Source organism: Bradyrhizobium liaoningense (assembly GCF_018130955.1).
GTDB lineage: Bacteria > Pseudomonadota > Alphaproteobacteria > Rhizobiales > Xanthobacteraceae > Bradyrhizobium > Bradyrhizobium liaoningense_C.
The window spans coordinates 1-43,446 of the sequence record NZ_JAFCJM010000059.1 but is presented as its reverse complement, the minus strand read 5'-3'; the positions used below and the strand labels follow the sequence as shown (position 1 = coordinate 43,446).

The following is a 43,446-nucleotide window of genomic DNA, read 5'->3' as shown; positions in this document are numbered from 1 at the left end:
TGCAAATCACCCCGTGCCTTCACTTCCACGGAATCACAGGTCATTATTGCCGTCGAGAACAGTTTTTCAGCAGCCTGTTAGGTTGAACACGCGTCGGAACGGATGGACGACGATGCCCTGATACAGTGCCGGCCGGCTGCCTTCTAGACTAGGCTTCCAGTGCTTCCGATTTAATTTGATAGCCCTGCGGGCCTGGGTCGGTGGCTTCGAAGAATAATGTCGATTATTTATTCTCATGAGCCTTCCCGGTTTCTGCTGTGGTTTCGGAGTCCGCTATCCCCGTAGTTTTACGGAGATTTCTCTACCGTCTGTGGGGGCTCTCGGCTTGCCGGATCAAAATTAAATACACATAGAAAGGTTAATTTGAAAACAATTATACATTTAATATTGACTAGGATTGATATTTAATTAAGAGTTTACGGCGTGGCGGGTCGGGTCATCGCGTCCGCAGCCGCTGGAAGTTGCCGAGGTGCCTGCAAATTCATCTTGAAAGAAGGGATATCTCCTATGTTGAAGTATTACATCCAGACCAAGGAAGCGTTGAAGCGTTTGCGCGCCGACCAGGATGGTGTGGTGTCGTTCGAGTACATCATCGTCGCGGTTTGTATCATTGGCGCAGTGTCGGCGGTGTTCGGTGTTGGAGCTGGTGGTGCGATCGGGACGGCGCTGACGGGCGGGATCACTGCTATTACGACCGCTTTCACCGCGGCAGTTTGATACTGCCATCTGAGAGGGGGACATCGGAACGTGTCTCCCTCTTGAATGTGCTCCTTACATTTTAGTGTGCCTTCCACCTCTTTGAGGCATGCATTTCTATGGGCTGGGTTTCTTACATCGCCTCGATACTGGCAATCCTGTTGTTGCTGTATGTCGCAACGATCGACGTCGCGACGCGCTTGATCCGAAATGACATCTGTCTGGTGCTGGCGCTCCTCGGGATCGCTGGTCAACTTGCTAGCCCGATGCAGCTTGTCGAATCCCTGATTGCCACGACGATCCTGTTCTTGCTGCTGTTCGCGATCTATCAGCGCGGATGGATTGGCGGTGGCGACGTCAAGTTGCTGGTTGCTCTGTCGATTGGTTTGTCGCTGACAGGCGTGATTCAATTGTTGACGATAACGTCGTTGGCCGGCGGCGTTCTTGCCCTGGTGCATCTGATGATGCGCGTCCTGCCATATCCGAAGCTAGCGCCAGGCGGCTCGTCGCTCGCACGCCGCGTCTACTCGATCGAGCGGTGGCGCCACGTGCGACACGCCCCCCTACCTTTCGGCGTGGCCATAGCGTGCGGTGGCATTTGGGCCATCTTGAGCAAAGGATTTTGACATGTCATCCGCGTTGCGTCTCTCAATCATCTTTGTACTGTTGCTCGCAACCACTGCGCTCGGGCTGATTGCCTACAACATGAACCTGCCGAAACAGGTTCCGGTAACGGTCACGGAGCGGGGGCCGGCGCCTCCTTCGACTGTCGGGTATTTTGTTGCGGCACGTCCGCTATCGAAAGGTACATTGGCCCGCGAAGAAGATTTCGCAGTACGCTCGGTGCCGCCTGAACGTCTTCCAGCAGGGGCGATTCTTGAAACGCCCGACTCGAAGGTCGGACTTCCCGGCTCTCTGGTTCGAAAGTTCGTCGAGGCTGGCAGTCCGATCACCTTGCAGGACGTGTTGCGGCCGCGAGATCGGGGTTTCCTGGCCAGCGTCCTGGCACCGGATAGCCGTGCAATCAGCATCAGAGTGGACGAGGAGTCTGGCGTCGCGGGGCTGATCAGGCCGGGTGATTACGTTGATGTCTTATTGACCCAAGTGTTCGAGAAGGCTGATCCCGCGCGGCGGGCCCTGAGCGAAACCGTTCTGGGAAATGTTCGAGTCATTGCGATTGACCAGGAGATTGCGCAAGGCGGGCGAACCATAACCTCGGTGGTCGGCAAGCAAGCGCAAACTGTGTCGTTGGAGCTTGCGCCAGACCAGGTCAAGAAGATCACGGTCGCAAAGCAGATGGGAACGCTCTCCCTGGCCGTCCGGGCAGCAGTCGAGCAGTGGGATACGGCGGACACTGGCGCCATGTCCAGTTGCGATGTGTCGCCGGAGATTGCGCGCCAGAATGCAATTGCCGGCCGGACTGCGGCGATCGTCGTTCATGCTGGTGGTCAGGTCAAGCAATACTCGGTCAGGAAACAGGACTCAGGCGGCGCGGACTCGATGGTCAACTGCGATGGGTCGGAAGTTTCCCGCCGGGGTACTACGATGGTGGTTCAGGCAGGCAAGTTGCTGGAGAAACGTTGATGAGCGTTAACATTGCAGTCGTCAGTTCGCCTGAAGAAACGACATCCGTTGTAGCGCGCAACCGGATCGTCTGTTTCGTAAATGACGAGCTCAGTGCTGCGGCTCTGCGCAAGGGCCTCGAGGGCAGCAACATATCGATCAAGCGCGGCACGATCCGCAATGCCATACGGATGCTCGAGACCGACACCGACTTATTCGCGTTGGTGACGGACATCAGTGGAATCGATGATCCCTTCACCGAACTGGAAAGGCTGGCCGGCCTCTGCCCCCCCGATGTGCGGGTGGCTCTGATCGGTGAGAGCAGGGAGATCACCTTCTACCGCGCGCTTATGGAACTCGGCTTGACCGAGTACCTGCCGAGGCCGATCACGCGGGACATGGTGCTGGATCAGCTGCGCCCGAAGCTGCTTGGCGATGTGGCGCCGGGGCCGACCGACCGCGGCGGGCATGTGGTCTCGATCTGCGGTGCGCAGGGCGGTGCCGGCGCAACGAGTATCGCCATCAATCTCGCACTGCAGCTGGCCGAGACCACCAAGGCCAAGGTCGCGCTGCTCGACCTTCATCTGCAAGGCGGCGAAACAGCTGTCATGTTGGGTGTTCAGCCTGGACCGGGGCTACGCATCGCACTGGAGAACCCGATGCGGGCGGACACGTTATTCCTTGAGCGCGCGGCAATTGAGGTCAACGAGCGGGTTTGCCTGATTTCTGCCGATGAGGAACTGGATGCGCAGCTCGACATCACCGAAGCGGGCGTGAGGCACGTGCTGGGTCTATTGCGTCAGCGGTTCAACTACATCGTTGTCGATGTACCGGTACCGTTTCCGCCATCCATCCATCCGGTGATCACTCTTTCTCGTCACGTGCTGGTTCTGCTGGAAGCCGAGGTGACCGGACTTCGCAATGCCCATGCAGTGCGCACTGCTGTCACCAACATCGCCGGCAAGGATCGGGTCTTTACACTGCTCAACCGTGCCAATCGCCCCGGCGGCCTTCCCAGGGCCGCGGTTGTCAAGGCATTGGGCGCAGAACCAGACATGGTGGTACCCGATCTCGGCAAGGGGATGACCCAGGCGGTCAATCTCGGAATTCCAGCGCTGAAGCACGTGTCAGGACTGCGACGTCACCTCGCCCCGATCGTACGGGAGATCACGGGGCTCGGCGTCGAGCCGAAGGGACGGCTGAGGAGGCTGCTCGGATTATGAAGACCTTCGGTAGGCGCGACGACGATACGCCAACTCATTTGCCGGCATTGACGCCATTGCCTGCGTCGCCGCCGAGCCTGCCTGCAGCTGCGCCCAGGCACGAACCTTCGCCTCAGCGGCCCCTGGTGCCAGCCTCGCTCCGCGAGCGAGTGATCGAGCAGATTGAGCCGTCGGTTGCCGCGACCGTTTCGCGCGATGTCCTTCGGCGGCAGATCGAGGAAATCATTCACGGAATCGCCAACGAGGAACGGCTCGAACTGTCAGGTCGCGAGCAGCTTCAGCTGGCGGACGAGATTGCGGACGACATGACCGGCTACGGGCCGCTGCGTCCGCTTCTGCTGGATCAATCGATCAACGACATCATGATCAACGGACCGAGCAACGTTTATGTCGAACGAGCCGGCAAGCTCGAGCGGATCGCTGTGCGATTCCGCGACAATGATCACATTGCATCGGTGGCGCAGAAAATCGCCGCGCAAGTTGGGCGGCGCGTTGACGAGTCCAGTCCGATGGTGGATTGCCGCTTGCCCGATGGCAGCCGGGTCAACATCATTTTTCCGCCGCTGGCGATCCATAGCCCTTGCATTTCGATCCGAAAATTTCCAAGCCGCCGTTTGGACATCGCCGGGATGGTCGGAAACGGCTCAATGACTGCACCCATTGGACAATTGCTGGAGATTGCTGCCCGGTGTCGGCTCAATGTTCTGGTCTCCGGCGGCACCGGGTCCGGCAAGACGACGCTGCTCAACGCCATGAGCCAGTTCATCGATCACAGCGAACGCGTCGTCACCATCGAGGATGCGGCAGAGTTGCAGCTTCAGCAGCCGCACGTGATCAGCCTGGAGACCCGGCCTCCCAGCCTCGAAGGCACGGGGCAGGTGACACAACGCGATCTCTTGTGGAATGCCCTGCGCATGCGTCCTGACCGGATCGTCGTGGGCGAGGTGCGCGGGGCTGAAGCGTTTGACATGCTGCAAGCAATGAACACCGGCCATGATGGTTCGATCTCCACTGTCCATGCCAATAGCGCCCGCGATGCCCTGACCCGCATCGAGAACATGGTGCAGATGGGACAGGTGAATCTGCCGTCGCGAGCCATTCGCGCTCAGATCGTCGCTGCGCTGGATCTCATCGTGCAAGTCGAGCGCATGCGCGATGGACAACGTCGCATTATCCAGATCAGCGAGGTGATGGGGCTGGAAGGGGACGTGATCACCACCAATGACATCGCAGCCTTCGAGTACCAGGAGGAGGATGAGCATGGGCGGATATCGGGCACCTACAGGTGCACCCTTGTAGTCCCGAAATTCAAAAGCCGTCTGGTCTATTTCGGGCTTGACCGCGCTTGGGCCGAGGCCATGAGGCAAATATGATACCCGACTCCGCGATCGTCGCCGTTCTGGTGCTCGCGATGTGCGCAGCACTCAATTCGTTGTGGCTCGACCGCGGGGAGCGGCGCATGCATCGCCAGCTGGCGGTAGCTCTACCGGCTTCCCATCCGGCCAGCCTGCCATCCATTCGCCGGTCGGAGACCGCGTCACGGTCTCTGCTTCTTCACCGCTTTGCCAACTACAGGCCCGAGATGGTTCACGCCTTCCATCCGGCGTATGTGCTACTGGCGTCCGCCATTACAGCAGCTGCAATCTTCTATGCCAATCACCTGCTGGGATTTTCCATCCTCTACGGCTCTGTCGCGGCTGCAATTGCCGCCATAGTGGTCGTGCGAGGCCTGTTCGGATGGCAGCAACGTCGCTTCGCCAGTCAGCTTTTTCGGCAGCTGCCTGACGCGATCCAGCTGGTAACAAGTACGGTTCGATCGGGTCTTCCCGTGCACGAAGCATTTCGCACCATTGCGCGCGAGATGCCGCAACCAACGGCCGGGCAGTTTGCCATCGTATGCAGCGAAGTGAATCTGGGCAGGCCTCCAGAGGAAGCCGTCGAGGCCGTCTATCTGCGAACGCAAGTGGCAGAGTATGCGATGTTTGCAGTGACACTTGCAGTTCAGTTGAAGTCAGGCGGCAGCTTGGCCGAAACCTTGCAGACCCTGGGCGACACAGTGAGTCAGCGTGTTGCGCTGGCTGCTCGCGCCAAGGCGCTGGCGGGAGAAGTGATTTTCTCCTCGCGGGCACTTACGATCTCGCCCTTGATTGCCGGAGCGCTGCTATACGCGGCCAATCCGATGAATGTCGATCTGTTGTTCTCTGATCCGACTGGAAACAAGCTCCTGGCTTACGCCATAGCCTCAGTTCTGATCGGTCACTTCGTGATAAGTTGGATGGTCAGACGGGAAACAGAACTATGACTTTCGGTCTCAGTCTGGTGGCCCTCGCAGTAGCAGCCGGGACTGCGACCTGCTTGTTGATCATCCGCGAAATGCACGTTCGTGCATTGGACACGCGGGTGTCAAACGCCGTGATGGGTATCCCTTACCGGTCGGCACCTTTCAAAGACGTGACCAGTTGGTTTTCATGGCTCGGCATGCGGTATCGGCGCTTCTACGCCGAGGAAAATCTGGAACAATTGCGAACGATCCTTCATTCGTCAGGCTTCAATCATCATCGCACCTTGCCGATTTGGATCGGCATCAAGGTGGTCAGCATGTTCTTGTTTCCGGCGATTGCGCTGCTTCTTGCGCAGCTTTCGGGAAGAGCGCCTGCCGACGTGCTGGTCTTCACGCTCCTTGGCGTGGTGATCGGAATTATGGGGCCGCGATTGATTCTGTCGGTCATGAAGCGGCGTTTTGATGCCGCCATTCGGCTCGGCACGCCGGATATGATCGATTTGCTCGTCGTGTGCAGCGAAGCGGGAATGGGCATGGAGAGCGGGCTGGGACGTGTGGCGGACGAAATGAAGGAGACCAATCCGGCCATGGCCTGGGTACTGCACCGTCTCCTTGATGATCTCCGGATACTACCTAATCGCATCGACGCATTCGAGAATTTGGCATCGACCTCAGATGGTCTTCGTCGGTTCGGCACCATGATCAGCCAGAGCCTGCAATACGGAACGCCGTTGAGCCAGGCACTACGCAGTATCGCGATTGATCTGCGTCGGGAACGTATTACCAAGCTCGAAGAAAGAGCGCACAAGCTAGGCGCCAAGCTGACCATCCCGATGGTGCTGTTCCTGCTTCCAGCCATGTTCGTCATCATGGGAGGAAGTCCCGTTCTGCACCTCGTGCGTTCGTTCGCCAGCTTCGGAAAGTAGCCATGAGCACGATCGCGCTTTCGAAATACTGTTCTTACGATCGGATCATGCAGGTGTTTGGCAGCATGTGGTTCTTGTTGCTGGCTCTTTGCGTGGCCATCAAAATTGGGGCATCGCCTGCCGATCCCTGGCCGTCGCTTCTGTCGGGCTTTTGCCTTGCCATTTTCTACATGCTCCTTGCGCTGTTGATCATGACGAGGTCTCCGGCAAAGGCGCACGCAGACGGCTTGCTTCCAAGGATAGCGGCGTTCGTGGGCAGCTATTTGCCGTGGACGATCAGCTTCCTGGGCAAAACCGACGAAACGCTGCCAAACCTGGCATCAACAGCCTGCGTGCTGGTCGGCACGATCATGATGCTTGTCACCATCCGACATCTGGGCCGGTCGTTCAGTCTGGTACCACAGGCGCGTTCGGTGGTGCAGACCGGTCCGTATCGATGGATCAAGCACCCGCTCTATGTCGCAGAAGAGATCGTGGTCCTGGGCGTCGTGCTGCAATACCTGACACCGGTTACGGTGCTCGTACTGGTCCTGCATGTGGCCATCCAGGTATGCAGAATCCTTTACGAAGAAGACCTGCTTCGGCGCAATTGTCCTGAGTATTCCAGCTACGAAGCAACACGCTGGAGAGTGGTCCCTTATGTTTGGTGAGCGGCTATGCGTGGCCGGATTGTCATGGAGATGATTCAAATCGCCACTGCTGGGACTGCGCGATCGGAAGCGGTAGGCCTCGGTCGAGGCAGGTGCGCGTCTTGCAAAAAGTGTTTCATCGCGGATCAGCGCGGCGCCGTCGCGTTCGAGACAGTATTCGTTTACATTTTCTTGGTGACGTTCCTGCTGATGCCGCTCGCCGACGTAGCCGCCGCAGGCTTCCGGTTCATCTCTGCGTGGTCGGCTTTGCGCTCTTTCGGGCAGTATATTCAATACAAAAATCCGCCCGATCCGGCGAATCCGGGGGCCTGGGTGTCAGCGCTACAGACAACGGTCGCGGGACATACCATCGGCAACATTCAAGTTATGTGCGGAAGCACTGCCTGCAACTCCGGCAACCTTGGTTTGACTCCCAAGTACTTTACATTTTCGACAACTGTCACTTTGGCCCCGATTGTGTTGACGTCGGTGCTGTGTCCCAACAGTTGCACGTACACATTGCCCTACTCTGAACGCTTCCAGTAGGTGTTTCCATGCGTGATCTGCTCCGTTCCCAACGAGGCTCGGCCGCATTCGCAACAGTCATCGCGCTCGTGCCGCTCATCGGCGTGGTCGCACTCGGGGCGGAGGCAGGATCCTGGTACGTTACCAAGCAACACGCGCAGAATGCCGCCGACGCGGCGGCCTACTCGGGCGCGTTGCGGCTTGCGTGCACGAATGCCGGTGCGGTCTGCGACACATCTGTGGATTATCACGGCAAGGAATTCGCGGCACAGAACGCGTTCTGCAACGCCGGCGACACCGCCTATCCAGGCACCAACTGTGCGACCAGCCTTCCGGCCGGAATCTCGCGCGCCGTGCAGATCGATATCGGCAGCTACAGCGCGGGTGCGTTCACAACGCCGCCTCCAGGAGGAGGCGGCAACGCCGTTCGCGCCAGGGTCAGTCAGCAACAGCCCGCCTACTTGTCGGCAGTGCTGGGTTTGACGACCGTCAACATCCCCGCCCAAGCCATCGCTCTGGTCGATCTGCCGAGCAAGGTGTGCGCCTTGGCGCTTGGACCTGATCCGAACGCCGGCGGAGGGGCGCTCAAAATCGCGGGTAACGTCAGCAACAATGGAACTGGTTGCCCGGTGATGTCGGATGCCAGTGTTCAATTTGCGAGCACTTCCTCTTTCATCGGTCCGGGATGGGCCGTCCTTGGTGCAACTGGCTGTAGTCCAGCCAACACCTGCGCCAATCCCGGCGTAACGCACAACTACTTTATGCCATACGCCAACAATCCGCTTAGCAAATTGGACAGCAAATCGTTCAACAGCCTGACCTCGAGCGGGAGGCCAAACGATCTGGCATGCAGTGGTACGTTGACGCCCAATACCCCGCCGAGCAGCACTAACCTGTACCGCAACCTAACGTGCACGACCGGAAACACGGTCGACTTTTCGCCGGGCACGTACTTTTTCTACAATGGGACAATAAAATTTAATGGCGGAACCATCACCTGCAGTGCCTGCACACCCTGGCCACCCGCGGGCACGGGATTAGGCGTAACCCTCGTATTGCTCGGCGATTCGAGCATTTCCATCTCTGGCGGCGCTGTAGTTAACCTGTCCGCGCCCTACACCAACACCTTCTCTTCTGATCTGAACGGTGTTCTGATCGACGATCAGGCACCGAGCAAGGCCAGCAATAAAGTCAACATCACCGGTGGTAACGTTAAGTTGGGTGGTGCGATGTATTTCCCGCACGTCGACGTGACATGGAACGGAGCGACACAAAGTACGAATACGACCTGTTCACAAGTGATCGCCCAAACACTCACCATGGGCGGTGGCGGCTTCCTGAGCACGGATGGATGTAATCCGGCAACCGTCCCTTATACCCAAGTTGTCCGCTTGGTGCAGTGATGAGACAGCTCGACAATCGCGGCGTTGCGGCCTTCGAATTCATCCTCGTCTTCGTGTCGCTTTTCACATTGATCTTCGCCATCTTCGATCTCGGACGCTATGCAATCACGATGCAGTCCTTGCGAAAGCTCGCGAGCGCGGGCGCCCGCGCGGTCATGATCAATTGCTACACGCCTGCCTTGCTTCAGAGCCCGCCTTCGTCGCCGTCAAGCTGCACGGGCGATCCGATGTCGACTGTAGAGAAGCAGAACGCGGCGCCGTTCCTGTATTTCGGCGGCCTGACGCCGACGCTGAGCGTGGCGTCCGGCGGCAACAATTTGACCGTTACTGCTTCTCAAGCAGGCTTCACTATGCTGATGCCGATATGGGGCACGACACTCAATGCGCCGAGCGCGTCCACCAGCATTCCGTTCTAGCGGACATCCGCCTGATTGCGTCTGGATTGCCGGTAAGTGGGGAGGGCGCCTTGCGCGATCAGAGTTCCCGAGAATCGATGGACCTTGCCAGAGGGAAGGGCTGCGAGGCGCACCCCGGAGACGGCCGCGCTGCAGGAAAGTTCCATGTCGGAGATCAGGAAAGTTCCATGTAAGCACCCTAAAGTGGTGCTCGCTGGCAACATCGGAAAGGTTTCTCTATGTGTTGCGGCGGTGCGGTAAGTGTCTCGCCTTGCAAGGCGACGGCATCAGGGATGATGATCTCAGTCCGCACGGACGGCGACGCCGGGAACCGTCCGCTGCGAGCCGAAGCTGAAGTTATGCACGATGACATGCATTACGAAGGTAACGGAATTGTAGTGGGGCAGCCTGTACGTTCTAGGACGTGGGCAGGCCAAGGAGATTTGATAGGCGCCGGTGACGTTGCATTTGCGGGGATAGTCGCTGATCGCGGCGAAAGGGAAGCAAGATGGGTGGCGGTCGCGTTTGGGGTCGGGCGGGACGGAATCTTCTCTCGTCGAGCGTTTTAGCTTTTGGCGCCGGACTGGCGTTGCTTCAGACGGTTGATTGGGCGGGGGCTGCGGACCGGCGGTCTTCGTCAGGCGGCGGCGTCTTCGTCAGCGAAATGAACGACGTCCAGCGGGTCAAGGTGGTCGTCAACAAGTCCCGCACATTCAAGGTCGATACGGCTTTTGCGACGATTGTCGCTGGCTCGCCTGACATCGTGGACGTGAAGTCGCTCAGCGATCATCTGATCTACGTTCAGGGCAAGCAGACGGGCACCACCAACGTCATCCTGTTCGACAGTTCGATGAAGCAGATCGGGATCCTCGACGTCGAGGTCGTGATTGATACCGGCAATCTGCAGCAAAACATCCGGTCCAGCACCGGCATGCAGGGAATTCGCGTCTCGGCCTCCGAGGGACAGGTGGTGCTCAGCGGCACCGCCACCGACGCGGTTGCGGCGGAGCGCGCAATGGCGATCGCCACCAGCACGGTTGCGAAAGGCGGCACCGTCGTCAATGCGATGAGCGTCGCGGCGCCGCAACAGGTGATGCTGGAGGTGCGCTTTCTCGAGGTAACGCGGGAGGCCGGCCGCGACCTCGGCGTGAACCTGTACGCGGCGAATGCCAATGGAACCAACGTCGGGAATACGGGGCGTGGCAGTTTGAACACTGCGGCGGGCCGAAAACCGATTGGTGGCATTAACACCGCTAACGGTCCCCTCGGCGTTGGCGGGGGCGCTGTCGGTTCTCCTCCGACGGGCAGCCTTCCGCTACTCGGAACGGCGGGTACGCTCTTGGGGACTGCGGGCGGTGTGGCTCCTGTCCCGTTCGCAAGCTTGTTGACCAGCATCGTTCGAACCGCCAACGGGGGCTCGGTTGACCTGCTGATCTCCGCATTGGAAACGAAAGGATTGGCACGCCGGCTGGCGGAGCCAAACTTGACCACGCTTTCCGGGGACCCCGCCCGCTTCCTGGCCGGCGGGGAATTTCCAGTGCCGATACCAAACACGACCGCGACCGGCTTTCCGACCATCACGATCGACTACAAGAAGTTCGGTGTCGAGCTGGCCTTCGTCCCTACCGTTCTCTCGCGCGGCGTGATCAACCTTCGGGTTGAGCCGTCGGTCAGCGAGCTTGATTTCGCCAACGCGGTGACGATTCAGGGGACGACCGTTCCTGCGCTGACCCGCCGCGATGCCCGCACGACGGTCGAGCTGCGCGACGGCCAGAGTTTTGCAATCGCCGGCCTGCTGCAGACCCGCAATCGCCAGGACGTTTCGCAATTGCCATGGATCGGCTCGGTGCCGGTGCTCGGGACGCTGTTCAGCAGCAAGTCGTACCAGCAGGAGGAAACCGATCTGGTGATCATCGTGACGCCGCGCCTCGTCGCGCCGGCGGCACCCGGTCAGCAACTGGCGTCTCCGCTCGATTCACGCCTGCCGGCCAACGATGTCGATTTCTTCCTCAATGGCCAGATGGAAGTCCGCAAGCGTTACGATGACTACGTCAATTCCGGTGGTGAGGTGAAGGGTCCGTACGGACACATCATCGCTCCCGAGGTCAGGGCGCGCGTTCCGGCACCCGCCGCCGCGGCCGAGCAGCCGGTCGTAAAGACCCTCAACTAGAGGAGCGAGAGATGGCCATAAGGAATCTGGTTCTGTTCGCGCCCATCCTGCTCGGGGGATGTTACGGCCTCGCCGGTCATGACGAGGTGGACCGCTACTTCCAGCGTTCCGATACCATCACGATGAGCGCCGGCAACGCCAAAGAGGTCAACGCCGTCACACATACTATCCATCCCTGGCCGCGAAACGTCGGCGATCGCAGGATCGCGTACGACGCTCGGCGCGTCGGTGCCGCCGTCACACGCTATGGCAAGACACAACAGCCGGTGGATCAGCTTCCCGACATAGGCGATCCGACGAGGCAAATGGGCGTCCGGACGACGCCGACGCAGAACGTCAACATCGAAGGATTGGGAGCTGGTTCGACTGCTGGAGTTTCGGTGCCGGTCGGCGGACCAGCAGCTGGCAGGTAAGGGGCGAAAGGGCCGTAGCTTGAGTAATTTAGCGATGATATTTCCATGAGGCCGCTGAGCCGGGCGGGGACAGTGCTTATGCGGCGCATCTTCTTAATGCTGACCTGTTGCTGGATGGGGATAGGCCTTGCGGCGTGTGACCAGACACTGAGGGAGGCCGCCATCGTGGCTCCCGTTGATCCACCTGGCGGGGACCCCGTGCAGGAACCGACCGACGTCAAATATTATCCCTCGGACGAGCCGGTGCGGCTGGGCTTGGAGCATTTCAACCGCGGCAGTTACGGGCTCGCCCAGCGCTATTTCAAGGACGCCGTCGAGAAATCGCCCAAGGACGTGACTGCTTGGATTGGGTTAGCTGCGAGCTATGATCGGATTCGTCGATTTGACCTGGCTGACAAGGCGTATGCCCAGGCAATCCGGCTAGGAGGCGAAACCGTTCAAGTCCTGAATGATCAGGGATATTCGTACATGCTGCGCGGCAATCTGAGTGCGGCGCGACGGAAGTTTGAGAAGGCCTATTCGCTCGATCCAGGCAACCCGGTTATCGCCAATAACCTTGAGCTTCTCAACGGCAGTCGCAGGTTCATCGAAAGGCCGCCGAATAATCAGCCATAGACAGAAGAACCACCGCAATATTTGATACAACCAGTTCGGCGAGACAACATGCGACCTCAGACGCATGAAGGGCTCCTACGTTAACTGAGCGCGCGATCGAGATGGGTATAACCGCCGTCGACGAACAGCCATTGGCCGGTCGTGTGGCTCGCCTTGTCGGAGAGCAGGAAGATGACAGTGTCGGCGATTTCTTCCGCTGTCGTCATCCGTTGTCCGAGCGGTATGCGGCGGGTGATTTCCTCTAGCCGCTGCTCGGGTTCGTCGAAAGTCTTCAGCCACTTCTCGTAAAGCGGCGTCATTACCTCGGCGGGGATGACCGCGTTGACTCGGATGCCTTCGTCGCGAAGGGCCGCCGCCCATTCGCGCGTGAGCGAAAGCTGCGCGCCCTTGGCGGCGGTGTAGCCGCTGGTGCCGCCCTGGCCGGTGAGGGCGGTCTTGGAGGAGACGTTGACGATGGCGCCGCGCGATTTTCTCAGCCACGGCAGGCAGTGGTGCGCGGTGGTGTAATAGTGGATCAGGTTGCGCTCCAGCGACTCGCGGAACGCATCGGGGCCGGCTTCGAGGTCGATGCCGTCGTTGATGCCGGCATTGTTGACCAGCCCGTCGATGCGACCGAAGGTATTGGCCACCTGCTCCACCGCTTGGCCGATCTCGGAGTCGTGCATCAGTTCGACCTGGACGAACAGCGAATGCGGCGACAATTCCTTTAGCTTCGCCGCGAAATCGTCTGCCAGCGGGCTGCGGCCGAAGACGACCGGGGTGGCGCCTTCGGCCGCCAGGCCGATCGTGACCGCGCCGCCAATGCCGGCGCCGCCGCCGGTGACGATGACCACCTTGTCCTTCAGCCGCAGGTCCATTGTGGTCTTCCTCAGCCGCGGAACTGAAAGTTTTCGAACGTCGCCGGCTTCATCTCGATGGAGAAGCCCGGCGCCGTCGGCGGCATGTAGGCGGCATTGCGCACGACACACGGTTCCTTGAACAACTCGTGCAGGTGGTCGACATATTCGACGACGCGGCCCTCGCGGGTGCCGGCGATGCAGACATAATCGATCATCGACAGGTGCTGGACATATTCGCACAGCCCGACGCCGCCGGCATGCGGGCAGACCGGCAGGTTGTATTTCGCCGCCATCAACAGCACGGCGAGGATCTCGTTGACGCCGCCGAGGCGGCATGAGTCGATCTGCACCACGTCGATGGCGCCGCGCATGATGAACTGCTTGAACATGATGCGGTTCTGGCACATCTCGCCGGTGGCGATCTGAACCGGAGCCACGCCCTCGCGGATCTTGCGGTGGCCTTCTACGTCGTCGGGATTGGTCGGCTCCTCGATAAACCACGGCTTGGCGAAAGCAAGGTCGCGCACCCAGTCGATGGCTTGGTCGACCTCCCAGACCTGGTTGGCGTCGATCATCAACTGCCGGTCGGGGCCGAGCACTTCGCGGGCTATGCGCAGGCGCCTGATGTCGTCGGCCTTGTCGCGTCCGACCTTGAGCTTGACGTGGCTGAAGCCGGCGTCGACCGCTTCCTGGCAGAGCCGGCGCAGCTTCTCGTCGCCGTAGCCGAGCCAGCCGGCAGAGGTGGTGTAGCAGGGGTAGCCTTCCCGGTTGAGAGTTTCGATCCGCGCGGCCTTGCCGGGCGCCTTCTCGCGCAGCATGGCGAGAGCTTCGTCGGGCGTGATGCAGTCGGTGATGTAGCGAAAGTCGATGCATCGCACGAGTTCCTCGGGCGACATGTCGGCGACCAGCCTCCACAGCGGTTTGGCCGCCATCTTGGCCCAGATGTCCCAGACAGCGTTGACCACTGCGCCGGTGGCCAGGTGGATCGCGCCCTTGTCGGGCCCGATCCAGCGTAGCTGGCTGTCTGACGTGACATGACGCCAGAAGGCGCCCATGTCGGCCGTGACCTTGTCCATGTCCAGACCGACGACCAGGTGGCGCATCGCCTTGATCGCCGCACAGCAGATCTCGTTGCCACGGCCGATGGTGAACGTCAGGCCATGACCTTCGATGCCGGGCGCGTCAGTCTTCAGGACGACATAGGCCGCCGAATAGTCGGGATCCGGGTTCATCGCGTCGGAACCGTCGAGATGCTGCGAGGTCGGAAAGCGCAGGTCGAGCACTCGCATATCGATGATGCTGGTCATGGTCTGGATCCTGGGAGCTTCAGGCAGCGATAACGCGCTGCCTCTGGGTGCCGAGGCCTTCGATGCCGAGGGTCATCGTCTGGCCGGGCTTGAGATAGATGGGAGGCTTCTGGCCGAGGCCGACGCCGGGTGGGGTGCCGGTCGAGATGATGTCGCCGGCCTGCAGGCTCATGAAGCGACTGAGGTAGGAAACGATGTGCCGGACACTGAAGATCATGGTCTTGGTCGAGCCGTCCTGGAACCTTTTGCCGTCGACGTCGAGCCAGAGCTTGAGGTTCTGCAGGTCGGCGATCTCGTCCGATGTCACCATCCAGGGGCCGGTCGGGCCGAAGGTGTCGCAACCCTTGCCCTTGTCCCAGGTGCCGCCGCGCTCGATCTGGTATTCGCGCTCGGAGACATCGTTGATCACGCAGTAACCGGCGACGCGGCTCATGGCGTCGGCCTCGTCGATGTAGCGGCCCGGCGTGCCGATGACGACGCCGAGCTCAACCTCCCAGTCGGTCTTGACCGACCCGCGCGGGATTTCGACGTCGTCGTTGGGACCGACGATGGCCGAGGTCCACTTGTTGAAGACGACCGGTTCGGCCGGAATGGCGGCGCCCGTCTCGGCGGCGTGGTCGGCATAGTTGAGGCCGATGCAGATGAATTTTCCGACGCGGCCGACGCAGGCGCCCAGGCGCAGGTCTTGCTGCGGCGTGCCGGCGACCAGCGGCAGGGTCTCGGGAGCGATGCCGCGCAGGCGGGCGAGGCTCTCGGGCGCAAGCACGTCGCCGGCGATGTCGTCGACAATGCCTGAGAGATCGCGGACGCGGCCGGACGTGTCGAGCAGGCCGGGCTTCTCTTTGCCCTTCGGGCCGTAGCGGAGCAGTTTCATCTCGTTCACCTTGCTTTGAAAAAATGCCGGAGGCGGCGAACCGCCTCCGGTCGATGTGATGCGTCAGTCGTAGAGGACGGCCGCGATCTCGGGCTTATCGATGTTCGACTTGTCGTAATAGTAGAAGCCCGTGTCGATGCGCTTTTCGACCGCTTCGCCCTTGGCCGCCTTCACCGCCGCCTCGACGGTCTTGTAGCCAATGCCGACAGGGTTCTGGGTGATGGCGCCGGCCATCTGGCCGTCGCGGATCGCCTGCTTCTGCTGGGCGCCCGAGTCATAGCCAATGATGACGAGTTTGCGGCCGAGTTCCTTGGCGCCATTGACGACGCCGATGGCCGAGCCCTCATTGGCGCCGAACATGCCCTTGATGTCGGGATTGGCCTGCAGGATCGCCTTGGTGATCTCGGTCGACTTGAGATGGTCGCCCTCGCCATATTCGGTGGCGACGATCTGGACCTTGGGGTGGGCTTGCTTCATGCGGTTGACGAAGCCGTCGCGACGGTCGATGCCGGTACGGCTGGTCTGGTCGTGGACGACGAGCGCGACCTTGCCTTGATCGCCGATCAGCTCGGCCATCTTGTCGGCGGCAAGAGCCGCGGCAGCGATGTTGTCGGTCGAGGCAGTGGCAACAGGGATATCGCTGTCGACGCCGGAGTCGAAGGCGACGACCGCGATCTTGGCGGCCTTGGCCTGTCGTAGAAGCGGAATGGCCGCCTGGCTGTCGAGCGCGGCGAAGCCGATTGCAGCCGGCTTCTTGGCGAGAGCGGCTGCCAGCATGTCGATCTGGCGATCGACCTGCGATTCCGAATCCGGGCCTTCGAAGGTGACGGTGACGCCGAGGTTGGCGGCAGCCTTGTCTGCGCCGGCCTTCACGGCCTGCCAGAACTGATGCTGGAAGCCCTTGGAGATCAGCGGGATGTAGATCTTGTCCTGGGCCAGCGCGAAGCTCGAGCCAGAGCACAGGAATGCTGCGGCGCCGATGGCGCCCAGTACGGTGCGTCTAGTGAACATGTTTTCTCCTTACGTTCGTTTTCCGATCCGAAATTGCCAGGAGCGTTTTCGCTCTTCTTGATGTTGGCGCAGCCGTCGGGCTGCGCGAAGCAGGCCCTCATCAAAGCCTGCGGCGCCGCAGAATGTCGGTGTAGACGGCCAGAATGATGATCGAGCCGGTGACCACGGTTTGCCATTCCTGGGCGACCGACAGGATGCGCAGCCCGTTGGCGAGCACGGAGATGATGAGCGCGCCAATGAGCGTGCCGATGATGGTGCCGCGGCCGCCCGAGAGCGACGTGCCGCCGATAACGACGGCCGCAATCGCGTCGAGCTCGTAGCCCTGGCCGAGGGCAGGCTGGGCAGAGTTGAGGCGCGAGGCGATGAGCAGGCCGGCTATGCCGCAGATGCTGCCGGCGAGCGCATAGACGGCGATCTTCCACCGGTCGGTGTTGACGCCCGACAGGCGCACCGCTTCCTCGTTGGAACCGAGCGCGAACGTGAAGCGGCCGAGGATGGTGCGCTCGAGGATGAAGCTTGCGGCAATCGCCACCAGGAACAGGATCAGCACGCCGTTGGGGATAGGTAGGGCCGGGAAGACGGAGCCGATCAGCGAACCCTGCGATATCTGGGTGAAGCCGGGTGTGCTGTTGAAGTAGATCGGGCGCGTGCCGGAGATGACAAGCGACAGGCCCTTGAGGATCAGCATCATGCCGAGGGTGGCGATGAAGGGCGGGATCTTGAGCTTGGCGACGAAGCTGCCTGATAGAGTGCCGCTGCAGGCGCCGGCGAGGACGGCGGCCAGCACGCCGAGGCCGAGCGGCATGCCCCAGAAAGTCAGCACCACGCCGGCGATGACCGCGCAGAAGGTCATCAGTGTGCCGACCGACAGGTCGATGCCGCCGGTGATGATAACGAGCGTCGCGGCAATCGCCAGCACGCCGTTGACCGATGTCGCCTGCAGGATGGCGATGATGTTCGACGTCTGCATGAAATTGGGCGAGGCGAGGCTGAACACCGCAACCAGCGCGATCAGGCTGGCGAATGCGAGTAACCGGTGCTGCGCGCCCGAGAAGCGGGCGCCGGACGCGACGTTCGTCGCCGATGCTATCGCACTCATTTGACCTCTCCCTTTGCCGGCTTGTCGTTCTCTCCACCGCGGCGCGTGGCGAGGTGCATGATCTCTTCCTGGCTGGCGCCGGCAGGCAGGATGCCGGTCAGCCGGCCCTCGCACATGACGGCGATGCGGTGGCTGAGCCGGAGCACCTCGGGCAGCTCGGAGGAGATGACGATGATGGCACGACCCTGCTCGGCCAGCGCATTCAAGAGCTTGTAGATCTCGTTCTTGGCACCGACGTCGATGCCGCGCGTCGGCTCGTCGAAGATCAGCACCTCGCAGTCGCGCAGCAGCCATTTGGCGATGACGATCTTCTGCTGATTCCCGCCGGAGAGCAGCCGCACCTCCTGGCGATCGGACGGCGTCTTGATGGTGAGCTGGTCGACATAGTGGACGGCGGCCTGCTGCATGGCCGGCTCCTTCAGCAGCCCCCCGGGACCGGTGAAGCGGCTGAGACTGGCCAGTGCGATGTTGTTGCGCACGTCCATGCCGACGGCGAGGCCGAAATGCTTGCGGTCCTCGGAGAGATAGCCGATGCCGGCGCGCACAGCGTCCTCCGGCTTGCGGATGTCGACCATCCTGCCATGCATGAGGATATCGCCGCCGTCGCGCCGGTCGGCGCCGAAGATGGCGCGCGCGACCTCGGTGCGGCCGGCGCCCATCAGGCCGGCGAAGCCCAGGATCTCACCCTTGCGGACCGAGAAGGAGACGTCGCGGATCTCGCTGCCGCGGCTGATATTCCTGACCTCGAGCACGATATCGGAATTCGAATGGTCGGGCACGACGGGGCGTTCGTCCGTGAGGGCGCGTCCGACCATCATGGCGATTATCTTCTCGACCGGAGTTTCGCCGGCGGGAACGGAGCCGATATATTCGCCGTCGCGCATGACCGTCACGCGGTCGGCAATGCGCTTCAGTTCGTCCATCTTGTGGGAGATGTAGACAATGCCGACGCCCTCGGCCTTGAGGCGGGCGATAATGGCGAAGAGCTCGTTGATCTCAGCGTCGTTCAGCGCCGCCGTCGGCTCGTCCATGATCAGCACCCGCGAGCGGTAGGACAGCGCCTTGGCGATCTCGACCATTTGCTGGCGGGCGATCGTCAGCCCACCGACCAGCGTGCGCGGGTCGAGCTTGAGATGCATGCTGGCAAAGATCTCGGCGGCCTCGGCATTAAGCTTGGCTTCGTCAAGCAGGAATCCGCCGGCCTTGCGCGGCTCGCGGCCGATGAAGATGTTCTGCGCCGCCGTCAGGTGCGGCATCAGGTTGAGTTCCTGATGGATGATACCGATGCCGAGATCCTGGGCCTGGCGCGGCGAGTTGATCTCGACCGGCTTGCCGTCGAGCAGGACCTCGCCGCCGTCGCGGTGGTAGATGCCGGCGAGGATCTTCATCATCGTCGACTTGCCAGCGCCGTTCTCGCCCATCAGCGCATGGACCTCGCCGGAGCGCAGGTCGAACTGGGCGTTGTGCAGCGCGCGCACGCCGGGAAAGGACTTCTCGATGCCTTTCATCGAGACGAGGGCTGTCATGCGCGGCCTTCCTCGATGCCATAGAATCGGGCCGCGGTGCCGCCGAGGATCGCGGCACGTTCCGGCTCGCCGAGACCGTCGAGCAGCCGGTCGGTGACCTCGTCCCAGAAGGCGAAGGGGGCTGCCAAGGTGAGTACAGGCCAATCAGAACCCCAGATCAAGCGATCCGGCGTGAACCAGGTAAGCAGGCTGTCGACGGTAGGGCGCAGGGCCTTAGCCGCCGCCGCAGGCGTGGTCCTGAGTTCTTTCGGCAGTTCTGTCAGCAGACCGGACAGCTTGCAGCACAGATGCGGATAGGCCGAGAGCTGGGCCATGCCGAGCTTCCACATGGCGTGGCGCGAGTCGTTGGCCGGTGCGGTGAAGGCGGGCTTGGCGGCATGGTCGATGACAACCGGCAAACCCGGGGTCATCTCCACGAAACGGCGCAGCGCCTCGAGATGCTGGGGCATGACCAGGGCATCGAAGCGCAGGCGGAGGCGCTTCAGCGCGGCGATCGCTTCAGGGCGCGGGCGGGTAGCGATCCAGTCGATGTCATCGAGGTCCTGCAGCATTGGCCGCACGCCCTTGAACAAGGGATTGCTGGCGAAGCGCTCGAGGGAGGCCACGCTTTCGGCAGACGACAGATCGACCCAGCCGACGACGCCGGCAACAGCCCTGTCGTCGCGGCCCTGGTCGAGCAGGAACTGCGTCTCCGCCTCGGTAGGGGCTGCCTGAACGAGAATGCGCCTTGCTATGCCGGCCACCTCGGCCAGCGGGCGCATCTCGGCTGCGCCGAAGTCGCGATAGATCGGGGCGAGATGGGCTGCGGGCGTCAGCCAGCCGTAGTCGCCGCGCTGGAGCGCCCAGTAATGGCAGTGGCTGTCGATCCGTCTGGTCATCTCCCGCCGCTCCGCCTAGATGGTGACGCCACCGTCGACAAGGACCGCCTGGCCGGTGACAAAGCGCGACTCATCGGACAGCAGGTAGACGACCAGCGGCGCGATATCCTCGACGGTTGCCAGCCGGCCGATGGGCTGGCGGGCGATGAATTCCTTCTCGGCCTGCACCGGGTCGGCGGCTGCGGAAATCCGGCCACGCAGCGAGGGCGTGTCGACAGTGCCCGGGCATAGCGCGTTGCAGCGGACGCCACGGCGTACATAGTCGGCGGCCATGCCCTTGGTGAAGCCGATGACGGCCGCCTTGGTGGCGCCGTAGAGCAGCCGATTGGGGAAGCCTTTGATCGACGAGGCCATGGAGGCCATGTTGAGAATCGACACGGCGCCGGTCTTGTCGGCGCGCTCAAGCATGCCCGGCAGGAACGCCCTGATGGTGCGATACATGCTCTTGACGTTGAGGTCGAAGCTGAAATCCCAATCGTCGTCGCTGCAGTCCATGATTGTGCCGTGATGGACGAAGCCGACACAGTTGAACATGCCGTCAATCGGTGCCTGCCCGGCGGCGAAGGCCGCGACTGCTGCACCGTCGCGCGCGTCGAGCTTGTGGGTCTCGACGTTGACGCTCTCGTCCGAGAGCGTCTTCAGCGCCTCGTCGTTGATGTCGGTGGCGATGACATGCGCGCCTTCCCTGGCGCAGGCCAGTACGCTGGCGCGGCCGATGCCTTGGCCGGCGGCGGAAATGAAAATGCGCTTCCCGCTCAGTCGCATAACCCTCGTTCCTCCCAGCAAACCGCTTGCACGTTTGTCTATATATGAACATATTATCTATAAATGAACCGTCCTTGCAATGGGGAATCGCGAGGCTGGTCAAGCGAGAGGATTTCGCGCGATGCCAAAAGGGCCGGCAAAGACCATCAACAGCGTGGATAAGGATGACCGCTACCGCGCACCTGCGCTCGACAAGGGGCTCGACATCCTGGAGCTGCTTTCCGAGCAGCCGGGCGGCCTGACCCGTGCTGAGATCGTCAAGGCGATGGGCCGCGGGCCGAGCGAGGTCTACCGCATGCTCGAGCGGCTCGTGGTGCGCGACTATGTGAGCCGCTCGCGTGAGGGCGATCGCTACTCACTCACTATGAAGTTGTTCGTCCTTGGGCATCGGCACCCGCCTGTCCGGCGCCTCATAACCCGTGCGACACCGCTCATGGATGCCTTTGCCATGGAAACGGAGCAATCCTGCCATCTGGTCGTTATCGATCGTGATGCGGCGATCGTGGTTGCCCATTCCAGCCCTCCTGGCAATTGGGAGTTCGGAATCAGGATCGGCTCTCACATCGATCTCCTCACCACGGGATCCGGACAGGTGCTGCTTGCATTTCAAGATCCACTCTCCCGTACCGAACTGATGGCCAAGTGGGAAGGATCACCAAGGGCGGATGAACTTCGAAGGCTAGAGCTCGAGATAAGTCGCTGTCGGGCGGCCGGTTATCGGGTCGGCGATAGTCGCCAGATTGCAGGCGTCCGGGACGTGTCCGTTCCTGTACTCTCTCCTGAAGGACACGCCTTTGCGGTTTTGACATGCCCCTTTATTCAGCGACTTGACGGGGCAAATCATGCTTCGGTGGCCTCTGTTATCGAGCAGCTGCAGATTGCGTCCAAACAACTATCACTGGCATAGCCGAAAGTTCCGGTCAGCCACACTGAAAGGGCAGCCATGCGTCTGCGCGATTGTCATAACTTCCATGATTTCCGGCGTATGGCCAAGCAGCGACTGCCTGGACCGATCTTCAACTACATCGATGGCGCGGCTGATGACGAAGTGACTCACCGGCGCAACTCGCTAAGCTTCGAAAGCTGCGATCTGCTTCCCAACGTGCTGCGCGGCGTGACGGAGGTCGACCTTTCCGTGACCGTCATGGGACAGAAGCTGTCGATGCCGGTCTACTGCTCGCCCACCGCACTGCAGCGCCTTTTTCATCACGAAGGCGAACGCGCCGTTGCCGCGGCCGCCGGCAAGTCGGGGACGATGTTCGGGGTTTCGTCGCTGGGCACAGTCAGCCTCGAAGAAGCACGCCGGATCAGCAGCGGGCCACAAGTCTATCAGTTCTACTTCCACAAGGATCGTGGCTTGAATCGAGCCATGATGCAGCGTGCCAAGGAGGCCGGCGTCGAGGTCATGATGCTGACCGTCGACAGCATCACTGGCGGAAACCGCGAGCGCGACAAACGCACCGGCTTTTCCATTCCCTTTGCGCTCAATCTGGCCGGCATCCTGCAGTTCGCCCTGAAACCAGCCTGGGCGCTGAACTACCTCACCCACGAGAGCTTCAAGCTGCCGCAGTTGGACAAACATGTCGACATGGGCAGCGGCACGATGTCGATCAGCCGCTACTTCACGGAGATGCTCGATCCGTCGATGAGTTGGGATGACGTGTCTGACATGGTCGAGCTCTGGGATGGTCAGTTCTGTCTCAAAGGTATCATGTCGCCGGACGACGCCAGGCGAGCCGTGGATTGTGGCTGTACCGGGATCGTCCTTTCCAACCATGGCGGCAGGCAGCTCGATGGATCCCGTACCGCCTTCGATCAATTGGCAGAAATAGTGGATGCCGTCGGCGACGTGATCGACGTCCTGATGGACGGCGGGGTGCAGCGTGGCACGCACGTGCTGAAAGCCTTGTCTCTTGGTGCGAAAGCGGTTGGCATTGGCCGCTACTACCTGTTTCCGTTGGCCGCCGCCGGCCAACCGGGCGTCGAGCGTGCACTGAATTTGCTGCGCGCTGAGATCGAGCGTGACATGAAACTGATGGGGGCAAAGTCGGTCAGAGATTTGAATCGCTCCAACCTGCGGTTCAGGTAAATAGCACAACGCGTGCTACGCCCGAGATGCGGAACGAGATCCAAGTCGTATTTGGGGCCCGGTGATCTCGCAACGCGAGGCGAACTGCGTCCTTTATCCATGGTGGGGCGTGGCCGACCTGCGCCGTCGGTCCGGGTTACGACCGTCGTTGACACTTCAGGCATCGCAATCACACCAGGTTCCGGCTGCCTGCATAAACGGCGGCTTGCCTGAATGCGCATTCGCGCCTACCAATAGTTACGCTTGAATTGCATGAGCGTTTTACCGAGGAGGCCCACAGCGTACGTCGACATACGCTAATGGAAGCTCACTGAGGGAAACTTCCATGACAGAGCGCTGGGCCAGCGTTCAGAATAGGCTCTTAGCCTCACTGCCGTCGTCGGACCGGGCGTTGCTAACGCCGCACCTGCAACGGATTTCGTTCAAAGCGGACACGGTTCTCGTCCGTTCGGACGATGAGCTCCGCGACGTGTACTTTCTGCATAGTGGAGCCGTCGCATTCATGCTTGATATGCCGGACGGACAGACCGTTGCGACCACCTTGGTTGGACCGGAAGGTGCGGTGGGTTCGCTTTCCGCGCTTGGCCCCTCGGTCTCGCCAGTCACCGTTCTTGCCCGGGTGGCAGGTACCGCGTCACACATCACTGCGGCGAACTTCCAATCCGCCTACATGCAGAGTCCGGCCATTCGGCAGATCGTGCAGGTTCACACACGTGCACTGCTGCTGCAGCTCCAGCATGTTGCGGCCTGCAATGCGCTCCATTCGGTGGAACGACGAATGGCGCGATGGTTGTTGCAACTGCACGATATCATCTCCGACCGTCGGCTTCCTCTCACGCAGGAGGCCCTGGCGCAACTGCTCGGTGTGCGCAGAACGACGGTGACGCAAGCCGTGGCGCGGCTGCGGGAGGCGGGTGCCATCAAGTCCGACCGACGCGGCCTGATCGAAGTCCATCCCGCTCGGCTCGATGGTTTAGCGTGCGAATGCTACGCGATGGTGCAGACGAGAATCGCGCGCATGTACGACCAGGAGCTATCCGAGAGCGGGCTTGCAACGGGGCCGGCACAGGTAACGCGCGCTACTCACCCGCGCCAACTCGGCAGACGCGGCGCCAAATGAGAGACGTTCCGCGCTGAGTTGTCTATTCCCGGCCTTGCTCTCCTTCCTGACGGCGCATTTGCGCAGCCACATGGTGCTGAATAGCTCCACTGACAGGAGCCAGCGGCTCCTCGACCCAGGCCTCGCGCGCAAACCAGTTATGATTGGATCGACAGATTGGACAACGAGTGTTGCCGAAAAAGACAATACTCCGGAGAAAGCTCTCTCGGTCAGAGTTGATCCCAGTGGGGATCGCGCGTCCGGTTTGCGGGCACTTGACCATGATCATACCCATGCGGGACCTCTCTCGAACTTTGCCGTTGCTTGTTGCCGATCTTGAAAGGGCCGGCCGGCTGGATTGCGCATCTTCAGTACGACTGGGGGGGCATCGCGCACTGGTGTGATTTCGTCGGAGCAAGGGGCGGCCTGCCCGTGACGTCGCTTCTCCAACCGGCCGGATCGCTGCTTGAGCGAATCCTCTAGATACTGCCGGTCTTTAGCTCGGCAGCTCGTGTGTGATAATTATGCGGTCGCCCTCGAATGCGCCTGGGGCGTCCAATGAAATCGGCCTATTTGGCCGGGAGCGGCTCTTGGCGTGTACGGTGCCGCGCTCGGTGAAAACGATCGCGCGACCCATGACGGGCAAATTTGCCAACTCAATCAATGGCTTTACTCCACTCTCGTCACTTAAGTTAAATATTCATCGTCATGATTTAATGTGCAAATTAACTTTTTCGTCGTCGGTCGGATTTGTGACTCTCGTCCAAATTTATTTTGGTGTGCTGACTTGGTTTACGCTGCCGTTGAAGCCGTGTCTCCGGTTCGATGACGCTGGACCCATCGTTGATCATCGCTCCGAACGAATATGCAGAGCGCGCCTGTTGGTATTAAATTGGGTGTTTCCGGTTCAAGCATGAAACAAATTTTGATTATTTGGTAAAGATATAAATCTCGTTGTTAATTGCTGCCAATGACGTAAGCTAATTTCTCCAAGCTTGTCCGTTTGGGAGGAGACGATGTGGGAATTAATTCATAACAAGCGCAACTCCGCCTCGGCTGCGCAGCAGTTGGCCAAAATGCGCGAGGAATTAGTAAGCATTGGCGAGAAGGAACGCGTTCTGAGAGAGCGGAGTGCTGATCGCGAAGCCTACCGGTATCTGCTCGACGCGCACCGTTTGGTCGCGCGGGCGGGCGTTCTTGGAGAGCAGGTGTTGAATATTTCTCCACCTGGAACGGGCGAGGGCAACCAGTTGGCTGCCTGACTGTGGGCGCATTGTCATTTGGAAACGAAGCACGTGCCCGCGCCGAATATTGGGCCTGCATCGCCAGAATCGCCGTGAGGTTGATTCTCGTCTGCGGCGGCTATTCGTTCGATCGAACGCTGCGAAAATCGTGCATCGCAGCTGTCGTCGCCGCCTAGTCGGCACGACGGCGAGACAGATACCGTTCATATTGGCTGAAGCCGTGCTGGAAAAATCATCGACCGAAATGATGTTGAGGCCGGCCGCCGATGCGGTCTTCGCGCTGCTGGATGGTCGACCGGTGCTTTTCAGCGAGACAAGGCAGAAGATCTATGAACTGGACAAGGTAGGTGCATTCATCTGGTGCGAGCTGGCGCACGGCGCGTCTTTGGCGGCCATCTATCAGGAGCTCGGCAGGCTGGGCATTGACGAGTATACAGCGCGCCAGTTCTCGCGGCAGGCCATAAACGCCTGGATTGACCGAGAGCTGCTCGACGTCGACTGGCGAATGCCGGCCAATTGTGCCTTCTCAGCGGTTCTAGGCCGGCGCCGGATTAATGTCCGGGCTGAAAATTGGGACCTCTTGCAACGGATGGTTTCGCCATTTTGTGGTCCGGACAACGAGAACGGCGAAGACGACATTGCGGTCGAGGCAATGATGCTGGACGATCAAGTGCTCTTCCGCGGAAATGACGCGGGCACCCACAGATGTGAAGTCGAAGCACTGGCACCTACAATCAAAGCTCATCTCACCGAGCGCCTTATCCGAAGCAATCGTTGGGTCTTCGCCCTTCATGCCGCTACTCTTGCGAATTGCGGTATGGGCTTGTTGCTGTGCGGCCAGCCGGGAGCCGGAAAGTCGACTCTTACACTGCAGCTGGTGGACGCGGGGTTTCAGTATTCCGGCGATGATGTTGCACTGATTGGAGCTGATGGAACGGTCTGTGGAATCCCGTTTGCTCTCACACTCAAGGAGGGTTCGTGGGAGTTGTTGTCCCGACTACGTGGCGATTGGGACGACGTGACGCATCGCCGGGCCGATGGCGCTCAGGTGCGGTACTTGCCAATTCCGAACGCGCACAACGAAAGCCTTTCTGCAGGCTGGGTCATTTTTTTGAACCGGGTTGCGAACGGCTCGGCCGAGCTGACCGCGTTGGATCAGCTTGAATCGATGAAGCGGCTCATTGAGGGCGCATTTGCCTCTGACGGAAGGCTGTCGCGGGCCGGCTTTTTCGCTTTGAAGCGGATCGTTGCGGGCGCGCGATCGTTTCAGCTCACCTACTGCGAGTCAGTAGAGGCTCGGGGGCTGCTGATGGACTTGTGCAATGGCAAAGCATAGTGCGGCACTGACGAGCCTCTGCAATTGCCTGCGAGGCTTGCCGCCTGTCAATGTGGAGTGGACGTCCGTAATCGGACTCGCAAACGAGACGTTGACGACGCCCGCGCTCATTGACTTCGTCGATCAATATGCATCGGTGCTGCCGGAGGATGTCTGCGCGTATATCCGCCAGATCCACAACCGAAACGTGCTGCGCAACGATCGGTTGGCCGTTCAATTGGAAGAAGCTGTCGTTGCGATGAATGACCGCGGAGTTACGCCAGTGTTGCTCAAGGGGGCGGCGACGCTAGCCACCGCGCCTGATGAGCGGCGCGGTGTTCGACTGATGTCTGATCTGGATATCATGGTTGTGCCGGACGAAGCCGAAAGAGCAGTCGCGGCTCTCCGCGCAATTGGCTATCAAATTCATGATCAGGCCGCTCCCGACAGCCGGAGGTGGTATGTCGAGCTGATCCGGTCGAGGGACGTTGGCACCATCGATCTGCAGCGGGCGGCCCCAGGCCCTGCGTACGTCTACCGTGGCGCCGGACATGCTCTGAACCATTGCGTCCCTGCGTTGCTGGGGCGAGGGAGCGTGCGAATCCCGACGCCCACTTACCGGGCGCTCATGTTGATCATCCACGATCAGTTTCAAGACTATGGTTATTGGCTCGGCGACCTCGATCTGCGGCATCTTGTTGAACTGCGGGATCTGAGCAATTCCGTTGGAGGGCTCGACTGGAAGGAGCTTACCTCTCACGTCTCCGGCGAATTGATGAGGAACGCGGTCGAAACCCAGCTGTTCGCTCTCGCTGAGCTGCTTGGAGTCGAGATCCCGCACTCGCTGCGCTCCCGACTGATTCCGCGCCTGCAGTTCATTCGTCAAATGATGCAAGCGCGCTTTCCGGCCACACGTGTGCCCTTCCTCGCAATGACGGTCCTGGACTTCAGAAATTACCGGAGGGAGGCGACCATTGGCCTCACGCAAATCGACGCGCGCCGTGGATTGTGGTCGATGCCGAGAGTGGACAGCTTGCTGTTTCTGTTGAGGGCGACCACCGCGGTTCGTGCGGGAAAGGTCTAGGGGCGGCGACGGCGACACCAGCGGCGGCGATCAGCGGGCGAATTTGTGCAGTTGGCAGGGCTAGGAATGCTCTCGGCCACCAGCATTCCGATCGGACGATTCGCCGTTCTCGCGGATTCTGAATTCCTCCAGCGTGTGGCCCGATTGGAGGGCGGCAACCAGCCAGCGAGGCTGCTTGCCGCGTCCTGACCAGGTCTCTGTTGGCTGGAGAGGGTTGTAGTACTTCGGTACGACCTTCGGGTATTTGCGGCGCGGCGGCTGAGCTGTCCCTGTCTCGACGGCCCCTCCGCCGAATTGATCCGGCTGGTTGAGTTGCGCAAGACGTTTTTCCAGTTCCCGCTTTTCGGCGGTGATCTTTTCAGCAAGAATCTTCGTCAGCTCCTCGTGGAGGAGCCAAAGTTCCTCAAAATCCATGGCTTCGAGATCTTGCCTGCGCATAGCATTCCCGTCACCGTTCGGCTGACTCGGTATCCATCTATCATCCTCTACAATCGAGCATCAGGGCTCGAGTAACGAATGAACGATTGATCGAGGTCAGCACTGAAATTGACGCGGCAGTTAATTTAATATATATTATTTAATAATTATTGCGACGATTATTTTATTAATAAACCCCAGCGAGCCAAGAGGCCTGCTGAGGCGCAAAGAGGGGAAATAGTCTTGATCGAGTATCCTCTTGAACGTCTTCAAGATTCAATCAGCCGGTTTATCGTTCCCGCGGCTGCATTGTCGGACATCCAGGCACTGAGGGCCCAAATCGAGCTCAGACGGCGTGCCCTGAGAGACATCGAAATTATTCGCTACCGTTTGCGGCTTTGGGAGGGCGACCGCACGGCAATAGGGCTGCCCAGACGAAGGAAAGGCGGCCCAACGCACCAAGCCTCCTTATCGAGGCTGCGCCGTGGCAGGTTGTTCACGCGGCCGGGTTGATCTCATCCCTTCAGGCGGTTTGTCGCTTGAACGGTTCCGCGGCCGCCGTGGGACGTGTGAAACTACTCCATCCGCAGTTAAATTATGCGGATAGGTCATTTTCTCAGCTTGATTAGCACCCGCGATACAGTTATCAGGAACGCGAGTTCAGTTCGGTTCCATGCATTTTTTCGGGATAATTCGACTCTTAGTCTTGATTAATCTCGATTGCCGCAATATTAGATGGGCACAACTACACGGTGCGAGCATGTCAGCTAAGAAACTTGAATTAGATTCCATGTCCCTCGATGATCTCTGGTCGCTTCATGAGGAAATTAGCGGGATCTTGTCCGACCGGATCAAGGCGGAAAAGCACGAACTGGAGAAACGCCTGGCAGTTCTCGGGGGTGGGATGGCTGTTTTCGCGGATTCGAGGGGGGCGGACATGTCTCCGGCCGGCAAACCGAGGCGCAAATATCCTCGGGTGCTGCCGAAATATCGGAACCCGCAGACGTCCGAGACCTGGTCAGGGCGTGGCAAGCGGCCGCGATGGTTGGTTGCCGCGATGAAGTCTGGCCGGAGGATTGAGGAATTTCGCATAGGCGAAGGAAGCCCGAAGCTTCGTCAGCGGGCCTGACCGGATCTGCTTTGATCGACAGGATTGTTGCGGCCAGCTAGCCGGCCGGCGCAGCGCCATGTGCGCCTAGCATGCATTGCGCCCCCGCAGTACCTCCACGGGGGTTCGCAGCAGGATTCCGAGATCCAGCCGAAGGCTCCAGTTGTCGATGTACCAGAGATCATATTGTACACGCGTTTCGACCGTGACCGCCGTGGGGGTTGGGCCGCGGCAGCCATGGACTTGGGCCCACCCGGTCAATCCTGGCCTGACCCGGCGGCGAAGGGCGTAGCTGCGCACGAGCCTGTCAAATTCTCCGTCGTGAGCCAAGGCATGAGGACGCGGACCCACCAGCGACATGCTGCCGTCGAGAACATTTAGGAGCTGTGGCAGTTCATCAAAGCTTGTCCGGCGCAGCCATTTGCCGACGCGTGTGACGCGTCGATCGGCGCGGTTGGCCTGAAGGATCACTGGCCCGTCCTCGAGCACATGCATCGTTCGGAATTTGCGGATCAAGAAGATCCGGCCGTTGAAGCCACAGCGTTTTTGCCGAAAGAATACGGGGCCGCGAGAATCCAGCTTGATCGCAACTGCGGCCAGCGCAAGCAGCGGGGCAAGCATCGCCAAGGCGAGTACCGCGCCGACAAGATCAATCGTCCGCTTGGTCGCGCATTCCAGTGGTGTAAGAGGACCGCGCTGGAGCTCTACACAAACGGCACTTCCAAGACTCCGCGTAGGATGTCGAAGCAATTCGGATGTTGTGCCGACCGGCACGAACATGATCGGGAACGGCAATACGCGCAGATCGGCAACAAAGGCCCGAAGTTCGAGCCATCGCTCCGGGTCAGCTTCCACCACCACCTGGTCGAGCTGGCAACTGCGAATGTAGTCAATCACACGGGCGGTGAGCCGCCTTCGACAGGCTGGACCGAAGCCAATTGGAGGCAAGCTGAACCGTCCCTTGACGCAATAGCCGTGCATTGCCAACGTTTCGGACAGCCCCGCGTCTTTCGATAGTGGTTGGTCGCTGATCAGAACAATATTTGTGTCGGCGAACTTTCTGCCGCTCAGGCCCCTTCCGAGAAGCGCTTTGACTCCCCACCGCTCGGCCATGAGCAAGCCCAGGCCCAAGACGGCGAAAAGCGGGCCTGCTTGCTCAGAAGAACCCGGGCGAATTGCAAAGCCGTACACGGCCCAAATGAAGAGCAGCAATAACGTCCACGCCATACAGACGGCGCGTATCTGGTTTCGGAGTACGAGGAGCTCAACTGGTTGATAGAGGCCGTGGGTCTTCAGCACGCAAACAAGACAAGCCGCGCTGACGAGCGCCAAGCCAAGTGCGTCACTCAAGTCGCCAGCGGCTTGCCCATTTTGAGCTTGGTGCAGCAATGTAGAAACGAGGCTCGCAATTAGAATGGTCGCAACATCCGCACAGAGCGCCACGTATTCAACCGAGTCATAACGGAGGGGCCATTTGTGCTGGCGGGATACTGCCGGCCCGGCACTGACACGATCCGTAACAACCTCCCCATCGGGGAAATGTCGGTTCACGAAATTCATTGTCGGGACACTCGCTATTTAATATTTAATCTTTTATTAATTAATTGAATTTATCAAGTGAAAAGTCGTGAGCCGCGCTATTTAAACGCGGCGCGCTGCCCTTGTCGTCGGATCCGGCGGACCCTCGATCGCCGGTAGATTGAACGAAAGAACCTGGGAACTAGGCGCGCTGTCCCTGTTCTGGAGTTCTCTGCGGCGGTGGAAATTCTGTTCCCGGCTCCGGAACTCGGATTCCCGTGCAGGCACACAGCCCGGATCCACATCCAAAATGAGATTGTCGGCAAAAGTCTTTCAATCGGCCAATGCCGATTGATCAGCTGCACCAGGCCGAGACGTGGCGGTCACGACGGGTCGTCAAATCAGAAAACCGCCAAGAGGCGACCGCTGCATCAGCCAGGCTGATTGCGCGATGAGCACGAGGGCAATGAAGCCCAATCCAGGACACACCGATGCGTTGGCGAACGCATTTGAACGCGTTGGCGCGCTCACCTTGACTGTTCAGCACTTGCGGGTCTCGGTGATGGTGAATACGAGATCCTCGATCTCCACGGCTGGCGCTGAACTGCCAGTCGCTTTCCTCGAGGATACGAGCGCCCGGCCAGCTACAGCTGTTTAGATGTTTGGAGCTGAGACTCGAACGTCTCGGTGATTTCTCGCCATGCACTCTGGCCGGAGGATCTTTATCGGGAACCCTGTCGGGAATTTCGCGTGCGCATGTTGTCGAGGTACGTCGGATCCAGTTCCGAAATTAGGCCCTCGAGATAGATCTTCCCATCGGTTGAGGCTGCCCGGTGTGCGGCCACAAGCGCCGGCTTGACGGCAGGCCGATGCATAACGACGAGGCTGACGTCCCGCTTGATCAAGTCACGAAATTCAAGCTCCCTTACCACAGCATCTGTAGTGAGCGCGACGGATAGCCTTAACGGAAGCAGATCCAAATCATTCGGCGCAGTATAGTACGACATCTTGAGCATGGCTGCCGTGCTGGTCGGGGACGAATTGTGCTTCGACGCCGCCGCGAGCATGAGCCAAATGTCGCCGCGGAGCGGCGACGAGCGCAGTGCGCGGGCAAACGCATTCGAAGCCATTGGAAGAGCCGTCTTTTGCTCGTCCGCGGCCAGAGCCGAATCCCAGCTGGATCTTGATCCCCCTCGAGTCAATAAGTCTTCACGCGCTGCCGCAACCGAAACCGGTTTCGAGATCCCGTCCGGCCATGCTGCTGCGGTCGAAACGCCTGTCGACAAAGAAGATAGACGACCGAGATACCACTCAGGGAGGACCATCCATATTGCCTGCGTGATCAGCGCGATTCCGAGCACCATCAGGGCAATGCGGGGCCAGATGGTGACAAACGCTGAAGCGAACCTAGAACGAGAAGCCGGAGCTGGACCGGCCATCCACTCCGAAGCCTCTCTCGATTCCGAGACTATGGCGTCACGTCCCGCGCCGGGGACGCTTTGACCGAACGCCAGTCCAAAAAGCGCAGCGACCAAAAGCGATGCGCCCAAACCCAGAATTCCAGGGTCGGCAAAGGCCAGTATCGTCAGTGCAATCGAAGCGCCGGCGCCCAAGGCGGGGTAAACGTAATCGTAAGCTCGTGACAGAGAACGCCTGATCAGAATACAAGCGCCGAGCATCGCCACAACTACGAGACCGGCAAGGAAGGCCCGCCCCATGTCTATGACAATTGCAGCGGCCGCCGTTGGCCTTTCTCGCGGCGCGCCGATACCAATGTCCCGATAAATCGGCAAAAGGACCGTCGAAGCGCCCGCGCCGGATCCCGCCGGCCCGACGTCCTGTAGCATCCGTTCTGTCGCGATCTGGTTGCTCGTTGACAAGGCGATCGTCAGATCGGTGTTCGTCCTGAACGGAATGACCGTTGCGATGGCAATAAAAGATAACGTGGCGGTTGCGAGAACGCCAGCGGTACCCCACAAGCCCAAGAACCACCCGCGAATAGCGAACACCGAGAGTAGGATTCCTGATCCGAGGAGGGCGGCAACGACGGCGGTGGAGTTGGCCCGAATGAGCAGCGCGGCGATGCAAACAATCATTGAGAGGATTGCGGCGGACAGGGCAGGGAGCGGGCCTAAGGCAATTGTTCCAGGCCGACTGTGTCTCCGTAATTGATCGACCGCGCGTATTGCGGTCGCGCAGGAGAGCAAGACACCGAGCACTGCGACGGTCGTGCCATCGGGCCCGGTGCCAACAGTTGTTTCCTTGCCGAACCACACAGCTGTGGCAACCGTGGCTATCGACAGTAGAATATGCAGGACTTGCGCTGCGCGATATCGGTCGAGCGTGATGACCGCAGTGGTGAGAGCAACGGCGAGCACAGCGCAATACTGCGCGAGCGAGAGCATCGTCGCGCCGGTATCGACTGTGATTCTTTCGGCGAGGGGCTCGTTCAAGGCCGCCGATGCAGTTGCCCAGATGGAGTTGCCGAGTGTGCCCATAGGCATCGGCGCTACCTGTAACGCCATCCAGAGCGCCGGAGCCGCGAGCACGATGACGAGACCAGGCCGGAGCAGCTTGGCGAGGGAGGCGAATGATGGAAAGATCGCTACAACTAGCGCGGCCGTTGCAAATACGAAGGATGCCAATACCCAGCTTTGCAAGCTTTCCGGCATTACGAGCGCTGCGGTAATCGCCACTAACTCGGCTAACATGACGAGCCGGATAATCATGTAAACACCATCTTGTGGTGCGGCCATTCCGCCGGCCGGAGAACGGGGAGGCCGCTATGAAACAGCCTCAGGACCCAGAAAGACCATAACGAATGTAGTGGCTGTCATGATAGTAATAGCTCCGGTGCCCGTCATATCGAGCCATTGCCTTGGTATCCGTTTTGCTGAGAACAGCCCCAATCAGCGATTCGTGAATGTTGGGTGCCGTGTGCAGTGCGTGCTGCACGACATCTATTTTGGTCCGGCCCCATTCAACAACCAGAATGTAGCAGTCTATTAGAGACGAAGTGGCTCGGACATCAACCAACGGGGTCAGGGGAGGAAGGTCGACGATGACGTAGTCATAGTCAGCTCGCAAACTGTCGAACAACTTGCTTATCGCGTCGGCGCAAAGAATTTCGCTGGTGTGAAGCAGAGGTCCGCGCCGCACGGCGGGTAGAAATGCAAGATTGGTCGTCGGATCCCGCCAAATAGTCTCCGCGAGGGACCGGCTGCCGTTTGCAACTTCAATGAGTCCGCTGACTGCCCTGGGCGCAAAGATGGCGGATAGTGAGGGATTCCTCAGGTCGCAATCGACGATGATGGCTCTCTTGCCGGTGTGCCCGATCAATTGCGCGAGCGAAGCCGCAATCGTGGTCTTCCCCTCATTCGGCAGGGCCGAGGTAATGCCGATGACCTGGGAGGAGATCTTCGCCGGATTGTGGTCGATGGCTAGCTTGATGGAACGAATTGCCTCGGTATATCGAGATAGCGGCATCCCGACGACGGTCCGATGAATTGCGGTTGGAGACGAAACTATCCGTTGATGAACATCATCTTCGGTTTGCTGGGATCGAACTGGTGGCTTCGGAGATTTGCGGGCCGGTAACAATGGGACCAAAGATAGGCAAGGCAATTCCAACACAGTTTCCACTTGTGAAGAGGTGCGAAAGACGCGGTCCATGAGGTCTCTGAGGAGCGCCAAGCCGACGCCTAGCGCGAGACCGCCGAGGACGCCGAGCGCCAGTACCAACCTTGTCTTCGGCTTGCTCTTGCTCGCGGGCGGCGACGCGGGAAAGAGTACCCGCGTTTCTGAGACGGGAAATGTCTCCTGCTGTGCAGAGCCCATGTAACGCTGCAGGAAGGTTTCGTACAAGCTACGCAAGCCCTTGGCCCGGCTTTCCAACTCCCTGATAGTCAGCTCGGCCGAATTGACTGAACGGGACTGCGATACAGCCTTGGACAGCTGCTTTTCGATTTCTTCTTGGCGCTGTTTGGCGAGTTCGAATTCGCTTCGGCTGACTTCGGCAAGTCTCCTGACTTCGTCGAAAATGGAGACACGAAACTCCCGCGCGCGGTTCCGGACATTGACGACCGCCAAGTGGTCGCGACCGACCCTGGCCGCCAACTCGGCTTCACGTCTCGTGAGTTCTAGATACTGCTGGCGCAGCCCCGTAATGATTTGACTGTTCAGCGCGTCGGCGCCGACAGCATCCAGATTGGCCATCGAGGACGGCTTTGTCGGATCGGAGGCAAGGAGAGTTTCATAGCGAGCCAACTTGGCCGTGGCCTCAGAGGTCTGGGCGCGTGCCGCAGCCAATCGATTGTTCATTTCTGTGATCTGCTGCTCGTCGATGGACTTTCCATCCAAGGAAACAATATTGTTCTGGGTCTTGTAGACGTCGACGGCACGTTGCGCAGCGAGGGCTTGGTCACCGAGATCGCGCAGCCTCTCCTGCAGCCAGCTTGTCGCCCTGCGATTGGCGTCAAACTTTGCGTTGAGCTGGTCCGCTACATAGGTATTGGCAACCGCGTTGACGATCTCCGCGGCTCGGGCTGCGTTGCTCGAATTGAAGCTTATCTCAATGACGTTGCTGTACCCGACCCGCCCCGCTGAAAGCCGATTGAGAAATGCGTCTATGATAGTGTCCGATGGTTCGCCCTGAGTCTCGGGTGGCCCATCTTTCTTCGATCCAGCCGAAGCCCATGACCGAATTCGCGACCAGAGCGACTGTAGAGACAACCCTGACGCATTGAAGTCCGGATCGTTCGCCAGTTTCAACTGGTCGATTACCGCAACCGCGGTGGCCTTTGATCTCAGGAGCTGAAGCTGGGTCTCGATTTGATTGAGATCGAAGGCCGGCTCCGCGAGTAGTGATTGCTGCTGGACAAATTGGGGCCTGGGATTGGCCAACAGGATCTGAACTTGCGCCGTATAGGTTGGCGACACCAACCGGAGATAGAGCAGGCTGGCCGCAGTGACCACCGCAGCTGTGACAAGGATTACGAGATATTGCCGTCGTAGAAGCCCGATACCGAAATTGATGACGTCGCTGATTCCTCCGCCGTCTGCCTGGACGGGTTGAGGCAGTCCGTTCACCGGCAGCCGCAGTCTTTCGGTATGTTGAAGATTGTTCTGGAGCATCACGTACCTGTCCGACGGTGGGTCACGCTGAGGCCGCCCGCCCGCAGACCAGCGTTTAAGAAGGACATGCGGGGCGGCGAGAGATTATATACCTTATAAAAATCCGCTTGCCAAATTAAATAAATAGTCTATTAATTTGGATGGGAATGAAAATAGGGATTGAGCCCTTGTTTTGCTCTGATGTTTAAAAAAATATCTTATGTTTCAAGGTCATATCGCGAATCCGATATTCGCATCGAAAATAATGTTTCCGTTTGGAGGTGGGTCGGCTGGGCGGAGAAATTAATTTCATCGAGGATTATGGTCCGCCGCATGGAAGCCCGATCCAAATTGAGGGGCGGCAGGAGGTACCCAATGCTGGAGCTGCGATCCCTGGCGATCCCTGACGTCAAACTAATTCGAACAGATCGGTTTTCCGACGTCCGCGGCTACTTCTGTGAGACCTTCCAGCGATCGGCTTTTGCGGAGAAGGGAATCCTCCATGACTTCGTTCAGGATAATCAGTCCAGTTCGGATCGGATCGGCACGGTGCGCGGCTTGCATTTCCAGCGACCGCCCTTTGCCCAGGCGAAGCTCGTACGGGTGTTGAACGGGGCCATTCTCGATATTGCCGTTGATCTCCGGCGTTCATCGCCCAACTTCGGGAAGCACATCGCCATCCAGTTGGATAGTGAAAGCGGTGAGCAGGTGTTCATTCCGAAGGGGTTCGCGCATGGTTTCTGTACGCTGCAGCCCAAGACCGTCGTCTTGTACAAGGTCGACCAGGTCTATGCCCCGAGCCATGACGGCGGCGTCTATTGGGCTGATCCAGTACTAGCGATCAAGTGGCCCGTAACAACCGCGGAGGCCCAGGTGTCGCCAAAGGACCAGACCCTTCCTGTGCTCAGCCAGCTTGGTTGCGTTTTCCACTAGTGGAGACGAATAGAATGCGTGTCTTGGTGACCGGCGGAGCGGGCTTTATCGGTTCTGCGGTGTGTCGCCGTTTGGTGCTGCAGACTGGTGCTGCAGTAATCAACGTCGACAAGTTGACATACGCAGCCAACAAGGCACGTCGCGAACTTGGATGGGAACCGACGAGAACGTTCGAGCGGGGCTTGGCCGAAACCGTCGGATGGTATCTCAAAAGTCGTGCATGGTGGGAGCGTGCTCGCTGCGGTGTCTATGGCGGCTCGCGCCTCGGTCTCCTGGCTGCCCAACACTGAGGCGAAGATGACAGATCGACCCATCCTCATCGCCGGGCGGAATGGTCAGCTGGCAAGGTGTCTTCGTGATCTCGCTGCAATGCGCGGTCTGCCTGCGGTGGCTCTCGGGCGCCGAGAACTCGATCTGGAGAACCGCGAAGGGATCGACAAGCTCATCGCGTCAATCGCGCCGTCTGCAATCATCAATACGGCCGCTTATACGGCGGTCGATCAGGCCGAATCTGAAGCAGCGAAAGTGTTCAGCATCAACCGCGATGGCGCGGCGGCGCTGGCAGATGTCGCGTGGCAGATGAACGTTCCGCTCATCCATCTCTCGACCGACTATGTGTTCGACGGTGCGAAACCGGATGCGTATGACGAAAGTGACATTACCGCGCCGTTGAATGTCTACGGCGCGTCGAAGCTTGCCGGTGAAGCTGCTGTATTGGCCGCGCATCCGCTCGCGACCGTGATCCGATGCTCGTGGCTTTACAGCCCCTATGGCAGCAACTTCGTTCGAACGATGCTGCGGCTGTGCGAGACGCAGCCCATTGTACGGGTTGTTCGGGACCAACATGGAAATCCGACCTACGCATTCGATCTCGCGGAGGCCGTCCTTCGGATCGCAGAACGGTCGGTAACGGACGATCGCAGGGCTACGGCCGGCATCTTTCACCTCGCCGGTCAAGGCGAGACGAGCTGGCACGATTTTGCGCAGGAAATCTTCTATGAGCGTTCCCGTCGTGGAGCGCGCGTTCCGGCGCTCGAGGCGGTCACGACTGAAGAGTTTCCGACCGCCGCGCGTCGGCCTCGGAACTCGCGCCTGGACTCATCCAGGGCCGAACGCGTGTTCGGGATTCGATTGCCGCCTTGGCGCCACTCACTCGAAGCTTGTCTCGACCGGCTAGTCGGAGAAGGAGAAACCGATGCTGAAGGGAATCGTGCTGGCTGGCGGCAGCGGAACGCGCCTCTATCCGATCACGCGCGTGGTCAGCAAGCAGTTGCTCCCGGTCTATGACAAGCCGATGATCTATTATCCCCTGTCGACGCTGATGTTGGCAGGAGTCCGCGAGATTCTGATTATTACCACGCCTTCAGACCGGTCTCAGTTCGAACGGTTGTTGGGGGACGGCCGCCAATGGGGCATTCGGCTCAGCTACGCGGAACAAACCCATCCCGCCGGTCTCGCGGACGCCTTCATTGTCGGTGCCGATTTCATCGGAAGCGATCGTGTGGCGATGGTGCTTGGCGACAATATCTTCTTCGGCGAAGGCCTGAGCGAATTGCTTGCCAGGGCGGCAGGACGTGAGGAAGGCGCAACGGTCTTTGCTTATCATGTGCGGGACCCGGAACGATATGGCGTCGTCGCGTTTGATGAGGCGGACCGCCCGGTATCAATTGAGGAGAAACCCAGACGACCAGCTTCGAATTGGGCAATCACGGGGCTGTATTTCTTCGACAATCGCGTTGTCCGCTACGCTCGTCGCGTCGAGCCATCGTCGCGCGGAGAACTCGAGATTACCGATCTTCAGATGCGTTACCTTTCGGCTGGTGCGCTACACGTTGAGCGCATGGGGCGGGGATTTGCCTGGCTGGATACCGGCACGGTCGAGTCTCTCATCGATGCAGGGATGTTCGTGCAGACCCTGGAAAAGCGCCAGGGAATGAAGATTGCATGTCTCGAGGAGGTCGCCTTCAGACTCGGCTTCATCAATCGCGATCAGCTCCTCGCGCTGGCGCAACCGTTAGAGAAGAGCGGCTACGGCAATTATCTGAACGAAATCACTCGGCTGCCGCATTTCGCGTCGGGATAGCGCACTCAGCTATTTTAATTATCTTGACTATATGCACGTTGAATTGCCTGGCGATTTAAAATAGAATTAAAGTATATCGTTGAGTTATTTAATCGGTATGACCATGCTGGTTCAAAGGGCGAGCGTCTTTGGTCGGGGAGCCCGGGTCGTTTTCCCAGGGGAGGATATCCCCGCACTTTGGCGGGAATCAGCGTTCTGGAATGCATTCGAGGGCTCCGACCCGCCCGGCCTCTGGGGCCTGCCGTTTGACGATCCGCCAGCAGGCGAGTCACCCCGTCTGCCGCCTCTAGTTGGTGACTCCAATTTCTTCCTACCGTCGTCTCGGCATGGTTGGGGCAATCCGCCGGACCTGCGCGGGGTTGGACCCGCTCTCTTCTCCCGATCTTTCCAGCCCCGATTGTCCGCTCTGCTGTCCTCGACGTCTTTGGCGAGCCGCTATCATGGCTTGGTCCCGACGTTTCCATCTGTGGCAAGACAAGGGGCGCCGCCGGCATCATCATCTATTTCGCTCCCGGGCACCACCCACTGGGCCCATTCGAGCGACGGAGTCTGGAATGTCGCTACGAACTGGAGCGCCGGCGTTCCGGGAATCAGCGACTCGGCGGTCCTCGATGCAGCGGGAGCGTATGTCGTCACGAGCACGGCCAGTGTTGATATTGGGAGCCTGGTCCTTGATGCAGGCGCGACGCTTTCGTTCGGTGCGGGGGCGCCATTTATCGTCGAAGGCGATGTACTGAACAATGGCACTGTCGAAGTTGGGGCGTTCCTCGGCGATCGCATTGCTACAGGGGACTTTAAGGGCAACGTCAACGGCACAGGATCTTTCGAAATTTCGGACAAGGCGATCCTGGAGATCGGAGGTTCGGTTTCCGGCCAGTTCCTGAATGGATCGTTCTCCGGCATAACAGTGTCGTTCGACACGCAAGCTGGCACGCTCGTCCTCGATCAGTCGGCCAGTTTTCACGGGTTGATCGCAGGGTCGTCGGCCGGGGCAGCGCTTTCGCCTGGGAACCTCATCGACTTGAAAGATCTGCCCTTCACATCGTCGATGTCGGCGACTGTTCATTACGACAACAGCTCGAATATCAGCGTAGTCGATTTCAGCAATGGTGCGGCCAATGTCACCTTGCTGTTCTCGGGGATGGACTCGAATTGGAATTTCAAAAGCGATGGGCAGGGAGGCACTATCGTCTCCGATCCACCCACGAATCCCATCGTGCTGGAAAACCAGAAGCCAGGCACGCCGAAAAGTGTCTGGGAGATTCAACCAGGCGACAATTCGACTCTGACACAGGGGTTTACGACAGCAATCAGCACCAATGTCGGTGGGACGGTCCAATTCAAGATCAACAACCTGACCGGCAACCCGAACTATCGCGTCGATGTTTACCGGCTGGGTTATTACGGTGGCGATGGTGCCAGACTGGTTACGAGCCTGCAGCATCAGGCCGCAACTGCGGTCGTCCAACCCGCTCCATTGAGTAACCCGTCGACGGGCCTTGTAGATGCCGGCAACTGGAGCGTGACCGACTCCTGGAGCGTACCGACCGATGCGGTCTCGGGCGTCTACATTGCTAACGTCGTCAACGGCACCCAGATTTTCCAGATTCCATTCATTATCCGGAACGACGCTTCGCACAGCGACATCGTCCTGCAGACAAGTGATCAAGACTGGCAAGCCTACAACGGTTGGGGAGGGGCCAACCTATATTTGGGAAACGGCCCAGGCATCAACGGATCAGCCTACGCGGTCAGTTACAATCGCCCCCTCGTAACGCGTGACGGCACCGGAACCTTTGCCGAGGGGACGGACTCCGTGTTCCAGGCTGAGTTTGCAGCCATTCAATGGCTCGAGCAAAACGGGTACGATGTCTCTTACATTTCTGGAATCGATGCTGCGACAAACGGCTCGTTGTTGCTCAATCACAAAGTCTTCATGGACGCGGGGCATGACGAGTATTGGACCGAAGCTCAGCGCGCCAACGTAGAGGCCGCAGCACATGCTGGCGTGAACCTTGCGTTTCTCACAGGCAACGAGATCTTTTGGAAAACAAGGTTGGCACCCAGCATCGATGGCAGCGGATCAGCCAACCGCACACTCATTAGCTACAAGGATACGCACGCAAATGCGCTGATTGATCCAACAGGACAGGCGACCGGAAATTACTCTGACCCGCGGTTCGGTTCGCCTCTTCCCTCGAATGAGTTGACCGGCACATTGTTCGCGGTCAACGCATTTCGGTACGATACGATCACGATACCGTATTCAATGACCCAATTGCGCTTCTGGCGCAATACGGCCGTCGCGCAAACGTCACCGGGGCAGACCGCCTCGCTCGTACCTGGCCTGTTAGGCGTTGAATGGGACACCGCGCCGGACAACGGATTTCGCCCAGCCGGGTTGATCAGTGTCTCATCTTCAACAGTGCAGGTGAATGGACAGCTTCTCCTCGATTATGGCAACACGTTCGCAAATGGCACGGCGACCCACAATCTCGTGCTGCATCGGGATCCCGTTAGTGGCGCGTTGATATTCTCGGCCGGTTCAATCAACTGGCCGTGGGCGCTTGCTAGCGACCACGACGGACCTGCGACTCCGGTAGATCCCAATGTACAGCAGGCGATGGTTAACCTGTTTGCCGACATGGGGGTTCAGCCCGCGACGCTGCAAGCGAACTTGACGGCCGCGTCCCAGTCGACAGACGCTACGGCGCCGACCTCCGGTATCACCAATCTCTCGGCTGCCAGCGTTGTCGAGGGGCAATCGATCACAGTGACGGGGACGGCCACTGACGCTGGTGGAAAGATCGCCGGCGTCGAAGTCTCCACGAATGGGGGAACAACCTGGCATCCTGCCAACAGCAATGTCGGCGCGGCGAGCGTGACCTGGTCATACACGTTCGTCACAGGCCCACAGGGGACCTATAATCTCAAAACCAGGGCGGTCGATGACAGCCTGAACCTGGAAACACCCGGTGCGGGCGCTAGCTACACGGTCACACCATCTTCCAACCTGACTCTCTTCAGTAGTACCGATACGCCTGCGGTGATCTCCGACAGCGATACCGGCTCAGTTGAGCTTGGCGTCAGATTCGTCCCGGCCGTGTCGGGCAAGATCACCGGCATTCGTTTCTACAAGGGGCCTCAGAATACTGGCACCCACATCGGTGATCTCTGGACCGCAAACGGCACGCTGCTTGCGAGCGCCACCTTCACCAACGAAACCGCGAGCGGTTGGCAGCAGGTCAGTTTCGCCACACCTGTCAGTGTGAACGCTGGCGTGACGTATGTTGCTTCCTACCACGCGAACAGCGGCCACTATTCCTCGACCGACTTCTACTTCACCGGCTACGGGGGCATTACGAAGGGTGCGCTCACCGCGCTTGGTAACAGCCTCAACGGCGTCTATGCCTATGGCAGTGGCCCGACCTTCCCCGGCACCGTCGCCTCTACGGAAGCCCCGAACTACTGGGTAGACGTCGTTTTCGATGATACAGGCACGACGTCGCCACAAGCTAACGGCGACAGTGGCTTCACGGTTACCCAAAATGGTGTGCTGAATATTGCGGCATCGACGCTGCTCGCGAACGACACCAACCCATCCGGCTTGGCTTTCTCGCTTACCAGCGTTGGTAACTCGGTCAACGGAAGCGTAAGCTACAATTCGCAGAACCAGACCGTGACCTTTACTCCTGCCAATGGCTATGCCGGGGCGGCGAGTTTCACCTACACGATCACAGACACGAGCGGCCAAAGTGGTTCCGGCCAGGTGTCGCTTAACGTCAACTATCCGGTCTCTGCGCAGAGCCTGTTCGGCACCAACGATGCGCCAACCGTCCCCAATTCCGGCGATACCAGCCCCGTCGAAGTCGGAGTCAAGTTTACCGCATCCGTGAATGGGACAATAACCGGTCTGCGCTTCTACAAGGGATCGTTGAATACCGGTCCCCATGTTGCGGATCTCTGGAGTTCGACCGGAGCCCTGCTTGCGACTGCCACATTCACCAATGAGACGGCCAGCGGTTGGCAGCAGGTCAGCTTCTCCAACCCTGTGGCAATCACGGCAGGCACCACCTACGTCGCGTCCTATCATACCAACGGCAACTACTCCGGTACGCAAAACTATTTCACGACATCGCTTACCAACGGCCAGTTGACGGCTCCGGCTAGCGGCAATGGTGTCTATAGCTACGGATCCGGAGGCGTCTTCCCGACGAATACCTTCAAATCCTCCAACTACTGGGTCGACGTCGTCTTCAACGGCTCCTCCAATCCCAACAATACGCCACCAACCGCGGTTGCTGAC

The 43,446-nt window shown here is 59.6% G+C and carries 37 protein-coding genes and 1 pseudogene; 25 read left to right on the top strand and 13 right to left on the bottom strand.

Annotated elements, in window-relative coordinates:
* Nucleotides 1–507: 507 nt before the first annotated feature.
* From JQ632_RS31605 to JQ632_RS31545, 13 genes are all read left to right on the top strand, one after another.
* Nucleotides 508–717: a hypothetical protein gene (locus tag JQ632_RS31605; protein WP_212406567.1), complete on the top strand. Its 210-nt coding sequence runs from the start codon at nucleotides 508–510 to the stop codon at nucleotides 715–717.
* A 98-nt stretch (nucleotides 718–815) separates the two neighbouring features.
* Complete coding sequence (locus tag JQ632_RS31600) at nucleotides 816–1,322, top strand: prepilin peptidase (RefSeq protein ID WP_212406566.1); 507 nt, start codon at nucleotides 816–818, stop codon at nucleotides 1,320–1,322.
* Between the two features lies 1 nt (nucleotide 1,323).
* The gene (cpaB, locus tag JQ632_RS31595; RefSeq protein WP_212406565.1) at nucleotides 1,324–2,280 is read left to right on the top strand and encodes a Flp pilus assembly protein CpaB; all 957 of its coding nucleotides are present in this window, start codon (nucleotides 1,324–1,326) and stop codon (nucleotides 2,278–2,280) included.
* Entirely contained in the window at nucleotides 2,280–3,482 is a 1,203-nt protein-coding gene (locus tag JQ632_RS31590; protein ID WP_212406564.1) for an AAA family ATPase, read from the top strand. Before cpaB ends, JQ632_RS31590 begins: the two co-directional genes overlap by 1 nt.
* On the top strand, nucleotides 3,479–4,855 hold the full coding sequence (locus JQ632_RS31585) for a CpaF family protein (RefSeq protein WP_212406563.1): 1,377 nt from the start codon (nucleotides 3,479–3,481) through the stop codon (nucleotides 4,853–4,855). Before JQ632_RS31590 ends, JQ632_RS31585 begins: the two co-directional genes overlap by 4 nt.
* Nucleotides 4,852–5,784 (top strand): type II secretion system F family protein, encoded by a 933-nt coding sequence (locus tag JQ632_RS31580; protein WP_212406562.1) that lies wholly within the window; start codon nucleotides 4,852–4,854, stop codon nucleotides 5,782–5,784. Before JQ632_RS31585 ends, JQ632_RS31580 begins: the two co-directional genes overlap by 4 nt.
* The gene (locus JQ632_RS31575; RefSeq protein WP_212406561.1) at nucleotides 5,781–6,689 is read left to right on the top strand and encodes a type II secretion system F family protein; all 909 of its coding nucleotides are present in this window, start codon (nucleotides 5,781–5,783) and stop codon (nucleotides 6,687–6,689) included. Before JQ632_RS31580 ends, JQ632_RS31575 begins: the two co-directional genes overlap by 4 nt.
* Nucleotides 6,690–6,691: 2 nt before the next feature.
* Nucleotides 6,692–7,339 (top strand): isoprenylcysteine carboxylmethyltransferase family protein, encoded by a 648-nt coding sequence (locus tag JQ632_RS31570; RefSeq protein WP_212406560.1) that lies wholly within the window; start codon nucleotides 6,692–6,694, stop codon nucleotides 7,337–7,339.
* A 533-nt stretch (nucleotides 7,340–7,872) separates the two neighbouring features.
* Nucleotides 7,873–9,246, top strand: a complete 1,374-nt coding sequence (locus JQ632_RS31565; RefSeq protein ID WP_212406559.1) for a pilus assembly protein TadG-related protein — start codon at nucleotides 7,873–7,875, stop codon at nucleotides 9,244–9,246.
* Entirely contained in the window at nucleotides 9,246–9,662 is a 417-nt protein-coding gene (locus JQ632_RS31560) for a TadE family protein (protein WP_249152678.1), read from the top strand. Before JQ632_RS31565 ends, JQ632_RS31560 begins: the two co-directional genes overlap by 1 nt.
* A 487-nt stretch (nucleotides 9,663–10,149) precedes the next feature.
* Complete coding sequence (locus tag JQ632_RS31555; protein ID WP_212406557.1) at nucleotides 10,150–11,811, top strand: type II and III secretion system protein family protein; 1,662 nt, start codon at nucleotides 10,150–10,152, stop codon at nucleotides 11,809–11,811.
* An 11-nt stretch (nucleotides 11,812–11,822) separates the two neighbouring features.
* Nucleotides 11,823–12,224: a hypothetical protein gene (locus JQ632_RS31550; RefSeq protein ID WP_212406556.1), complete on the top strand. Its 402-nt coding sequence runs from the start codon at nucleotides 11,823–11,825 to the stop codon at nucleotides 12,222–12,224.
* 78 nt (nucleotides 12,225–12,302) lie between these two features.
* A complete protein-coding gene (locus tag JQ632_RS31545; RefSeq protein ID WP_212406555.1) occupies nucleotides 12,303–12,839 on the top strand; it encodes a tetratricopeptide repeat protein in 537 nt (178 codons plus the stop codon).
* Between the two features lie 80 nt (nucleotides 12,840–12,919).
* On the opposite strand, the gene JQ632_RS31540 is transcribed toward JQ632_RS31545, so the two are convergent.
* The 8 genes from JQ632_RS31540 to JQ632_RS31505 all read right to left on the bottom strand — a co-directional run bounded on the left by JQ632_RS31540 (nucleotide 12,920) and on the right by JQ632_RS31505 (nucleotide 21,138).
* Nucleotides 12,920–13,696: an SDR family oxidoreductase gene (locus JQ632_RS31540; RefSeq protein ID WP_212406554.1), complete on the bottom strand. Its 777-nt coding sequence runs from the start codon at nucleotides 13,694–13,696 to the stop codon at nucleotides 12,920–12,922.
* 11 nt (nucleotides 13,697–13,707) lie between these two features.
* A complete protein-coding gene (locus JQ632_RS31535; RefSeq protein WP_212406553.1) occupies nucleotides 13,708–14,985 on the bottom strand; it encodes an L-fuconate dehydratase in 1,278 nt (425 codons plus the stop codon).
* Nucleotides 14,986–15,004: 19 nt separating this feature from the next.
* Nucleotides 15,005–15,859, bottom strand: coding sequence for a fumarylacetoacetate hydrolase family protein (locus tag JQ632_RS31530; RefSeq protein WP_212406552.1), 855 nt, complete (start codon nucleotides 15,857–15,859; stop codon nucleotides 15,005–15,007).
* A 63-nt stretch (nucleotides 15,860–15,922) separates the two neighbouring features.
* Complete coding sequence (locus JQ632_RS31525) at nucleotides 15,923–16,870, bottom strand: ABC transporter substrate-binding protein (RefSeq protein WP_212406551.1); 948 nt, start codon at nucleotides 16,868–16,870, stop codon at nucleotides 15,923–15,925.
* A gap of 100 nt (nucleotides 16,871–16,970) precedes the next feature.
* Nucleotides 16,971–17,969 (bottom strand): ABC transporter permease, encoded by a 999-nt coding sequence (locus tag JQ632_RS31520; RefSeq protein ID WP_212406550.1) that lies wholly within the window; start codon nucleotides 17,967–17,969, stop codon nucleotides 16,971–16,973.
* Nucleotides 17,966–19,495: a sugar ABC transporter ATP-binding protein gene (locus JQ632_RS31515; RefSeq protein WP_212406549.1), complete on the bottom strand. Its 1,530-nt coding sequence runs from the start codon at nucleotides 19,493–19,495 to the stop codon at nucleotides 17,966–17,968. The genes JQ632_RS31520 and JQ632_RS31515 overlap by 4 nt, the downstream gene beginning before the upstream one ends.
* Complete coding sequence (locus JQ632_RS31510; RefSeq protein WP_212406548.1) at nucleotides 19,492–20,373, bottom strand: amidohydrolase; 882 nt, start codon at nucleotides 20,371–20,373, stop codon at nucleotides 19,492–19,494. The genes JQ632_RS31515 and JQ632_RS31510 overlap by 4 nt, the downstream gene beginning before the upstream one ends.
* A 15-nt stretch (nucleotides 20,374–20,388) precedes the next feature.
* Nucleotides 20,389–21,138 carry an SDR family oxidoreductase gene (locus tag JQ632_RS31505; RefSeq protein WP_212406547.1) on the bottom strand — a complete coding sequence of 250 codons (750 nt, stop codon included), beginning with the start codon at nucleotides 21,136–21,138 and terminating at the stop codon, nucleotides 20,389–20,391.
* A 121-nt stretch (nucleotides 21,139–21,259) separates the two neighbouring features.
* Here JQ632_RS31505 and JQ632_RS31500 point away from each other — a divergent pair, with 121 nt between their 5' ends.
* The 3 genes from JQ632_RS31500 to JQ632_RS31490 all read left to right on the top strand — a co-directional run bounded on the left by JQ632_RS31500 (nucleotide 21,260) and on the right by JQ632_RS31490 (nucleotide 24,347).
* A complete protein-coding gene (locus tag JQ632_RS31500; protein ID WP_212406546.1) occupies nucleotides 21,260–22,045 on the top strand; it encodes an IclR family transcriptional regulator in 786 nt (261 codons plus the stop codon).
* A gap of 36 nt (nucleotides 22,046–22,081) precedes the next feature.
* Nucleotides 22,082–23,227: an alpha-hydroxy acid oxidase gene (locus JQ632_RS31495; protein ID WP_212406545.1), complete on the top strand. Its 1,146-nt coding sequence runs from the start codon at nucleotides 22,082–22,084 to the stop codon at nucleotides 23,225–23,227.
* Nucleotides 23,228–23,552: 325 nt separating this feature from the next.
* Complete coding sequence (locus JQ632_RS31490; RefSeq protein ID WP_212406544.1) at nucleotides 23,553–24,347, top strand: Crp/Fnr family transcriptional regulator; 795 nt, start codon at nucleotides 23,553–23,555, stop codon at nucleotides 24,345–24,347.
* A gap of 22 nt (nucleotides 24,348–24,369) precedes the next feature.
* On the opposite strand, the gene JQ632_RS39745 is transcribed toward JQ632_RS31490, so the two are convergent.
* A complete protein-coding gene (locus tag JQ632_RS39745; protein ID WP_249152677.1) occupies nucleotides 24,370–24,621 on the bottom strand; it encodes a hypothetical protein in 252 nt (83 codons plus the stop codon).
* 721 nt (nucleotides 24,622–25,342) lie between these two features.
* Here JQ632_RS39745 and JQ632_RS31485 point away from each other — a divergent pair.
* From JQ632_RS31485 to JQ632_RS31475, 3 genes are all read left to right on the top strand, one after another.
* On the top strand, nucleotides 25,343–25,588 hold the full coding sequence (locus tag JQ632_RS31485; protein ID WP_212406543.1) for a hypothetical protein: 246 nt from the start codon (nucleotides 25,343–25,345) through the stop codon (nucleotides 25,586–25,588).
* Nucleotides 25,589–25,778: 190 nt separating this feature from the next.
* A complete protein-coding gene (locus tag JQ632_RS31480; protein WP_249152676.1) occupies nucleotides 25,779–26,906 on the top strand; it encodes a serine/threonine protein kinase in 1,128 nt (375 codons plus the stop codon).
* Nucleotides 26,893–27,969, top strand: coding sequence for a nucleotidyltransferase family protein (locus JQ632_RS31475; protein WP_212406542.1), 1,077 nt, complete (start codon nucleotides 26,893–26,895; stop codon nucleotides 27,967–27,969). Before JQ632_RS31480 ends, JQ632_RS31475 begins: the two co-directional genes overlap by 14 nt.
* A 60-nt stretch (nucleotides 27,970–28,029) precedes the next feature.
* On the opposite strand, the gene JQ632_RS31470 is transcribed toward JQ632_RS31475, so the two are convergent.
* Nucleotides 28,030–28,407: an H-NS family nucleoid-associated regulatory protein gene (locus JQ632_RS31470; protein ID WP_212406541.1), complete on the bottom strand. Its 378-nt coding sequence runs from the start codon at nucleotides 28,405–28,407 to the stop codon at nucleotides 28,030–28,032.
* A 739-nt stretch (nucleotides 28,408–29,146) separates the two neighbouring features.
* Here JQ632_RS31470 and JQ632_RS31465 point away from each other — a divergent pair.
* Complete coding sequence (locus tag JQ632_RS31465) at nucleotides 29,147–29,515, top strand: H-NS family nucleoid-associated regulatory protein (protein WP_212406540.1); 369 nt, start codon at nucleotides 29,147–29,149, stop codon at nucleotides 29,513–29,515.
* A gap of 66 nt (nucleotides 29,516–29,581) precedes the next feature.
* On the opposite strand, the gene JQ632_RS31460 is transcribed toward JQ632_RS31465, so the two are convergent.
* The 3 genes from JQ632_RS31460 to JQ632_RS31450 all read right to left on the bottom strand — a co-directional run bounded on the left by JQ632_RS31460 (nucleotide 29,582) and on the right by JQ632_RS31450 (nucleotide 36,145).
* The gene (locus tag JQ632_RS31460; RefSeq protein WP_212406539.1) at nucleotides 29,582–31,054 is read right to left on the bottom strand and encodes an exopolysaccharide biosynthesis polyprenyl glycosylphosphotransferase; all 1,473 of its coding nucleotides are present in this window, start codon (nucleotides 31,052–31,054) and stop codon (nucleotides 29,582–29,584) included.
* Nucleotides 31,055–31,734: 680 nt separating this feature from the next.
* Nucleotides 31,735–33,768, bottom strand: coding sequence for a hypothetical protein (locus tag JQ632_RS31455; protein ID WP_249152675.1), 2,034 nt, complete (start codon nucleotides 33,766–33,768; stop codon nucleotides 31,735–31,737).
* A 40-nt stretch (nucleotides 33,769–33,808) separates the two neighbouring features.
* Nucleotides 33,809–36,145 (bottom strand): AAA family ATPase, encoded by a 2,337-nt coding sequence (locus tag JQ632_RS31450; protein WP_212406569.1) that lies wholly within the window; start codon nucleotides 36,143–36,145, stop codon nucleotides 33,809–33,811.
* 354 nt (nucleotides 36,146–36,499) lie between these two features.
* Here JQ632_RS31450 and rfbC point away from each other — a divergent pair, with 354 nt between their 5' ends.
* From rfbC to JQ632_RS31425, 5 genes and pseudogenes are all read left to right on the top strand, one after another.
* Complete coding sequence (gene rfbC / locus JQ632_RS31445; RefSeq protein WP_212406538.1) at nucleotides 36,500–37,057, top strand: dTDP-4-dehydrorhamnose 3,5-epimerase; 558 nt, start codon at nucleotides 36,500–36,502, stop codon at nucleotides 37,055–37,057.
* A gap of 14 nt (nucleotides 37,058–37,071) precedes the next feature.
* A pseudogene (locus tag JQ632_RS40520) lies at nucleotides 37,072–37,194 on the top strand (NAD-dependent epimerase/dehydratase family protein); the annotation flags it as partial.
* Nucleotides 37,195–37,354: 160 nt separating this feature from the next.
* Entirely contained in the window at nucleotides 37,355–38,344 is a 990-nt protein-coding gene (gene rfbD, locus JQ632_RS31435; RefSeq protein WP_212406537.1) for a dTDP-4-dehydrorhamnose reductase, read from the top strand.
* Complete coding sequence (rfbA, locus tag JQ632_RS31430) at nucleotides 38,253–39,140, top strand: glucose-1-phosphate thymidylyltransferase RfbA (protein ID WP_212406536.1); 888 nt, start codon at nucleotides 38,253–38,255, stop codon at nucleotides 39,138–39,140. Before rfbD ends, rfbA begins: the two co-directional genes overlap by 92 nt.
* A 397-nt stretch (nucleotides 39,141–39,537) precedes the next feature.
* Nucleotides 39,538–43,446: DUF4082 domain-containing protein (locus JQ632_RS31425; protein WP_249152673.1), on the top strand; the 3,909-nt coding region annotated here is incomplete at its 3' end.

Excerpts from the sequence above, each read along its gene's own strand:
- JQ632_RS31605 (WP_212406567.1), top strand. The coding sequence starts at position 508 with ATGTTGAAGTATTACATCCAGACCAAGGAAGCGTTGAAGCGTTTGCGC.
- JQ632_RS31600 (WP_212406566.1), top strand. The coding sequence starts at position 816 with ATGGGCTGGGTTTCTTACATCGCCTCGATACTGGCAATCCTGTTGTTG.
- cpaB (WP_212406565.1), top strand. The coding sequence starts at position 1,324 with ATGTCATCCGCGTTGCGTCTCTCAATCATCTTTGTACTGTTGCTCGCA.
- JQ632_RS31590 (WP_212406564.1), top strand. The coding sequence starts at position 2,280 with ATGAGCGTTAACATTGCAGTCGTCAGTTCGCCTGAAGAAACGACATCC.
- JQ632_RS31585 (WP_212406563.1), top strand. The coding sequence starts at position 3,479 with ATGAAGACCTTCGGTAGGCGCGACGACGATACGCCAACTCATTTGCCG.
- JQ632_RS31580 (WP_212406562.1), top strand. The coding sequence starts at position 4,852 with ATGATACCCGACTCCGCGATCGTCGCCGTTCTGGTGCTCGCGATGTGC.
- JQ632_RS31575 (WP_212406561.1), top strand. The coding sequence starts at position 5,781 with ATGACTTTCGGTCTCAGTCTGGTGGCCCTCGCAGTAGCAGCCGGGACT.
- JQ632_RS31570 (WP_212406560.1), top strand. The coding sequence starts at position 6,692 with ATGAGCACGATCGCGCTTTCGAAATACTGTTCTTACGATCGGATCATG.
- JQ632_RS31565 (WP_212406559.1), top strand. The coding sequence starts at position 7,873 with ATGCGTGATCTGCTCCGTTCCCAACGAGGCTCGGCCGCATTCGCAACA.
- JQ632_RS31560 (WP_249152678.1), top strand. The coding sequence starts at position 9,246 with ATGAGACAGCTCGACAATCGCGGCGTTGCGGCCTTCGAATTCATCCTC.
- JQ632_RS31555 (WP_212406557.1), top strand. The coding sequence starts at position 10,150 with ATGGGTGGCGGTCGCGTTTGGGGTCGGGCGGGACGGAATCTTCTCTCG.
- JQ632_RS31550 (WP_212406556.1), top strand. The coding sequence starts at position 11,823 with ATGGCCATAAGGAATCTGGTTCTGTTCGCGCCCATCCTGCTCGGGGGA.
- JQ632_RS31545 (WP_212406555.1), top strand. The coding sequence starts at position 12,303 with ATGCGGCGCATCTTCTTAATGCTGACCTGTTGCTGGATGGGGATAGGC.
- JQ632_RS31540 (WP_212406554.1), bottom strand. The coding sequence starts at position 13,696 with ATGGACCTGCGGCTGAAGGACAAGGTGGTCATCGTCACCGGCGGCGGC.
- JQ632_RS31535 (WP_212406553.1), bottom strand. The coding sequence starts at position 14,985 with ATGACCAGCATCATCGATATGCGAGTGCTCGACCTGCGCTTTCCGACC.
- JQ632_RS31530 (WP_212406552.1), bottom strand. The coding sequence starts at position 15,859 with ATGAAACTGCTCCGCTACGGCCCGAAGGGCAAAGAGAAGCCCGGCCTG.
- JQ632_RS31525 (WP_212406551.1), bottom strand. The coding sequence starts at position 16,870 with ATGTTCACTAGACGCACCGTACTGGGCGCCATCGGCGCCGCAGCATTC.
- JQ632_RS31520 (WP_212406550.1), bottom strand. The coding sequence starts at position 17,969 with ATGAGTGCGATAGCATCGGCGACGAACGTCGCGTCCGGCGCCCGCTTC.
- JQ632_RS31515 (WP_212406549.1), bottom strand. The coding sequence starts at position 19,495 with ATGACAGCCCTCGTCTCGATGAAAGGCATCGAGAAGTCCTTTCCCGGC.
- JQ632_RS31510 (WP_212406548.1), bottom strand. The coding sequence starts at position 20,373 with ATGACCAGACGGATCGACAGCCACTGCCATTACTGGGCGCTCCAGCGC.
- JQ632_RS31505 (WP_212406547.1), bottom strand. The coding sequence starts at position 21,138 with ATGCGACTGAGCGGGAAGCGCATTTTCATTTCCGCCGCCGGCCAAGGC.
- JQ632_RS31500 (WP_212406546.1), top strand. The coding sequence starts at position 21,260 with ATGCCAAAAGGGCCGGCAAAGACCATCAACAGCGTGGATAAGGATGAC.
- JQ632_RS31495 (WP_212406545.1), top strand. The coding sequence starts at position 22,082 with ATGCGTCTGCGCGATTGTCATAACTTCCATGATTTCCGGCGTATGGCC.
- JQ632_RS31490 (WP_212406544.1), top strand. The coding sequence starts at position 23,553 with ATGACAGAGCGCTGGGCCAGCGTTCAGAATAGGCTCTTAGCCTCACTG.
- JQ632_RS39745 (WP_249152677.1), bottom strand. The coding sequence starts at position 24,621 with ATGGGTATGATCATGGTCAAGTGCCCGCAAACCGGACGCGCGATCCCC.
- JQ632_RS31485 (WP_212406543.1), top strand. The coding sequence starts at position 25,343 with ATGTGGGAATTAATTCATAACAAGCGCAACTCCGCCTCGGCTGCGCAG.
- JQ632_RS31475 (WP_212406542.1), top strand. The coding sequence starts at position 26,893 with ATGGCAAAGCATAGTGCGGCACTGACGAGCCTCTGCAATTGCCTGCGA.
- JQ632_RS31470 (WP_212406541.1), bottom strand. The coding sequence starts at position 28,407 with ATGCGCAGGCAAGATCTCGAAGCCATGGATTTTGAGGAACTTTGGCTC.
- JQ632_RS31465 (WP_212406540.1), top strand. The coding sequence starts at position 29,147 with ATGTCAGCTAAGAAACTTGAATTAGATTCCATGTCCCTCGATGATCTC.
- JQ632_RS31460 (WP_212406539.1), bottom strand. The coding sequence starts at position 31,054 with ATGAATTTCGTGAACCGACATTTCCCCGATGGGGAGGTTGTTACGGAT.
- JQ632_RS31455 (WP_249152675.1), bottom strand. The coding sequence starts at position 33,768 with ATGGCCGCACCACAAGATGGTGTTTACATGATTATCCGGCTCGTCATG.
- JQ632_RS31450 (WP_212406569.1), bottom strand. The coding sequence starts at position 36,145 with ATGCTCCAGAACAATCTTCAACATACCGAAAGACTGCGGCTGCCGGTG.
- rfbC (WP_212406538.1), top strand. The coding sequence starts at position 36,500 with ATGCTGGAGCTGCGATCCCTGGCGATCCCTGACGTCAAACTAATTCGA.
- rfbD (WP_212406537.1), top strand. The coding sequence starts at position 37,355 with ATGACAGATCGACCCATCCTCATCGCCGGGCGGAATGGTCAGCTGGCA.
- rfbA (WP_212406536.1), top strand. The coding sequence starts at position 38,253 with ATGCTGAAGGGAATCGTGCTGGCTGGCGGCAGCGGAACGCGCCTCTAT.